32 protein-coding genes are annotated in these 42,219 nt (G+C 64.3%); 14 read left to right on the top strand and 18 right to left on the bottom strand.

The genetic code is table 11. The features are described 5' to 3' along the window. The 3 genes from H7F51_RS18150 to H7F51_RS18160 form a co-directional block, all read right to left on the bottom strand. A partial coding sequence (locus H7F51_RS18150; RefSeq protein ID WP_221774234.1) for a hypothetical protein occupies positions 1-211 on the bottom strand: 211 nt, incomplete at its 3' end. Positions 212-287: 76 nt separating this feature from the next. Then, positions 288-1,727 (bottom strand): pyruvate kinase, encoded by a 1,440-nt coding sequence (pyk, locus tag H7F51_RS18155; protein ID WP_343061333.1) that lies wholly within the window; start codon positions 1,725-1,727, stop codon positions 288-290. A gap of 37 nt (positions 1,728-1,764) precedes the next feature. Further along, the gene (locus tag H7F51_RS18160) at positions 1,765-3,048 is read right to left on the bottom strand and encodes a glycerate kinase type-2 family protein (protein WP_185665742.1); all 1,284 of its coding nucleotides are present in this window, start codon (positions 3,046-3,048) and stop codon (positions 1,765-1,767) included. A gap of 522 nt (positions 3,049-3,570) precedes the next feature. Between H7F51_RS18160 and H7F51_RS18165 the strand changes: the two genes are divergently transcribed. Together H7F51_RS18165 and H7F51_RS18170 are read left to right on the top strand one after the other, a co-directional pair. Then, positions 3,571-5,175, top strand: coding sequence for an L-lactate permease (locus H7F51_RS18165; RefSeq protein WP_185665743.1), 1,605 nt, complete (start codon positions 3,571-3,573; stop codon positions 5,173-5,175). Further along, complete coding sequence (locus H7F51_RS18170) at positions 5,172-6,047, top strand: 2-keto-4-pentenoate hydratase (RefSeq protein ID WP_185665744.1); 876 nt, start codon at positions 5,172-5,174, stop codon at positions 6,045-6,047. The genes H7F51_RS18165 and H7F51_RS18170 overlap by 4 nt, the downstream gene beginning before the upstream one ends. A gap of 109 nt (positions 6,048-6,156) precedes the next feature. Here the strand turns inward: H7F51_RS18170 and H7F51_RS18175 are convergent, their stop codons facing one another. The 9 genes from H7F51_RS18175 to H7F51_RS18215 form a co-directional block, all read right to left on the bottom strand. After that, entirely contained in the window at positions 6,157-8,289 is a 2,133-nt protein-coding gene (locus H7F51_RS18175) for a family 10 glycosylhydrolase (protein ID WP_185665745.1), read from the bottom strand. 79 nt (positions 8,290-8,368) lie between these two features. Then, positions 8,369-9,151 carry a 2-oxo-tetronate isomerase gene (gene otnI / locus H7F51_RS18180; RefSeq protein ID WP_185665746.1) on the bottom strand — a complete coding sequence of 261 codons (783 nt, stop codon included), beginning with the start codon at positions 9,149-9,151 and terminating at the stop codon, positions 8,369-8,371. A 107-nt stretch (positions 9,152-9,258) separates the two neighbouring features. After that, positions 9,259-11,427, bottom strand: coding sequence for an alpha-amylase family protein (locus H7F51_RS18185; protein WP_221774230.1), 2,169 nt, complete (start codon positions 11,425-11,427; stop codon positions 9,259-9,261). A gap of 97 nt (positions 11,428-11,524) precedes the next feature. Continuing rightward, on the bottom strand, positions 11,525-14,263 hold the full coding sequence (locus H7F51_RS18190; RefSeq protein ID WP_246448694.1) for a TonB-dependent receptor plug domain-containing protein: 2,739 nt from the start codon (positions 14,261-14,263) through the stop codon (positions 11,525-11,527). 375 nt (positions 14,264-14,638) lie between these two features. Continuing rightward, on the bottom strand, positions 14,639-15,439 hold the full coding sequence (locus H7F51_RS18195) for an FCD domain-containing protein (protein WP_185665748.1): 801 nt from the start codon (positions 15,437-15,439) through the stop codon (positions 14,639-14,641). An 89-nt stretch (positions 15,440-15,528) separates the two neighbouring features. Then, complete coding sequence (locus H7F51_RS18200; protein ID WP_185665749.1) at positions 15,529-17,688, bottom strand: alpha-amylase family protein; 2,160 nt, start codon at positions 17,686-17,688, stop codon at positions 15,529-15,531. Between the two features lie 67 nt (positions 17,689-17,755). After that, positions 17,756-18,649, bottom strand: coding sequence for a 2-hydroxy-3-oxopropionate reductase (locus H7F51_RS18205; RefSeq protein WP_185665750.1), 894 nt, complete (start codon positions 18,647-18,649; stop codon positions 17,756-17,758). 58 nt (positions 18,650-18,707) lie between these two features. Then, a complete protein-coding gene (locus H7F51_RS18210) occupies positions 18,708-21,482 on the bottom strand; it encodes a TonB-dependent receptor plug domain-containing protein (protein ID WP_185665751.1) in 2,775 nt (924 codons plus the stop codon). A gap of 275 nt (positions 21,483-21,757) precedes the next feature. Further along, positions 21,758-22,651 carry a LysR family transcriptional regulator gene (locus H7F51_RS18215; protein ID WP_185665752.1) on the bottom strand — a complete coding sequence of 298 codons (894 nt, stop codon included), beginning with the start codon at positions 22,649-22,651 and terminating at the stop codon, positions 21,758-21,760. Positions 22,652-22,745: 94 nt separating this feature from the next. Here H7F51_RS18215 and H7F51_RS18220 point away from each other — a divergent pair, with 94 nt between their 5' ends. From H7F51_RS18220 to H7F51_RS18230, 3 genes are read left to right on the top strand one after another with little or no spacing between them, the layout of a single operon-like run. After that, positions 22,746-23,723, top strand: a complete 978-nt coding sequence (locus tag H7F51_RS18220) for an aldo/keto reductase (RefSeq protein ID WP_185665753.1) — start codon at positions 22,746-22,748, stop codon at positions 23,721-23,723. Positions 23,724-23,746: 23 nt separating this feature from the next. Next, positions 23,747-24,274, top strand: a complete 528-nt coding sequence (locus tag H7F51_RS18225) for a (2Fe-2S)-binding protein (protein WP_185665754.1) — start codon at positions 23,747-23,749, stop codon at positions 24,272-24,274. Further along, positions 24,271-26,589, top strand: coding sequence for a molybdopterin cofactor-binding domain-containing protein (locus tag H7F51_RS18230; protein ID WP_185665755.1), 2,319 nt, complete (start codon positions 24,271-24,273; stop codon positions 26,587-26,589). The genes H7F51_RS18225 and H7F51_RS18230 overlap by 4 nt, the downstream gene beginning before the upstream one ends. Before the next feature lie 107 nt (positions 26,590-26,696). On the opposite strand, the gene H7F51_RS18235 is transcribed toward H7F51_RS18230, so the two are convergent. Both H7F51_RS18235 and H7F51_RS18240 read right to left on the bottom strand, forming a co-directional pair. After that, entirely contained in the window at positions 26,697-29,570 is a 2,874-nt protein-coding gene (locus tag H7F51_RS18235; protein ID WP_185665756.1) for a TonB-dependent receptor plug domain-containing protein, read from the bottom strand. 88 nt (positions 29,571-29,658) lie between these two features. After that, complete coding sequence (locus H7F51_RS18240) at positions 29,659-30,492, bottom strand: cyclase family protein (protein ID WP_185665757.1); 834 nt, start codon at positions 30,490-30,492, stop codon at positions 29,659-29,661. 455 nt (positions 30,493-30,947) lie between these two features. Here H7F51_RS18240 and H7F51_RS18245 point away from each other — a divergent pair, with 455 nt between their 5' ends. The 5 genes from H7F51_RS18245 to H7F51_RS18265 all read left to right on the top strand — a co-directional run bounded on the left by H7F51_RS18245 (position 30,948) and on the right by H7F51_RS18265 (position 34,803). Next, complete coding sequence (locus tag H7F51_RS18245; protein ID WP_185665758.1) at positions 30,948-31,217, top strand: DUF3489 domain-containing protein; 270 nt, start codon at positions 30,948-30,950, stop codon at positions 31,215-31,217. Next, positions 31,214-31,627, top strand: coding sequence for a DUF2924 domain-containing protein (locus tag H7F51_RS18250; protein WP_185665759.1), 414 nt, complete (start codon positions 31,214-31,216; stop codon positions 31,625-31,627). The genes H7F51_RS18245 and H7F51_RS18250 overlap by 4 nt, the downstream gene beginning before the upstream one ends. Next, on the top strand, positions 31,624-33,240 hold the full coding sequence (locus H7F51_RS18255) for a recombinase family protein (protein ID WP_185665760.1): 1,617 nt from the start codon (positions 31,624-31,626) through the stop codon (positions 33,238-33,240). Before H7F51_RS18250 ends, H7F51_RS18255 begins: the two co-directional genes overlap by 4 nt. A gap of 69 nt (positions 33,241-33,309) precedes the next feature. Continuing rightward, the gene (locus tag H7F51_RS18260) at positions 33,310-33,504 is read left to right on the top strand and encodes a hypothetical protein (protein WP_185665761.1); all 195 of its coding nucleotides are present in this window, start codon (positions 33,310-33,312) and stop codon (positions 33,502-33,504) included. A gap of 219 nt (positions 33,505-33,723) precedes the next feature. Further along, positions 33,724-34,803: a restriction endonuclease gene (locus H7F51_RS18265; RefSeq protein ID WP_185665762.1), complete on the top strand. Its 1,080-nt coding sequence runs from the start codon at positions 33,724-33,726 to the stop codon at positions 34,801-34,803. Positions 34,804-34,937: 134 nt separating this feature from the next. Here H7F51_RS18265 and H7F51_RS18270 read toward each other — a convergent pair whose 3' ends face one another. Further along, entirely contained in the window at positions 34,938-35,276 is a 339-nt protein-coding gene (locus H7F51_RS18270) for a hypothetical protein (protein WP_185665763.1), read from the bottom strand. Between the two features lie 764 nt (positions 35,277-36,040). Between H7F51_RS18270 and H7F51_RS18275 the strand changes: the two genes are divergently transcribed. Genes H7F51_RS18275 through terL form a run of 3 tightly spaced genes read left to right on the top strand, consistent with a single transcriptional unit; the run spans position 36,041 to position 39,406 of the window. After that, the gene (locus H7F51_RS18275; protein ID WP_185665764.1) at positions 36,041-37,492 is read left to right on the top strand and encodes a site-specific DNA-methyltransferase; all 1,452 of its coding nucleotides are present in this window, start codon (positions 36,041-36,043) and stop codon (positions 37,490-37,492) included. Further along, complete coding sequence (locus H7F51_RS18280) at positions 37,485-37,946, top strand: hypothetical protein (RefSeq protein WP_185665765.1); 462 nt, start codon at positions 37,485-37,487, stop codon at positions 37,944-37,946. Before H7F51_RS18275 ends, H7F51_RS18280 begins: the two co-directional genes overlap by 8 nt. Beyond that, positions 37,943-39,406 carry a phage terminase large subunit gene (terL, locus tag H7F51_RS18285; RefSeq protein WP_185665766.1) on the top strand — a complete coding sequence of 488 codons (1,464 nt, stop codon included), beginning with the start codon at positions 37,943-37,945 and terminating at the stop codon, positions 39,404-39,406. The genes H7F51_RS18280 and terL overlap by 4 nt, the downstream gene beginning before the upstream one ends. 66 nt (positions 39,407-39,472) lie before the next feature. Here the strand turns inward: terL and H7F51_RS18290 are convergent, their stop codons facing one another. Beyond that, complete coding sequence (locus H7F51_RS18290; protein ID WP_185665767.1) at positions 39,473-40,096, bottom strand: hypothetical protein; 624 nt, start codon at positions 40,094-40,096, stop codon at positions 39,473-39,475. 53 nt (positions 40,097-40,149) lie between these two features. Further along, complete coding sequence (locus tag H7F51_RS18295; protein WP_185665768.1) at positions 40,150-41,367, bottom strand: PDDEXK family nuclease; 1,218 nt, start codon at positions 41,365-41,367, stop codon at positions 40,150-40,152. A gap of 117 nt (positions 41,368-41,484) precedes the next feature. Here H7F51_RS18295 and H7F51_RS18300 point away from each other — a divergent pair, with 117 nt between their 5' ends. Continuing rightward, entirely contained in the window at positions 41,485-41,688 is a 204-nt protein-coding gene (locus H7F51_RS18300; RefSeq protein ID WP_185665769.1) for a helix-turn-helix domain-containing protein, read from the top strand. A 44-nt stretch (positions 41,689-41,732) separates the two neighbouring features. On the opposite strand, the gene H7F51_RS18305 is transcribed toward H7F51_RS18300, so the two are convergent. Next, positions 41,733-42,219, bottom strand: a 487-nt coding sequence (locus H7F51_RS18305; RefSeq protein WP_185665770.1) for a 4Fe-4S dicluster domain-containing protein, incomplete at its 5' end; no start/stop codon positions are given.

A 42,219-nucleotide genomic window follows, 5' to 3' on the forward strand; every position in this document is an offset into this window, starting at 1 on the left:
CGCGGTCCTGAAGGCTCTCGCACTCCAGTTCCGCGACCAGCCCGCCCAGCGTGTCGAGGCTCAGCGTTCCGCTTTCCAGCCCGCGCGAAAGCTCCAGCCCGAGCTGGAAAACCGGGTTGAACAGCGGGGTTTGCGCGGTGAGCGGGTGCAATTCCTGCAGGCGCTCCTCCAGGCTGCGGATCGTCGGCACGTCTGTCACGTTTTTGGTCACAAGAGAGTCCAGATCTGCTCAATCACAAGCACCGCATCGAATACTGAGACGTGCAAAACACATGCTCGACGATAGCTTATGAGGCCGAACCCAAGGTCACCACGTGGAGCAGGTTGGTCGCCCCCGGGGTGCCGAAGGGCACGCCCGCCAGCGCGATCAGCTTCGATCCCGCCGAGCCGAAGCCGTGGCGCAGGGCCATGCGCTTGCCCTTGGCGATCATCTCCTCGAAGGTGCCGATGTCCTTGGTGTGGACCGCATAGGCGCCCCACAGCAGGGCGACCTTGCGCGCCACCTTCTGCGAAGGGGTCAGCACCAGCATCGGCACGCCGGGCCGCTCGCGCGCCACGCGCCGCGCGGTCGAGCCCGATCCGGTGAAGACGATGATCCCGGCCAGGGTCACGGTCCGCGCGATCTCGGCCGAAGCGCGGGCGAGGGCGTCGGCAGTGGTGGCGTCGGGCTGGACGTCGGTGAAGTGGATGCGGGCCGAATAGCCCGGCGAATTCTCCACCTGCTTGCCGATCCGGTCCATGATCGTCACGGCCTCTACCGGCCATGCCCCGCTGGCCGTCTCGGCCGAGAGCATCACCGCGTCGGCCCCGTCGTAAACCGCATTGGCCACGTCCGACACTTCGGCGCGGGTCGGGGCGGGGCTCTCGATCATCGATTCGAGCATCTGGGTCGCCACGATCACCGGCTTGCCCGAGCGGCGCGTCGCCTCGACGATCATCTTCTGCAGCGGCGGCACTTCCTCGGGGTTGAGTTCCACCCCAAGGTCGCCGCGCGCGACCATGATCGCGTCGGACAGCTCGATGATCTCGTCCAGCCGGTCGACCGCCGCCGGCTTCTCGATCTTGGCGCAGAGCGCGCCGTGCCCGCCCATCAGGCGCCGCGCCTCGGCCACGTCCTCGGGTCGCTGCACGAACGAGAGCGCGATCCAGTCCGCCCCCTGTTCCACCGCGAAGGCAAGGTCGCGCCGGTCCTTCTCGGTCATCGCCGGCACCGGGATCACCGCGTCGGGCACGTTGACGCCCTTGCGGTCGGAGATGAACCCGCCGACTTCGGCGGTGCACAGGATCGTGTCCGCCTCGGCCTTGATCACGCGCAGCTTGAGCTTGCCGTCGTCGATCAGCAGGCGCTGGCCCTTGCGCAGCACCTCGAACAGTTCGGGATGGGGCAGGCAGACCCGCTCGGCGGTGCCCGGCGCGGGGTCGCGGTCAAGCGTGAAGTGCGCCCCATGACGGATCAGCACCTTGCCTTCCGCGAAAGTGCCGACGCGCAGCTTGGGCCCCTGCAGGTCGCACAGGATCGCCACCGGCCGGCCCATGTCCCGTTCCGCCGCGCGGATCGTGGCGATGGTCTCGGCATGGGTGGCATGGTCGCCGTGGCTCATGTTGACGCGGAAGGCATCGACGCCCGCGCGCAGCAGGCGCTCGACCATTTCCGGGGAGCGGCTGGCCGGTCCCACCGTCGCGAGGATCTTTACCTTGCGCCCGCGTGGCGGGGCTTGGATGGACACCCGGCTGCCGATTTGTCTACGCGTAAGATGCATCGGCCTACCGTTTCGGAACTACGAGGATTGCGCGAAAATCGTTGACGTTCGTCAGCGTCGGGCCGGTCTTGAGCAGGTCTCCTATTCCATCGAAAAAGGTCCCGCTGTCGTGCCTTTCAAGGTGCTGCACCGCGTCCAGCCCCGCGCTCTTTGCGCGGGCCAATGTGTCGGGCGCCATGACTGCGCCGGCTCCGCCGCCACTTGCGCCATCCTCACCGTCCGTATCGGCGGCAAGGGCCCAAATCCCCTCTTTACCGCCGAGCGCGATCGCCAGCGAAAGGGTAAACTCCGTGTTACGGCCGCCACGCCCGGGCGTGCAGCCAGTTAGCGTTACCGTAGTTTCCCCGCCCGACAGAAATAGCGTGGGTTGCTCGACTGGTGCCAATGCAAGCTTCGCCATTTCTGTGCCGAGATCGCGGCTCTCGCCTTCAAGGTCATCCCCCAGGAACTTAACCTCGACCCCTGCATCGTGAGCCACTTGCGCCGCTGCCTCGAGGCAACCTCGCGGCGTCGCGATCAAGCGCACATCGACCTCCGGCACCTCTTTTGCCGGTCCGCTGGGGCGGACCAGTCGGTCATAGGCGGCCCGGCTGATATGATCATGCAGCAGATCGGCGAAAGGCGTGAGATCCCGACCAGCATCGGGATCCGGAATCGTGGGACCGGAGGCGATCGCAGCAACGTCATCGCCCGGGATATCGCTTATTGCGAGAGTGATCACTTGGGCGGGAGCCGCAGCAGCGGCCAGCTTCCCGCCCTTGATTGCCGACAAGCGGCGCCGGATCGCGTTCATCGTGCGGATGTCGAGGCCCGAGGCAAGCAAGGCACGGTTGACCTGCTGCTTGTCAGTCAGCGTCAAACCCTCGACCGGCAAGGCCAGGACTGACGAGCCTCCACCGGAAATCAGCGAAAGCACGAGGTCTTGCGGCGAAAGGCCCGCCACGGCGCCCAGGATTTCCCGCGCCGCCGCTTCGCTGCTGGCATCGGGCACCGGATGGGACGCCTCACGAACATTTATCCGGTCGGTCGATCCGCCATATCCGTAAGGCGCGACCACGGTGCCGGTCAATTCCACATCCGGCCAGGCAGCCTCCACAGCCATCGCCATCGTCGCGGCGGCCTTGCCCGCCCCAACGACTACACAACGGCCTTGCGGCGGTGCTGGCAGGTGTGGCGCCAAGACCTTGCGCGGATCAGCCGCATCCACGGCAGCGTCGAACATACGTCGCAGCAGAGCACGGGCCTTCTCGTCAGTCCAGGCAACGGAATGGTCGGCAAGCGGGGTCATGCGCCAACTCCGTCGTACATCGAACAGGCCAATCCAAGGACTGCATGTGAGCAGGACATCGATCCTTTGCGATTGGCACTCGGACGCTCGGCGACTCGAAACGACGCCCCTTCCTCACGCCCAAAGCCAATTGACTCTATCATCATCCCTCCTCGCCCAATTGGCGCAATCCAGTGCAATCAGCTGGCCGTTGATCGCTATCGAATTTTTGGATAGAGTTTTTTACCAAGATGTGCAATGGTAATTCTTATGAGGCGAAATCATCGTCCGATAAGGTCGCGGAACCCCGACGATCCGGACTCGGACGACGCAACTCCAAGCATTCGCCGATAAGGACATTAAGGACTATATTTCCGATACTTAAGGCAGGTTTCATGCCGATTCCGGCGACATTCCATAACGGCAGGAATCAGCAGAGTTTCAGGTCAGCTAGCTCAGCGGGCATGTTTTCTAACCAATTGGTGCCGGACGCCGGAACCAGCAACCGAAAAGGCCACTCGGCCGGCAATAGGAGGGAGAGGAATGTTTCACCAGTTGGTCACACCGATCGCGGGCAGCCTGCCGCTGTCGTTCGCGGCGGCGGCCGTGCCCATAGCGGTGGTCCTGGTATTATTGGGGGTTCTGCGCCGACCGGCCTGGCAGGCTTCCAGCGCCGGCGTCCTCATCGCACTACTCCTTGCCACCCTCGTTTGGAAGATGCCGGTCGGCCTTGCGATCAACAGCATCGCCGCCGGCGCGACATTCGCGGCATGGCCAGTCATGTGGATCGTGCTCAACGCGCTGCTGCTCTATAACGTCTCCGTCATCTCCGGTCGGTTCGAGCAGTTCCGCGCTTGGATGGTCGAGCACCTGCCGAACGATAGCCGCGTGGTTCTCGTCGTGATCGGCTTCGCCTTCGGCTGCCTGCTCGAAGGCGTCTCCGGCTTCGGCACACCCATCGCCATCACCAGCGCCCTGCTGGTGGCGCTGGGCTTCCGGGCGGTCGATGCCATCGTCTTCACACTGATGTTCAACACCGCCCCGGTGGCATTCGGCGCGCTCGGCGCCCCGGTGACGACGCTCGGTGCCGTCACCCAGCTACACGACGTGACGCTCGGTGCGATGATCGGCCGACAGTTGCCGCTGATTGCCATCCTTCTGCCGTTCTATGTGATTGGCGTATTTGGTGGCCTCCGCGCGGTAAAAGGCGTCTGGCCGGTCCTGTTAGTGGCGGGCGGCTCGTTCGCCTCGGTCCAGTTCGTATCGTCGAACTACCTTGGCTATGCCCTGACCGATGTGCTGTCCTCGCTCGCTTCGCTCATCGCAACTCTGGTGTTCGTGAAGCTGTGGAAGATGACGCCCGATCCGGAATTCGCCCTGCACCGCCCGCAGGCCGAAGGGGCGCCCCATCATGAAGGCAGCGCCAAGTGGCAGGGCTGGCTGCCGTGGATCGTGCTCTCGGTGACGGTAATCATCTGGGTCCACCTAAAGCTCAACACCATCGGCGAAATGAAGATCGAGTGGCCGGGGCTGCACAACGCCGTGTTCATCACGACCTACGGCAAGCCCTATGCGGCGATCTGGACCTTCCAGCCGCTGGCCACCGGCACCGCGATCCTCGTCTCCACGTTCGTGACGGCGCTGCTGGTCCGGCTCTCGCCCGCGCAGTTCGTGATCGCCATCAAGGGCACTCTGCGCCAGATAAAGCTGCCGCTGGCGACGACGATGATCATCGTCGGGCTAGCCTACCTGATGAACTATTCGGGCATTGCCTATACGCTCGGCGTGGGCATCGCCTCGGTGGGCATCTTCTTCCCGCTCGTCTCGGCCTTCCTCGGCTGGCTGGCCGTGTTCCTCTCGGGCAGCGACACCTCAGGCAACGCGCTGTTCGGCAACCTGCAGGTGGTCGCGGCGCACCAGTTGAACCTCAGCCCGGTGCTGATGGCGGCAACGAATGCCTCGGGCGGCGTGCTGGGCAAGATGGTCTCCCCGCAGAACATCTCGACCGGCACCTCGACCACCGAATGCAAGGGGCAGGAAGGCGTGATCCTTGCCCGGACGTTCAAGCACAGCATCTTCCTGACCCTGCTGCTCGGTCTGATCGTCATGGTCCAGCAGTACGTCTTCCCCGGAGTGATCCCGCAATGACGCGAATGGGCCGTTACCTGCCCGGCGTGGGGCTGGCAGCAGTGCAACTGCTGCTAGCCTCCTGCACTACGGCCTCGCCGCAAGGCGGGGCCTATCTGCGTGGGTTCGAGGCGGCCGAATCGGCCGGCCGGCCCTTCGCCCCGATTACCGACAGCTTGCCCTACGCGGATCAGGCCGAGGCCTATCGCCTGCAGGCCCGCCTCGTCGCCCGCCGCGTGGCGCGTGGTGACAAGGTGGCGGGCTACAAGGGCGGGTTGATGTCCGAGGCATCGATGCGCGGGCGCAATGTCGGCGAGCCGCTGGTCGGCGTCCTGTTCGCCTCGGGCCGTGCGGCGAGCGGGGATACGGTTTCGCTCTGCGGCTATCGCAAAGCCTCGTTCGAGCAGAAGCTGGGCTTCGTCTTCGCGCGGAGCGTCGCAACGCTTCCGGCTGATCCCGCGGCTTTGGCCGGGGCGGTCGGCCAGGTGGTGCCGGTGGTCGACCTGCCGGACATCGCCTACCGCGATCCCGATCATTACGGCGCGGTCGACATGGTGGCTGCGAACATCTCGGCCGCCCGCTATGTGCGGGGCGCGGCCGCTGCGCCGGCGGGCACCGATCTAAACGGCCTCAAGGTTTCGATGACCCGCGACGGCCAACCGCTGACCTCGGGCTTCGGGCGCGAATCGATGGGCGAGCAGTGGGGCAGTCTCCACACGGCGGTGCGGCTGATCCTGCGCAGCGGCCGGCGGATCAAGGCCGGTGACCTAGTCATTACCGGCAAGATCGGCGACCGGGGCTGGTTGCCGCCCGGCGACTATCGTTCGGACTATGGCCCGCTGGGCGTGGTCGCATTCCGGGTCGCGCCCTGCATGAGCGCGCTGGCCCACTGACGCGGACTACTACGCGGGTAATAGCCTGCGCCTTTCCATTTCCCGGGTAAGAGAAAGGCGGCGCCGGGGATTTCCCGACGCCGCCTTTGTCCTGTTGTGGCAAGCCGCCTCAGGTCAGGACGACCACGTCATAGGTGTCAAGCGTCGGCAGGGTGAAGCTGGTATAGCCGCTACTGCGCCGGATCGGCAGTTCGCGGTTGCTGCTCGCCATCCGTGCCGAGGAATACGAACCCCGGACATCGACGTTGATGCCGCTCATCGGGATCGCCGGATGATAGGCCACCTGTGCAGCGCCTGACAGGTTCACGAAGTGGACGAGCGTGCGATTGGACGCCTTCTGCACCTGCAGTGTCATCTGCACAGTCGGGTGGGCATTGGTCCTGATCTGCCGGCCTGCCGGCAGCAGGTTGTCGATCAGGTCACCCACCAGCGCGGCGTGATGGACGGCACTCGCGCGGTGGTAGAGGTCACCGATGTTCCACGGGATGTAGGCGAGCTTGCCCTTGCCATAGTCGGCGAAGTGCAGGCCCGGCATGGAGGTGTCCCGCATGTTCTCGCCGACCATCTCCATCGGGTTAATCTTCGTCGGCGGGACGAAAGTCAGCGCCGACTTGCCGTTCGGCTCCAACTCCAGATAGTCGCTGTAGAAGAACATCAAGTCAGTGTCCGCCAGCGAGGGCAGCAGCGCTTTGTCCTGCACACGCCAGTAGGAGGCAAGCGTCTCCTTGCGGCGCCAGGCCTTGACGACCGACGGCAGGCTCAACTCGGGCAGGACTGCGCCTGCGGCCAGCACCCGCCCGCCCTGACGGAGATAGGCGTCCAGCGCCTTAGGCGCGCCCTTACTGGAAATGACCAGATCGTACTTGTCCGGGTTCCTCTCGACCCAGCTGAGATCGCGCGACAGCACGAAGGGAATGTGCTGCTCGGTCAGGAGGCGGAAGAAGCCGGCCATGTCAGTCTTGGCATTCTCGCCGCCGCTGCCAAGTTCAGTACTGTCCCGGTAGCCGAAGCCGCCATTGCCGGGCGGGTTACCTTCGGTGCGATTTTCGCCGTAGCGGAACAGCGCGGCCGCCAGGGACGATTGCGGCTCGTCCAGCAGCAGGACGCGGGCGGCGTTCTCCTGCCGGACGTACAGGTCTTCGTGGTCCTTGTGGAACTTGAAGGCCGGGGCCGCGCCCTTCTGGGCGTTCTGGTCGAACTGGTGATGGCTGCCGTTGACGAATAGGTACGGGCCGGCGCCGTTCGCCATGTTCTGGTAGGAGCGGATTTCGCCCTCCGGCGCGGGCCGGTGGGCATAGCGCCAGCGGCCGTCGAGGAAGGCCGCGTCGTTGTTGAACTGCATCCGGTCCGGGAAGGCGGCGCGGGCGCGGTTGACCGTCTCGCTCGCATCGTAGAGCCAGAGGGCATGGGCTTCCGCGATCGGGGCGCCGTGGGTTTCGGAGTTGGTGGAATCCGCCTCGCTCCCGACCATATAGTTGATGTTCGGGTTCTTCGCCTTGGCAAAGGCGCGGATCTTGGCCGCAAGGTTGGCCGCGCCTTCGTTCATGAAGGCGATGTAATCGTCATCCGGCTTGGCCGGGATATCACGGTTGTACTTCTGGCGGAACAGCGCCTTGCAGTTGTCGCAGTGGCACGGCCCGAAAGCGTTGCGCTGCCCGCCGCCGTAGTTGAAGAACATCCCGTCGAACGGATAGCGGCTCAGCGCCTCATCCATGATCTTGAAGATGTGGCTCTGCATGTAGCCGCCATTGATGCACATGGCATAGGTGTCATTCCAGAGCGGCGATTCCCCGGCGGCATTGCGCTGTACCCAGTCGGGGTGCGCCTCGATCACCTTCTTGTCCTGATTGACCGTCCATTCGAACCGGGCGACGACGTAGATGCCCTTGGCATGGGCCTTCTTGACGATTTCGCCGATCAGGTCCCGGCCCGCCGGCAGCGACGGGGCGATGGTGTGGAAGGGCACCTTGGTCGGATAGAAGGCGGCGATCCCGGCCGTGGGCAGGACGACCGCGTTGGCGTTCAGATCGACCAGCGTCTGGACGAAGGCGTCGCTGTCAGTCGGCGCCTGGTACTGGTTATAGAGGAACAGCGCCATGCGGACCGACTCGTCGATCCACCAGCGCTTGCCCGCCGAAGCGAGGGGAGCGCCGAACGCGGATTGCGTTCCACTTGCGGCAAGGGCCGTGGCCACGGCCGCGCTTCCGGACAGGCTCAGCGCATCGCGACGTGAATAGGTCATTTCCTCTCCCCTGAATCTGGCTTGATTATCGAGCGCAAGGCGCGGCTCGCCGCCTCCCTGCGCAGTGCTGTTGGAGCATTCAGCCCAGGTATGGCCTGGCCCAGCCGAGCCCCTCGGTCGTGGTCGTAGCGGGGGCATATTCACAGCCGACCCAGCCTTCGTAGCCAAGCGCGTCGATGCGCGGCAGCAGCCAGCCGAAGTTGATCTCGCCGCTGCCCGGTTCGTGCCGACCCGGATTGTCGGCCAGCTGGATATGGCCAATCTTGGGCAGCAGCCGCTCGATCGACCGGGCCAGATCGCCCTCCATGACCTGCAGGTGATAGATATCGAACAGCAACTGCACATTGTCTCGCCCGACCTGCTCGATGATGTCCATCACCGCAGCCGAGCGATCATAGAAATAGCCGGGAATATCGACGCGGGTGTTGATGGGTTCGAGGACGAGGGTGATCCCGTCACCCGCGACCGCATCGGCGGCGAGGCGGATGTTCGCGATCAAGGTTGCGGTCCACGCCGCACGGTCCGCGTCCACCGGGATCTTCCCCGCCATCAGGTGCAGCGTCTTGCAACTGGTCGCGCGGGCATAGGTCAGTGCCGTCTCGATGCTGGCGCGGAATTCCTCGGCCCGCGCCGGATTGGCCGCATAGCCGCGATCCCCCGCCGCCCAGTCGCCCGGAGGCATGTTGAACAGGGCGAAGGTCAGGCCGGCCGCGCGCATTCGCTCGGCGACGGTTTCGGCCGGCTCGCCATAAGGCGAAACGCATTCGACCGCCTTGAAGCCTGCTGCCGCAGCGGCCGCGAACCTGTCGAGAAACGGCAGGTCGGTGAAGAGCATCGTGAGGTTGGCGGCCAGTCTCGTCATAATTCCTCTTGGGCTTTGGTTAGGCTTCGGCCGGGGCCGAGCGGTAGAATCTGCGGGTTGTTATGCCGGAAGATGCCCGCCCGGCAGACCGGACGGGCATCCCACCGCTACGCAAGATCGATGGCAATCACTTCGTGCAATGTGATCGACGGGATTTTCACGACCAGCCGGCCGTTCGCATTCTGCGCCTCGGCGTCCGTCCCCGCTTCCAGCAGGCGCACCCGCCTGACCTTCGCGTCGGCCGGGAGCCGCAGGCTGACCTCGTAGGGGCCGGCCGGGAGGATTTCGCGCATGTAACCGCGCATCGCCATCGGGTTGGTCAGGTTGACGAGGTGGGCGGCGATCGAATTCTGCTGCCGCCACAGGCTGATATCGACGAAGCCCGGCCCCTTGACAGTCATCGGCTGTTCCTCACCCGCCGCCCAGAGGACCGCATTGCGCAGGACCGCAAGGTGATCACCGCTCGAACATTCCCAGAAGGTCCGGTCGAGGTCGGTCGGGATATAGACCACGCGGCCTTTCCCGAAAGTGCCGGCATAGACCATCGGAACCTCGGTCTGCCGGGTGGTCGGGAAGACCTTTTCCATCGGCAGGTCGGGATAGCTTGGGACCAGCGTGAGAGCCGGCGCTTCGCCGCCGGGGCGCGACGTGACGTGGACCAGCTTGGTCCCACCCATGATCCGCGGCGTATCGTCGATCCCCACGGTCAGCGGACCCGGCCCGCGTACCGTCAGGTAGCTGTTCTGCACCCGCCGGTCGACCTGACCCTTGAAGTCGCAGCCGAACAGCTCGGCAAGTCCGAAGTTCGCGCGCGGCTGGCCCCATTCGTCGTAGAGCGAGGTTTCGTACGTGGCGACGAGCGCCCCGCCCCGCTCGACATAGCCGCGCAGAAGAGCGCACTGCCGGTCGGACAGGGCGGCGATGTTGGGCAGCACCAGCACCTTGTAGCGGTCGATATATTCGGGATCGAGCTGGCGCTCGTCGGCAAAGCAGAACGGAATCCGCGCCTCGACGAGGGCCTGATAATACCCGTTGGTGGCATCGTCGGCGCCCATGCGCAGGGTCTGCGCATCCATCGGCCCCGCCGCCCCGGTGTCACGCCGCGCATCCGGGGTGTAATAGGTCGACGTCTGGTGCGATTGCACCATGGCAACCCGTGCGAGGTTGTCCGTATTGCGGAAATAGTCCTCGTTCGCCGCGTGCCAGCTATAGGCCTTCTCGATCACCGGGACCCAACGCTTGTCGAACACCTCGGCCTTGAACTTGGTCATCCACGGACGGAAGCCATGCGCCAGCCCGTCGTGCAGGTAGGCCGCGATTTCCGGCCCGGACTGAACCGAATCCATGAAACGATAGGGCGTTGACGTCTCACCCACCGCGAAGATCCCGCTCATCGGGCGGTCCTGCATCAGGCAGTAGGTTTCCTTGGCGCTGCGGCCGTTGAGCCAGGCCGGCCCTTCCCCGCTGCGCCCCTGCCGGTCAGCGTAGATCGAGCGAACCGTCTCGCGCAGGCGGCGAGGATCGAGCCGCCCCCATGTGCCGGGCGTAAAGAAGGCATTCGGGTTGATCGCCTGAACGGTGTCGGTCCACAGCTTGAGCTGGGCATAGCGCTTTTCATCGTCCCAGATCAGGTAGGCCCGCACCGCGGGATCGCGCGGGTTGGAGAGGGCGGTCGGCAGATCGAGGCCGCTCTTGGCCTTGAATTCGCTCTTGCACAGATCGCAGTGGCAGATGCCGGCGCTGCCGGCCCAGCGGTTCCCGAATATACCGTCGACCGGATAGGTGCTGACGATCTCCTCCAGCACCTGCGGCATCCACTCGAACGTGACCTTGCCGTTCGGGCAGGTCAGGTACAGGCCCGGATCGGTCGGATGGCGCTTGACCGATCCGTCCGCATTCCGCGCGACCCATTCGGGGTGGGCAGCGAGCGCATCGTCGTGCATCGCGTGCGGATCGACCCGGCCAAGGACCCGGATGCCCATCTTCTTGCAGGCATGAACAAGCTCGCCGAACATGTCCCCCTTGCCAAGGTAGGGACTGCGGTAATGGTAAGGCACCTTGGTCGGGTAATAGGCGCTGACCCCGCCCGCGCTGAGGCAGACCCCCTGAGTCTTGGTCCTCGCCAGGAAATCGAGCCAGAACTGCTTGTCGTAGCGACCCGGATCGTCATCCGTTGCGCAGATCTGTACCCAGCGCATCGGGCCCCATTCCCAGCCTTTGCCCCTCTCCGTGGTGGCCGCCATCAGCGATGCCGGCAGGGTGGACAGAAGTCCCATTCCAGCCCCCCCCTTCATCACTGTCCGGCGATCCACCGCGAAGCTCTGCTTTTCCATGTCCTCGGAGCCCATCTGTTGTCCTCTCACCGGTCCGCCGTCACCAGCGGGCCCTGATACCGACGCCGAAGTTGCGGCCGATCGTATCGTAAAAGCCCGATGCGTTGGCAGCGCCGGCACGAACGATCGTGCTTTCGGCAAGCAGAGGCGGAGCGACATTGGTGAGATTCTCGACCTTGGCGAACAGCTGGAGCTTGGGAGTGATGTCGATGGTCGCGCTCAGGTCGAGGTAGTAGCGGCCCGCGTAGGAGTTTTTGTCGAGATCTAGCGGACCGTAGGAGTTGTCATACTTGCCGCCGCCAACGAAGTTACCAAGCAGGCGCAGCAGGACCGGGCCCTGATGGTAGGACACGGTGGTGGCCGCGCGCCACTTAGGCGTGGCGTTCGTCCCGGTCAGTTGGCCTGCCGTGTCGGTCACAACCCCGTTCGAAATGGTGGTAAGCCGGTCGACATAGGTTGCGACCGTCGAAAGGGTGAGGTCACCATCGCCCAATGCGGTCCGGTATGAGGCTTCGATATCCAGACCGCGCGTCTTCAACTGCTGCGCATTGAAGGTCGTGACCTGGACTTGCGTAATCGTCCCTGCCGAATTGCGTTGGACGCCCGCGCAGAACACGGCCGAGCCGGCAAAGCAGCGATCGATCACCTCCTGCGCGATCAGAGCCGTAATCGCCCCCGTTAGATTGATGTCGAAAGCATCGACGGAGAACTGGAACCCGCGCAGGAAATCTGGGCGCAGGACGACGCCGAATGTCAGGGTATGGGCCGATTCCGGCTTCAGCGCGGCGTTGCCGCCCGAAAGTGTTGCGACGACGACCGATTGGTTCGTCGTGCGATCAATCACCCCGTTGCCCTGCCGCACGGTGGCCGCCGCGAAGAGTTCGTTGATCGTCGGAGCCCGGAAATCCCGCGAGTAGGTACCGCGAAAGCGGATCTGGTCGTTGACGTTCCAGTTCAGGCCGACCTTCCATACGCCGGTGCCGCCACTGGTGCTGTAGTCGACATAGCGTCCGGCCAGATCAAGCTGAAGATCGCGGGCGAAGGGCACATCCTTGGCCAGCGGGACGCCGACTTCCAGATAGGTTTCCTTGACGTTGACCGCCCCCTGGTAGGGCGCGGAACTGGCCTGCCGCCAGCCGTTGATCGCCGACACCGGGTCGGATTTCAGGTCGACCGTTTCCCGGCGATATTCCGCGCCGAACGCCGTCTGGACCTCACCCGCCCAGGTCGACAAGGGGCTACCCTTGATATTCAAATTGACATCGACTTGGTTCGAATAGGCGCGGATCCACGAAGTGCCCGTCACCCAGTCCACCGCCTGAGCCGAAACCGTATTGACGCCGAAGGGATTGACCGGAACGCATCCATTGGTGGGATCGGCCAGGGTCGAGCGGCAGATAGGCTGTCCATTCGTGCCGATCACCGTGTCAAGCGCCTGCGTCCAGCGCGCGTTGTTCCGGTTGTGCAGGCTCTGGTTGTCGTAAACTGCGTGCGTGTAGTTGAAGTTGGCATCCCACGACCAGCCGCCGCCGATCTCACCATTCAGCCCTGATGAGGTACGAATGTAAGTGTTCTTGGTCGTATTGTCGTTAAGACCAAGCTCGGGATTGAGGCGCCCCAGCGTGAACGAGGCCATGCTGTTGGCCAGCATGAGCGCGCGAATGTTCGCCGGGAGGAAGGCGTTGTCCGCTTTGATCGTGATGTCGCCGTTATTGTAGTTGTAGTTGTTGGTTTGCCGCTGCTCGCTGCGCGCGAACAGGACGTCGACGTGGCCGGTCAGGCTTGGCGAAAAGTCGTAGCTCGCGCGGGCATAGCCATTATATCGCTTGCTGGACGGGGTCAGCACCGCGAAGTTCGGCTGCAGCATCAGCCCTTCACCGCCCTGCATCCAGATCGAGCTGACGTTGGTGCCTTGGACAAACTGGCTTTGCGCCCCGTTCACACCAAACTGGATGTTCTTGAGCGCGCCGCTGCTGGTTATCACGCCGCCGTAAGTCATCGAGGACAAACGGACATCGGGAACGATCAACTGGCGGAACTGCCCGTTGCTCGTGGTATAGGACTGGTTCGGAATCAGGGTCAGGCCGTTGCTGCCCCAGTCCCGCGCGCCTTGATAGAGGATGTCCGGGCGATTGAAGTAGGACACGGCCGCCACGATGTGGCCGCGATCTTCGGCAAACCCGGTGCCATACGCCAGGCTGGCAGAAAATGTCCGTGCGTCGCCCTCGCCCGAGATGCCGTACTGGGCGTCAGCCTTGCCGCCCTTCAGCTTGCCGTCGAGGAATACGTTGACCACGCCGGTCACGGCGTCGGAGCCATAGACGGACGAGGCACCGCCAGTCACGATTTCAAGCCGCTTGATCAGCGCCGGCGGCAAGAGGTTGAGGTCGAAACCGCCGGTCGGGCTCGAATTCATGGTGCGCTGGCCGTCGATGAGGACAAGCGTGCGGGTCGCGCCGAGCGAGCGGATGTTGAAGGTCGATGCACCGACGTCGGTGGCCGAACCGTTGTTCCGGTTGGGGCGCAGAGCGGGCATGTCGCGCAGTAAGTCTACGACTGAAGTCGGCGCCTTGGCCTGCAACTGCTTTTCGTCGAGCGACGTGACAGGCATAGGCGTATCGAATGTCGAGCGCGCAATACGGCTCCCAGTGACGACAATGTCCTGACCCGGCACTTTGTCAGCCGCCGTGTCCGCAGCGACAGCGCCCACATCCGGTGCAGCCTGCACTTCTGCGGCCAAAGCCCCGGAACCCATGGCCAGTAGCCCGACGCTGGCCATCAACAGAGCGATCCCGCTTCTCGAACGCATATGCCTCTCCTGCCTTGCAAGCGCACCCACTCGCCCGATTGGGAAGTGGGTGCATTCTTGATCATGTTTTATGTCCATACCATATCATGGTATGTTTTTATGTCCATAATCAATTTTGCGTTACTGCAGAGAGAATGAACCTCCCATTTTCAAGGCCTATTTGGCGCATTCCGTGGGAACGATGTATGACCATTCGCGTCGCACAGTTGCCCAAGCAAAATCCATCGACACTCGCCGCCGATAATCATCCCCGCCAAGGGACCACGCATCCAGCCAGCACAACGAAGGGCGCGGAAATCTTGCATTCCCGCGCCCTTCGTTGTGCTGGCTGGATGCTGAAGCGGCCTAGCGGGCCCCGCGCACCGTTCGGGTCTTGCCTGAAGCCACTAAATCGCTGCGGGCCAGCCGCCGGATCGAGGCTTCGAGCCGCCGCTCCTCGTCGAATATCTCGCGCTGCGTATGCATCGCCGTGGTCATATGCTCACCCGCAGCTGCACGCGCCGCATTGGCATCCCGGGCCATGATGGCATCGTAGATCGCCTGGTGCTCGTGCAGTTGGGATTCGCGTTGCCGACGATGTTCGTAAAGATTCTTGCGGTTCAAATAGACGTTGGAGCGCAGGATTGTCTCGATGCTGCGCATGAAGTGAAGCATCATGAGGTTGTGACTTGCCTCATAGATCGCAAAATGGAACTCGGCGTCCGTCCTAGCGATCTCTTCGACGTTCTGCTGTTCATGTGCGACCACCATCGCCTGAAACCATCTGGTGATCGTTTCCCGGTCGACTTCGGAGGCACGCTCCGCCGCGAGCCCTGCCGCGGCCGCCTCGACCACGGCGCGAAGCTCGAGGCAATCGAACCGCGCCTCTGGTGTATCCATGAGTTGCACCAGCGGATCGCGCATGCTCTTGCCGATGTCCTCGCTGACATGAGCCACACCCTGCGCGTTTGTGGTCAGCAAGCCATCGGAAATCAGCTTGTCCAATGCCTCGCGCAGCGACGGCCGCGACACATCAAGCTTGGTAGAAAGGTCTCGCTCGGACAACAGCCGCTCACCGGGCTGCAGCGATCCTTCGAGGATCATCTGCTTGATGTGTTCAGCGATTGCGTCCGCCAGCTTGTGGGGTCTGATCGATGTCGTGCTCATTCAACAAACCGTAAAATATATTGGCGCAAAAACATAGCCAGACTTGTGGACAATCGGAAGGCCCCATTTCGCCGGCGGAGCTATGGCCATTAGGACAGCAACAATGCCTCGAACGCGCCCACCGGCGGCAGATCGTACCATGTCCGCCCCGGATCGCCGGGCCGGGTCACGCCCTGCACGACCACTCCGGAAACGAGCGCCCGAGCCTGCCCGGGAGCCGGTCCTGCAACGCCGATACTGAGGCCATGCAGTGCCGGCGGCGCATCGTAGCGCCCGTTCCGCTGGCCGGCATAGTTGATCACATGGAGAAGCGTGTTCGACGCTCCGCTGCGCATGACGGTCAGTTCAACCGCGCCGTCGCCTTCGAGCACGAAGCGCTGGGGCCGTCCGTAGCGTGTGACCAGCGCGGTGAGGAGTTGCTGGTTCACCAGTAGACCGTCACGGTAATACTGCCACTCGTTGAGGAACGGAATGTGGGCAACGTGCCCGGCGCCGTGCTTGCGTACCAGCAGCCCCGGCGCTTCGCGCGGCTTGCTGCCCGGCACGATGTAGCTGTACTCCGGCGGACCCCAGCGGATGTCGGGAATGAATGGAATGAGGTTCTCGCTCCCCTCGCGCACCGGCCCGCCGAAGTAGAACCCGTCGATCGGTGTCGGATTGGGGGAATGGCGCAGCGTGCCCCGCGCGGAATCGAGCGTCCAGCCTTCTGCTTTCTGCGGCTCGCCAAAGCTGGCCAGCGGGGACGAGGCAAGCGGCATGGCCGTGCGAAGATGCCCCTGCTCGTCATAGCCCGCCGTCATGCCGGAGGTGACCAGCAGGCCGCCGGCCGCAACGAAAGCATCGAGCGCCGCGGCTTCCGCGTCCGACATGCACACCACATTGGGGGCCAGGATCACGTCGAAGTCGGCCAGCTTCGTCTTGCCCGATACCACTGCCTCGCCCTGCACGAACTGGAACGGCAGGCGCGAATCCACCAGCATCGAATAGGCCCCGCGCGTGGTGCCGTTGCGATAGCCCACCCACGGTGTCGCCGCGGTGAAGCTCTCGTTCGCCGATGAATCGTACAGGCCGATCCGCGCCGCCGGAGCCGTGTTCAGGTAATGGGCGCTGTTCGCCGCCTCCCACTTGAACAGCGCGGACAGCGGCGGGAGGTAGGTCTGGTCGTCCTGGTCCTTGAGGCTGCCCATCAGATAGAGGTCGAGCCGCCCACCGTTCCCCAGCATCTGGGCGAAGCGGTTGATGTGGTAATACGGCGTCTCCGTCACGAAGCGCCAGGGGTAGTCGATGTGCGCTGTCGAGGTGGAGGAGAACGGCTTGCCCGGCCCCTGCGCCTTCGCCCGGCGGATCTGCTCGCCCGACTGGTACTGCCATTCCGGCGCCGGGCGCCTGACCCGGCGCTGCAGTTCGCCGCGACCGACAAACTCGTAATCTTCCCCGCGAAAGATCGGCACGCCAGGGATCAGTTCGTCAGCCAGGGCGTGCATCCGCTTGAAGATGTCGTCGAGCACGCGCCGCTGGAATTCGAGGTACGACCGGTAATTCGGGTCGGAGAAGGTGAACTCCTTCGGGAGGTCTTTGTCGTACATCTTCCGGAACGCGGTGCGGCAGTTGTTGCACACGCAGAAGCCTCGATTGCGCCCGGCATAATCGTTGACGCCAAAGCCCACGCCGTTGAAGAACACCCCGTCCGGCTTGTAAGCGGTCAGCGCTTCGCGCAGCATCTTCAGCGCATAGTCCTGCAGCCATGCGCCGTTGGGGCACGCCTGGTAGGTGCCGGCGAACTCGGTCGGCGCCCCGTCCGCATAGATCCCGAACCAGTCCGGATGGGCGTCATAGACGCTCTTCAGCGCTTTCGACGTATCGAACCGGCCAAGATAGACCAGCCCCTCGGCATGGCACGCCGCGATCATCTCCTTGACGAAGTCGTTCTTGAGGAACGGATTCTTGTACTGGAGCGGCAACCTGGTGGGATAGAACGCGACAATACCGCCAATATTTGAGACGATCGCGGTCCCACCGAAGTCCTTCACCGCCCGTGCCATCTCGCGCGGATCTTCCAGCGCGTCGATCTCGCGCAGGTTGGTCTGGACGATGCGGTAATCCTGCTCCCACCAGCGGCGGCGGTCGAAGTCCCCGGCTTTCGGCCCCACGGCGCGGGCGACGGCGATCCCGCCCCCGCCGAGGGTGAGGCCCCCAAGTGACAGACCCTGCAACACCTGACGGCGCGAAGCCTCGAACGATTGCGACATACTCATCCCTCTACACTCAAGACATTGCATCGACCGGCCGCGGCCGAGAACCGCGGCCGGTCTCCCCTCATTCGACGGAGGGCGCGACTTCGTGCTCGGCCAGGAATTCCAGCGCGCGGACCATGGCAGAGTGATCCCAATCCTTGCCACCATGGGCCACGCAGGCGCTGAACAACTGCTGTGCCTGGGCCGTATTCGGCAACGCCATCCCCAACGCGCGCGCGCCGGACAGAGCGAGATTGAGATCCTTCTGGTGCAGCCCGATCCGGAATCCCGGCGCGAAAGTGCGGTCGATCATGCGCTGGCCGTGAACCTCTAGCACACGCGAGGCAGCGAATCCGCCCATCAGGGCTTCGCGCACTTTTGCAGGATCGGCCCCGGCCTTGGAAGCGAACAGGAGCGCTTCGGCCACGGCCTCGATGTTGAGGGCGACGATGATCTGGTTTGCGACCTTGGTGACCTGTCCCGATCCGACGCCCCCGACATGGGTGATGTTCTTGCCCATGAGCTCGAGCAGTGGACGTACATGCTCGAACGCCTCAGGCTTGCCGCCGCACATGATGGTCAGGCTGGCGGCCTTGGCACCCACCTCCCCGCCTGAAACGGGTGCATCGACGTAATGACAACCCAGTGCCTCAATCCTCTCCGCGAACCCGCGCGTCGCGATAGGATCAATCGAACTCATGTCGACCACGTGTGTGCCCGGCCGCAGCCCAGCCGCGACACCGCCCTCGCCGAACAGGACGGATTCGACATCCGGGGTATCCGGCAGCATCAGGATGACGACCTCTGCCGATGCCGCAAGGTCGCGTGCGCTGCTGCTCACGAAGGCGCCGCCCGACACAAGTTCCTGCGGCAGGGGCGAACGATGGCCCAGCACGAGCAACTGGTGCCCTCCGTTCAACAGATGACCGGCCATGGGTCGCCCCATGATGCCCAAACCGATGAATCCGATCTTCATGGTACCTCTTTCGCAATTTCACAAAACGGAGGGCGGGCCACCCCGCCCTCGCATCTACTCAGAACTTGAGGCGCGCGCCCACGCCCACGACCCGCCCCCGCATATCGTAGAACTGCGATGAAGAGGCCGCGGCGACGGTGATCGTGTTCGCCGCGATCAACGGCGGATCGGTGTCGAGCAGGTTCTCCACCTTGGCATAGAGCTGGATGTTGTCGCTCACATCATATTGCGCCGACAGGTCCGTGTAGAGGAACGCCGGGTAGTTGTTCCGGTTCAGATCGAGCGCGCCGTAGGTATTGTCGTATTTGCCCGGCCCGACGTAGTTGAACAGAACCCGGAAATTGAACGGCCCCTGGCCATAGCTGATGGTCGTCGAACCGCGCCACTTGGGCGTGGCATAGGTGCCGGTCAGTTGCCCCGCCGTGTCCACCGACCCGCTCCCGGTAGAGCTGATCAGGCGGTCCGTGTAAGTCGCCACGGTGCGCAGCCCCAGTTCGCCGCTGCCCAGCGGGATCTGGTAGGACAGCTCGAAATCGAGACCGCTGGTCTTGAGCGTCTGGGCGTTGAAGGTCGTGACCTGGACCTGGGTGATCGTTCCGGTGGAGTCGCGCAGGATGCCTGCGCAGAAGGTCTGGTCGCCCGCGGCGCACCTGTTGACCACTTCCTGGGGCGTCGGAACCGTAATGGCATCACGCAGGTCGATATTGAAATAGTCGACCGAGAACTGAAGCCGAGGAATGAAGGACGGCTGGAGCACGACGCCCGCGGTGAAAGTGTGAGCCACTTCCGGCTTCAGCTTGGGATTGCCGCCCGCCAGCGTATTCACGTTGGCGGACTTGTTGTTCACGAAGTCGATCACCGTGTTCCCGGCGCGCAGCGACGAAGCCGAGTACAGGTCATCGATCTTCGGCGCACGGAAATCCTTGGAATAGGTCCCGCGGAAGCGGATCGAATCGTTGACGGCCCAGTTGAGACCGACCTTCCACACGGCGGTGGAACCGCTCGTGCTGTAGTTCACGTAGCGACCTGCAAGATCGAGATCGAGGCTCTTGGCAAAGGCCGATTCCGAAGCCAGCGGGACGCTTGCTTCGCCATACCCCTCCCACACGCGCAGGGCGCCATAGTAGGATGCAAACGTCCCCTGCCGCCAGCCGTTCAGGTCCGAAATCGGATCGGACTTGTTGTCGACCGTGTCGCGGCGATACTCGATGCCCGTCGCCAGCTTGATCGGCCCGGCCCAGGTCGCTCCGAGGTCGCCCGACAGGTTCCCGGCAACGTCGACACTGTTCGAATACGAGCGCTGGTAAGAGGTACCGGACGCATAGGCGACAACGGCCGGGGTAAGCGAATTGAGGCCGAAAACATTGGCCGGAACGCAGCCATCGGTCGGGTTCGTCAGCGTCGAGCGGCAGATCACCTGCCCGTTCGGCCCCATGACGGGATCGATCGCCTTGTTCCAGTTGATATTGTTGCGATTGTTTTGACCGAGGTTTTCCGACCGCGCGTGAGTGTAGGATGCCGAAACGTCCCACTTCCAGCTACCGCCCAGCGGTCCCTTGAGACCCGCACCGACACGCAGGTAATCGTTGGTCGTGGTGTTGAGATTGACGCCCATTTCAGGGTTGATGCGCCCCAGCTTGACGGTCTGGAGATTGTTGGAGACCATTTGCGCGAGGATGTTCGCCGGCAGGTAGGGGTTATCACGATTGATCGTGATGTCGCCGTTGTTGTAGTTCCAATTATTGGTCGCCTGATTGCGGGAGCGGGCAGCCAGCACGTCGACGCTGGCCTCGACATCCGGGGTCACTTCATAGGTCAGACGCGATAAGCCGCTGAACTGGCGAGCCGCTGTTGCGATCAGCGCGAAATCGGGCTGCGGCATGAGGCCGTCGCCACCCTCCATCCAGACCGTGCCAACATTCGTTCCCTGCACGAACAGGCTCTGCTGCCCGTTGGCCCCAAACTGAATATTCTTGAGCGCGCCGGCCGTCGTGATGAGCCCGCCTAGCGTCATCGAGGACAGCCGGGCATTCGGCACGATCACCTGGCGGAACTGGCCGTTGGTCGCCGTGTAAGAGGCATTCGGCAGCAGCGTCCAGCCTTGGCTGCCCCAGTCCCGCGCGCCCTGATAGACCATATTCGGGGTCTCGCGATAGGAACCGGCGATCACGAAATGACCGCGTCCGTCGGCGAATTTGGTGCCGTAGATCAGGCTCGCGGCGTAGGTATTGAGGTCACCATGCGTACTCTGCGAATACTGGGCATCGACCTTTGCGCCCTCGTACTTGGTGTTGAGGATCATGTTGACGACGCCGGTGACCGCGTCGGAGCCATAGACCGATGATGCGCCGGCGGTGACGATTTCCATGCGCGAGATCAGCGGTGCAGGAATAACGTTGATGTCGAACCCGCCAACCGGGCTAGTGTCCATGAGCCGCTGGCCATCGAGCAGGACAAGCGTCCGGCTCGGGCCGAGCGAGCGCATGTTGAAGTTGCTGACGCCGATGTTGCGGCCGCTGCCGACGGTCTGGTTGGGCCGGAGGGCCGGCACGTCGCGCAGCAGGTCGACCGCGCTGGTAGCCGCCTTCGCCTCGAGCTGCTTTTCGCCGATGGAAGTAACCGGCGTCGGCGTCTGGAACGTAGTCCGGGCGATGCGACTGCCGGTCACGACGATGTCTTCGTCAGGCGTCGTCGGCCCCGCGCGGGTCTCGTCAGCCGGCGCTACCGCTTCAGCGGCGAGAACCGCATCCACGGCTTGCGCCTGAGCCGCCCCGTGCATTGCTACAAGGCTGGCGCTCGCCATCAGCGCACAGGTCTTGCTCCAGTAAGCCATCATCCCTCTCCAAGATTATTGGCCGGGCGTTCACGCCCGCCGCTTAACCTTTGGATAGCGCGACACACCGAATCACGCAATGGTCAACTTTTCTTTCCGTTTTATTTTTTCAGGTGAGGCGTCACGGCCACATCCGGCGGCCTGCCGACACTCACTTGTTCCGCATCATATATCTGATTTTGGTCGTGTTTTTCCGGCCATTATAGCAGATAAATTCTGGTAATATGATGGAGCCATCGGTGACAGTACAGCCCGGAAAGGTGTGAATCAAACAGTCAGCTCCGAAAGCGCAGGGCCTCGACCACGACCGCGAAGGCCGGAGGGAGTTCCCGCCGGCTTGGATAGTAGAGGTGATGCCCCGGGAACGCAGGGCACCAGTCTTCTAGAGCGCACACCAACCGGCCCTCGGCAATGTGCTTGCGTACCTGGTCTTCCATCACGAACGCGAGACCATGCCCCGCGAGTGCCGCACTCAATGCGACGCTTGAATCGTTGACCACCAACGGGCCATCGACGCGGACATTGAGCGGCACTCCGTCCTTTTCGAACTCCCACGCATAGATCTCACCCTTGGTGGCCATGCGCAGGTTGATGCAGGCATGATCGGTCAGATCGCGCGGAGTATCGGGCGTGCCCCGGCGAGCGAAATATTCTGGCGCGCCCACCACGACCAGGCGCAGGTCCGGCCCGATCCGCACTGCGATCATGTCCCGCTCCACCCTCTCGCCTAGCCGCACTCCGGCATCGAAGCGATCAGCCACGATGTTGGTGAGCGCGCTATCGAGCGACAGCTCGATCTGGATATCGGGATAGTCTGCGAGAATGCGGTCGACCGCAGGCCAGAGGATGGTTTCGGCGGCATGGCGGCTGCACGTTATGCGCACGGTTCCCGCTGGACGATCGCGGAAACGGCTCAGCGAAACGAGGCGCGCCTCGATTTCGCCAAGCGCGGGACGGAGCGCTTCGAGCAATTGTTCGCCTGCCTCGGTTACCCCGACATTGCGCGTGGTGCGCGACAGGAGCTTGATCCCGAGTTGTGCCTCCAGGCGCTTGACCGTCTGGCTGATAGCCGATTGCGAGGTGCGGAGGCGGGCCGCCGCGCGGGTGAAGCTGCGCTCTTCCGCAACGGCGGCGAAGGCGGCGAGGTCGCCCAACTCGTTTCGCGCCATTTATTATTCTCCGATATAGGTTCATGCCGAACTTAGTGGCTAATCGCAATTATCTCCATCCTTTACAAAGGCACTGCAACGAAGGAGCACCGCCTTGAAACAGCGCACACTCGGCAATGGCCTCGAGGTCTCCGCAATCGGCCTCGGCTGCATGGGCCTCAGTTTCGGCTATGGCCCCGGACTGGCCCGCGAGGATGGCATTCGCCTGATCCGCTCCGCCCACGAACAGGGGGTAACCTTCTTCGATACCGCTGAAGCCTATGGCCGGCTCAACGAGGAGATGGTCGGCGACGCGCTGGCCCCGGTGCGCGAGCGGGTGGTGATCGCCACCAAGTTCGGCTTTCGTGACGGCGACAGCACCCAGGGTCTCGACAGCCGACCTGAGCGCATCCGCGCCGTGGCCGAGGAAAGCCTGCGGCGGCTGCGGACCGACCGGATCGACCTGTTCTACCAGCACCGGGTCGATCCGGCCGTGCCGGTCGAGGATGTGGCGGGCGCGGTTCGCGACCTGATCGCCGAGGGGAAGGTCAAGCATTTCGGGATGTCGGAGGCCGGGCCGGAATCGATCCGCCGCGCCCATGCGGTGCAGCCGGTAACGGCGCTGCAGAGCGAGTATTCGCTGTGGTGGCGCGCACCCGAAGCAGAAATCCTGCCGCTGTGCGAGGAACTGGGCATCGGCCTCGTGCCGTTCAGCCCGCTCGGCAAGGGGTTCCTCACCGGCGCAATCAGTGCCGACACCGAGTTCGACAAGACCGACTTTCGCAACATTGTGCCCCGCTTCTCAACCGAAAACCGCGAGGCGAACAGCCTGCTGGTTGAACAGATCGGCGTCATCGCGGCGGCGCGCGGGGTTACCAACGCGCAGATCGCGCTGGCCTGGGTCATGGCGCAAAAGCCGTGGATCGTGCCGATCCCAGGCACGACCAAGGCGCACCGCTTGACGGAAAACCTCGGTGCAGCGAACATCGCGCTCACCTCGAACGAACTGGGGCGGATCGCCGATGTTCTGGCTGCGACCGCGGTGCAGGGCGAGCGCTATCCGGCGGCACTGGCAGCCCGCGCAGGACGCTGAACCGACACATCGGGAGATTGGGTATGACGGCCCTCAAGATCAACGGAACGATGCGGACGGTGACCTCGCCGGCGGGGACGCCGCTGCTCTATGTCCTGCGCGACGAATTGGGAGTGATGACGCCCAAATTTGGCTGCGGCCTCGCCCAGTGCGGCGCCTGTTCGGTGCTGCTGGACGGCGAGGAGATCCGCTCCTGCGTCACCCCGTTCGACAGCATCGAAGGCAAGGAGGTGACCACGGTCGATGGCTTGCCCGGGCGCTGGGCCAGACAACGAGGCCTTACGCCCGAGCAGGCCGCCGGCAAGCTCCATCCGGTGCAGGAAGCATGGGCGGAGGAGCAGGTGCCGCAATGCGGCATCTGCCAGTTCGGCATGATGATCAAGGTGACCGAACTGCTCGAGCACAATCCGGAACCGAGCGACGCGGACATCAAGGCGGCGCTGACTACCTCCGGCCCCTCCCCCCATTTGTGCCGGTGCGGCAGCTATGCCGCGATTCTTGACGGCGCTCACCGCGCCGCGCGCCTGATGGCGCAGGGTGGCGCCAAGTGAGCGCGCCCGTGAACGCCGGTCCGCAGCTAAGCCGCCGGGGGTTCCTTGCCTCGGGCGGCGTGCTCGTCGTCGCGGTCAGCCTGAAGCCGTCGCTCGCCGGCGCCGACATCGTGGCGACCAATTCGCTCGACCCGGCCCGCCCGGCTTCGTGGATCGAAATCCATGCCGACAACAGCGTGCTGATCCGTACCGGCAAGTGCGACTTCGGACAAAGCTCGATCTTCACCGCCTATCGCCAGATCGTCGCCGAAGAGCTGAGCGTCCCGCTGGAGGCGATGAAGACGGTCGTCTCCGGCGATACGGACCGCACGCCCGATGGCGGCGGCACCTTCGGCTTGCTGCGCACCAATGTGCTCAACCTGCGCAAGGCCGCGGCCTATACCCGCGAGGCGGTGCTGGACCTTGCCGCGCAGAAATTCGGCGTGGCCCGCACCAGCCTGACCATCACCGAGGGCGTCGTTTCCGGCGGCGGCAAGTCCGCCACTTACGGCGAACTGGTCACCGGGCAGGACCTGCGGCTGACCATCCCGGTGACTGGCGACCTCACCGGGTTCGGCGGGATTCAGGTCACGGGAAATCCTCCGCTCAAGCCGACCTCCGCCTATACCATCGTCGGCCAGCCGTTCGCGAACAGCTCGATCCGCCCCAAAGTAGCGGGCGAGACAGACTGGGTCGGCGACGTGAAGCTGCCGGGGATGTTGCACGCCCGCACGATCCATCCCGCGACACTGGGCTCGAAACTGGTGTCGGCAGGCAAGGTCGATGCCGCGCAGTTCCCCAAGGCACGCGTCGTGGTGATCGGCAATCTCGTCGCGGTGGTGGCGCCAACCGAATGGGAGGCCATACAGGCGGCGCAGCAGGTCGCGGCCGAGACGAAGTGGAGCGAGTGGAAGGGCTTGCCCGGCCATGAGCGCTTGCAGAACCACCTGGACGAGCGGGTAGACTGGCGGGAAGTGCCGGTCAGGCAGGGGGCCGCGAACAAGGGCGATGCGCCCACGACCCAGGCAAAGGCCGCCAAGGTCCACGCGGCCACCTATTTCATGCCCTACATGAAGCACGCGCCAATCGGGCCGATGGTGTCGCTGGCGGATGTGAGACCCGATGGATCGGTCACCCTGCACAGCCACAGCCAGCACCCGCAACTGCTGCGCAGCCATATCGCGCGAATGCTCGGGACGTCGGAAGCGAAGGTGATCGTCCGGACCTATCCGGGACCGGGTCACTTCGGCCGCTCGAACGGCGGCAGCGCAGGCTCCGAGGACGAGGCCGTGCTGCTTTCGCGCGCACTGGGCCTGCCGGTGCGGGTGCAGTGGATGCGTGCCGACGACATGCAATGGTCGACCCAATCGGCGCCCACGCTGGCCCGGATCGCCATCGGGCTCGATCCTTCGGGGCGGATCGCCTCCTACAAGGCCGAGCACCACGGTCCGCCGATGCAGGATGACCGGCCCATCGGCGCGATCCTTGCCGGCCTGCCGACCATCCCTCCGCCGAGCGCCACCAATCCCTTCAGCCTCCATAACGCCGCGATGAACATCGCCGACCGTTGGGTTTACGGGGCGATTTCGAACGTGGAGGAGCTGGGCCACGGCACCGACCAGATCGGCCAGCGCGAGTCCCCGCTGGGCATCGGGCTGCGCGATCATTCGATGCGCACCCCGGTCCAGTTCCAGCAGAACTTTCCGCGCGAGCTGGCGATCAGCGAGGCCGCGGCGCTGGCCGGGGCCGACCCGCTACAGTTCCGGCTCGATCATGTGACGGATGAGCGCGTCAAGGCGATCCTGCTACGCCTGCGCGAGGAATCGGGATGGGTGACGCGTCCAGCCTCGGTCCGCACCCGCGACGGGCATGGCGACGCGCCGCTGCGCGGTCAGGGCGTGTCGATCATGCTGCGCGACAACGGCTATTGGGCCTGCGCGGCGCATATCGCGGTCACCCCGGCCAGCGGCGAGATCAAGGTCGAGCGTGTAACCATCGTCGCCGATCCCGGAATCGTCGTGAACCCGCTCCAGTTGAAGCGGCAGGTACAGGCCGGCTGCCTGATGGGGGTAAGCCAGGCCCTGCATGAGGAAGTGGCCTTCGATGAAGGCGCGATCACGTCGGCGGACTGGTCGAGCTATCCGATCCTGACCATGGCTGAGATGCCCGAGATCAAGGTCGTGATCGCGGCGCGGCCGGAAGTCGGTATCTATGGCCAGGGTTCGGAGAGCGCCAACGCGCTGGCCGCCCCTGCTATCGCCGCCGCCGTGTTGGACGCGACCGGCAAGCCCGTGCGCCGCCTTCCGCTCCGACCGGAATACCTTCGGACTTCTTGAATCGGAAAGCCCGCGTTTCACGCGGGCGAACTGCTGTAGAATGCAGGAACAAAGTGAAGGTCCAGCACATCCAGATGGATGTGCTGGACCTTCAAAGGGTGGAAGGTCTAGAACCTGGCCTTGATGCCCACGGTGAAATAGCGCCCCACGATGTCATAGATGCTACGCGCCGTCGGGATGTTCAGGCCGGCGACCGGGCTGATCAGGAACAGTCGCCCCTTCTGGTTGAACACGTTGTTGACGGTCGCGTAGAGTTCGGGCTGTCCCGGCGAAGCGCTGAAGCGGTGCGAGATGTTGAAATCCGTATAGACAGTCGCCGGCACCCGGTTGTCGATCCAGGCGAACTGGTCGGACTTGTTGAAGCTGCCAAGATAGCGCTCCTGCACGCTGAGGCTCAGGCCGCTGCTGGTATAGGCGATTTCCAGGTTGCCGCGCAGCTTGGGCATCGGCAGCGGGTAGAAGCCCTGGATGAAATCGGCATTGCCGGCAAAGTCGACCACCGGCGAAGACGAGGAGTTCTGCTGATAGTAGTGGAACATCCGTGTCGCCACGAGGCGCACGCCGATTGTCCCGCCGCCCATCGGCCTGCGGTAGCTCGCCTCGATGTCGACCCCTGAAAGCTTGGTGCGGGCGAGGTTGAGGTTCTGCACCCGGATCTCGTTCGGGAAATTCGCCGAGGTCGTGTTCGAATAGGGCAGCGGGCGGCTGATCTGCGCGCAGACCTCGTTCGTCCCGCCCGAGGCTTCGCACAGGTCGGCCATCTGGATATAGGTGAAGGGCTGGGCGATGGCGTCCTTGATGTTGATCCGGTAGTAATCGACCGAGAGGTTGAAGCCCGGCAGGAACCGCGGGCTGAACACGGCACCGATGGTCAGCGTCCGCGCCTTCTCGGGAGTCAGGCCAGGGTTGCCCGAGGTGATGACATTGACGTTCGACGAAGAATTGGTGTGCCGGTCGGTCAGCGGGCTGGTCGTCTGCTGCTTGCCGGCGAACAGTTCGTAAAGCGAAGGCGCGCGGATATCCTGCGAATAGACCGCGCGGAACCGCAGGTCGGGCACCGGCTCATAGCTGCCGCCCACCTTCCAGGTCGTCACCGAACCGCTGGTGCTGTAGTTGGTGTAGCGCACCGCCCCGTTGAGATCTAGCGTCCCGATCGCCGATCCCTTAAGCACCGGAACTGCGACTTCGCCGTATACTTCCTTCACGGTGTAGGCGCCCGCGCCCACGCCGACGTTCACGCCGGCATAGCGATTTGTCGTGGTCGCCCCGCGAATCCCGGTAAAGTCGGCCGGGATCGCTGGATCGGCGTTACTGGTCTGGACGATCGACTGACGACGGATTTCCCCGCCGACGGCGACCGAAACCGGACCTGCAGGCAGGCTGAAGGGTTCGGTCGATATGTTCGCCGCGCCAAGGTCCATCACGTTGACCGCGCGCCAAAGCGAAGTGCCGTGAACGTACTGGATCGCCGCCTGGCTGCTCGATCCCTCACCCATGATATTGAGTGGGACGCAGTCGTTCATCAAGCCGGGATTGGTGATCGTGATGTTGCAGACGATCTGCCCGGCCGAATTGCGCACGGCATCAACCGCAGCGAAGTACTTACGATTGTCGAGCTGGTAGGCAGCGGTGTCGAAGCGGCTGAACCCGTGGGTGTAATAGACCTCCCACTTGGTGCTGCTGCCGATGCTGCCGTTGAATCCGGCGTTGAGGATGAAGTTGCTGCTTTTCTGCTCGTTGGAGTCCAGCGGCCAGTCGCGGAACGCGCGGACCATGCTGAAACTGCTGCCGGGTGTCATCAGCGCCTGGACCGACGGAGCGAGGAACGGGTTTTCCGCCCTGATCACCGTGCCTCCCGCGGGCGAACCCGGGGTCGCGTTGTGGTCGGTGTTCGCGCCGGTGTTGTAGCTGCCCTCGACGAAGAAAGTCGCCGCATCGCTCAGGGCGAAGGAAAAGCGCCCAAACAATTGCTTGGTGGTGAGGGTCGGGGCGCCGGTCCGGCCAACGGTCGGATTCAGCACGCCATCACTCAGGATGCCGTATCCGGCGCGGCCCGGAATCGCGGTCCCGGCGTTGAATGGCAGCAGCGTGCCGCCGGGGGCGAACTGGTTGTTCACCAGACCCGCAGCGCCCGAAGTGATCAGCCCGCCATAGGTCGAAGAGTTGTTGCGGGCATTGGCGACATAGACGAACGGGGAGACCGCCGTACCCAGGCCGCCGGTGGTCATCCCGCTCAGCGTCGATTCCCCGCTCGCGGTCGAACGCGAGGAACGGTCGGTGATCCCGTCGGAATGATAGTATTCCGCACTCAACAGCACGTGGGCGCGGTCATCCATGAAGCCGTGGCCGAAGGCAGCGCCGAACTTGTACGAAGCAGCGTCGTGATAGGTCGAAACGCCGCTCTGGGCGTTGAGCTTGAGCCCTTTGAACTGATCGTCGAGGACGAAGTTCACCACGCCCGAGACAGCGTCCGAACCATACGCCGCCGAAGCGCCGCCGGTCACCACGTCCACCCGCCGGATGAGCATCTGGGGGATAAGGTTGGCGTCCGTCGCCCCGTTGCTGCTGGTGGGCGGCACCCGTCGACCGTTCATCAGGATCAACACGCGCTGAGGGCCGAGCGCACGGATGTCGAGATAGTTGCCCGAGCGGACCTTCGAGGCACCGGTATCGGCTTGCATATTCTGGCTGATCGAGCCCTGGAATTGCGGCAACTGGTTGAGCGCATCCGGCACGTTGCTCGGCGCCTTGCGCACAAGTTCCTCCGCATTCAGTACCGTCAGAGGCGTGGGCGCGCTGTACCCCTGCTTCTGGATGCGCGAACCGGTGACGACGATCTGTTCCGCGGAGGGCTGACCCGTTTCGGGCGCCGCCTGCTCTTCGGAAGCCGGGGGCGGAGGAGCATTCTGGGCGCTTGCCGCCGCCGAGATAGCGAGAAGGCTTGCCCCCACGCCGTAACGCAACATGATCCCCAAAGTCATTTCGCTCTCCCATTTTTTTCTGGTTTGACGGGACGCGGCTGGCGCGGCCCGACGGACGTCATGGATGCGGCCCGCAGGCCGCAGACGGTCAAAACAATGCGATTGCCCGGACGGGCAGTCCGGTCGCTTCGGCGATCGGAGCCGCACCGACCACCAACAAGGCACCTACCGGCGGCACCGATCTGAGATTGGTAATTCCCTCGATCCCCCACCGACCGCTGCGCAGCCAGAACTGATGGACCGGATAGCTCGGCACATTCGGCCCGGAGTCGATGGTCATGGCGTCGACAGCGATGCCTTTGACGCGACGCTTCTCGGCCAGCATGCGCGCGGCTTCGATCCCGAACCCGGTGGAATTATGACTATGGGCCGCCTGGTTGCGCGCCATCTCAGCAAACGGGTCCCACCCCGAGTGCACCGCGACACAGCAGCCATCGGGAAGCCGCCCGTGCCGCCGCTCCCAGGCCAGGACATCGGCAGGCTCGACTTGAGCATCGCGTGACTTCGCGGCCTTCGCCGAGATGTCAACGACGACGAGTGGCACAACGAGATCGCTGAGCGGAATCTCGCCAAGGCTCTTGAACTGCTCACCAAAATGACTGGGCGCATCAATGTGCGTTCCGGTGTGCTCGATCAGCGCAAGGCGATGCATTTTCATGCCGACCGCCACGCCTGAACCATCAACCGATTCCATTGAGATGCGTGGGTTGCTTGGATCAAAGTTGAACTGACGTGTTAGCTTGTGCGTCAGGTCGGTAAATTGAAGTGACCGACCTCCAAATCGCGCCACACCAACGGTTGAGTCGACCGGCGCGGCTCTGGCCTCGCCGCTCACTCCCTCCAATTGGGCCGCGACGGCCAACCCGCCGAGAATGTCGAGAAATCCTCGCCTCGCAATGGAACCTGGACCAGCCATACTCATCCGCCCCCGCTTGGGATGCCTGAATGGAACATCTGGATAGATTATATTACTCTTGTGTCAACTGGTATATTTTTATGGCCACATACCTCGGTTGCCATTTGGCCATGCCTAGACCGCGGCGATGTCCCATTCTCAATGTAATCATCTCTTTACGGCTCGATTTTCGAGACAAGCTGTGGCGCCAATCGGGTCTGGCCGAGGCAATCGAAGCCTTCATAATCCGGGTATTGGACTGCTCCGAAAACCCAATGTTGTGGCAGCCACAAACGGCGCATCAAATCGCGGAGCTAAGACTCGACGAATAGTCTTACGGACTGGACTTCCGGTCGAACGGGAGCATTGCTGTTCCTTGTGAATCGCAGCCGCCCCTGAGGTCGCTGCCGCCCGGTCGCTGAAGATCCGGGCTTGTGGTGGTGGGAGCCGGCGCTGGTGCCTTGCTCCCATGGAGAACCACCATGAGCAACGAACTGGAAGCTGCGGCCACCTCCGCGTCCGAATGCACCGCACCCCGCGCCCACACCAAGGCCGAACGCCTGCTCGAGCTGCTCCGCACAGGCTCGGGCGCCAGCCTCGAGGACATGACCGAAGCCACCGGCTGGCAGGCCCACACCGTGCGCGCCGCGATGACCGGCCTGCGCAAGCGCGGCTATGCCATCACCCGCCACGTCGAGGGCAATACCACCGTGTGGACGGTGGCCGCGGCCGAGGCGGCGGTACCCGCATGAGCCGGCTGCGGACCAGGGTCGCGCGCGAGGTCGCCGCGCTGGTGGACATGCCGCTCGCCGGGCTGCGCAAGGAATGGGAGCGGCGCTACGGCGCCGCTCCCCGCCACCGCTCGGTGGATCTCCTGCGCCGGGTGCTGGCCTGGCGGATGCAGGCCGATGTCTACGGCGGGCTCGATGCCGCAACCCGGCGGATGATCGAGAACGATGGGCCGGTGCAACTGGCGGCCACACCCGGCATGCGCCTCGCCCGCGAATGGGCCGGCCAGCGCCACGAGGTGGTCGTGATCGAGAGCGGCGTGGTCTACGAGGGCGTGACCTACCGCAGCCTGTCGTCAGTGGCCAAGCACATCACCGGCATGCAGTGGAACGGGCCACGCTTCTTCGGCCTCAGGCAGGAGAACGTGCGGTGAGCGCCCGGCTGCGCTGCGCGATCTACACCCGCAAGTCGACCGAGGAGGGGCTGGAGCAGACGTTCAATTCGCTCGATGCCCAGCGCGAGGCGTGTGAGGCCTATGTGCTGAGCCAGGCCGGTGAAGGCTGGGAATGTCTGCCCGAACTCTACGACGATGGTGGCTGGTCGGGCGGCAACATGGACCGCCCGGCACTTCTGCGCCTGCTGGCGGATATCGGCAAGGGCCGGATCGACGTGGTGGTGGTCTACAAGGTCGACCGTCTGACCCGTAGCCTTATGGACTTTGCCCGGATCGTCGAAGTGTTCGACCAGAACAAGGTCAGCTTCGTCTCGGTGACCCAGGCCTTCAACACCACCAGTTCCATGGGGCGCCTGACCCTCAATGTCCTCCTCTCCTTCGCCCAGTTCGAGCGTGAGGTCACCGGCGAGCGCATCCGCGACAAGATCGCCCAGTCCAAGGCCCGCGGGATCTGGATGGGCGGGCATGTGCCGCTGGGCTATGACCTTGGTGAGCGGGTCCTGCTCCCGCACCCCACCGAGGCCGAAACGGTCCGGCACATCTTCCGGCGCTACCTGGAGCTCAAGTCGCTGCCGGCACTGGTCAAGGATCTCACAGCAGCCGGCATCCTGACCAAACGGCGGACCTCACGGGCGGGCAACACGCAGGGCGGCATTCCGTTCAACTGCTCGGGGCTGTCGCACATCCTCAGGAACCGGATCTACCTCGGCGAGATCGTCCACCGCGGCAAGGCCCATGCCGGCGAGCATGAAGCCATCGTCGACAAGGCCCTGTTCAAGGCCGTGCAGGACCAGCTTGCCACCAACCATCATCGCCACCACACCCGCAAGACCCGGGCGGGCTCCTGTCCGCTCACCGGCAGGATTGTCGATGGCGAGGGCCAGCCGATGCGGCCGAGTTTCAGTTACGGGCGGGGTTCCAGGACCTATCGCTATTATGTCAGTGAGTGCCTGCTCCCGACCGCCAAGGCGACCAGCGGCGGCAACCTGCAGGGTATCCGCCTCCCAGCCGTGCGGATCGAGACGCTGCTGTTCCGAGCCATCGGGGAACTGCTGCCCGAACCGACGGGCCCCGATATGATCTTCGCTGCCATCACCCGGATCGAGGCCACGCCGACCGCACTACGGGTCACGCTCGATCCGGCCCGTCTCGTCAGCGAGAGCCTGTCAGCCGACGCGCTGCTCGACCGGGTTCGGCGGCAGATCGATCCCGACGCGGCGCTCAGCGACGGGCGGATGACGTTCACGCTTGCCATACCGGCCGGTCGCAAGGGGCGGACCGTCGCCCCCTCTGTTCGGAAGCACCGGAACAGCGAGGACACGGCGGACATGGCCGAACTCGTCCGCGTCGCCCATCGCAAGCTGGCGGAGCACGACGCTTCGCCGCTCGATCCCGGCCAGCACGCCAGGATGCGCGCGCCGGTCGACGCCTGGACCCGGGAGCGGATCGCCATCGGCCTGCTGGCGCCAGACATCCAGAAGGCCCTGCTTCAGGGAACCATGCCGCGTGGGTTCGATCCCGACGAATTGGTCGGAATGAACCTGCCGCTCGACTGGGGCGAGCAGCGGCGGATGTTGGGCATGGCGGGATGACACGCCAACGCCCGCCCTGCGACAAAGCTGCGGGTGGACTTCGCCTCACGGGGATGGCGTGGTCAGGGCGTGACCGACAACGAACTCATCGCCCAGCTCTGCATCCGGATCGGGATGATCATGGAGGATGTCTGCGGCGATGCGGTCACGGCCCGGGCGGATCGGGCCGTCGATCTGGGTCCAGTGTTATGCCGACTGCGCGAGGCGAGTGACCGGATCTCTGCACTGGTCAGGGCCGCCGAGATGCTGGCAATGAAGCCCTGACGGCGGCGGAGAAAGCCAGCTTGCGCGAAGCAGCGATAATGCATCGGCTCGGGGAAGCACGCGACCAGCGGATCGTCGGGCTCGGTCAACGCTTCAACGACGGACATTCCAGCCAGCGTAACGTGAGCGGTCTGTATCCAGCCAGCAGAAAATGCTTGCTGAAGCGAATACCTCTAACAATCATACGGACCTTAAACACTCGACGGGTATTTTGGCCAAATGCCGATCCCCCACAAGGAACCGCCTGACCTTTCCAGCGCTGCTGAAGCGCTGCGCGACGCTATTTGCCGGGGCTGCGCCAACCTTGCCCAAACGATCAGTGATACCGCTGATGACTGGGAGGTGGATGAGCAGGCGCTCGTGTTTGTTTTCGGAAAACGCTACGGCAAGTCACCGGAACAGATGCGTTCTGACCGGGAAAAACTGCCTGTTCGAAAATCCCCGCCGGTCCAGCCCCGCCGTATACCCTTACCAGGTTCGCCGTCAGGTGCCGGCCATGGCCACCCCCTTGGTTCGGCCGCCCCCCTGCCGCGCTCGCGGCTTCAATCCGGCCGGTCGATCAGCGCGGGCACGCACCCCAAGCCGGCCATTGCCGGCATTGGCGCCCCGCCCGAACCCGTGCCGCAACAGTTCGATCTTCCAGCTGATTTCGATCTCGACGTCTTCGAGCAGCAGGTCCGCGCCCTCGACTGGAAGATCACCGTTCTCGCACTTCTGGGTCTCAGCGTTCTGATCATTGGGGTGGCAACCCTCTCCAGCCACCCAGTACTCTACGCGTTCGGGGCTATAATTTTAGGGATGCCGCTCTGCAGGGAATTGATCACGGCGCTGCTCAGGTACAATCCTGTCAGCGCCGCCATTCTCGATGCCCGGCCGAATGCCACCAGGTATCAGTCCGCACTGGAGAACTGGGTTCTCACGAAAACCGAGTGCGGCATCGAGTACTGGCGGGACCTGCGCGGCGTCCCATTTGAGAAGGCGGTTGCCCAGTTGCTGACTCGCCGGGGATGCCATGCGGAACTTACTACGACCACCGGCGACGGCGGCGTCGACATCCTCGTCTCGATAGGTTCCGTGAAATACGGATGCCAATGCAAGGGGCACGCAAAGCCGGTGGGGGCCAGGACAATCCGCGAGATTGCGGGAGCATGCCAACGATTCCATCGCCAACCGGTGGTCGTAGTGACCAATGGCTTCACCAGACATGCCATCGAGGAAGCTGCAGACCTGGGCGTGATTTGTCTGGACGCCCCTGACCTGTGCAGACTGGCCACGATGGACCAGATCAAGACCCTTTGAGTGTTTCTGGTTGGTCCCAGACGGACCAGCACCTCCCGCTCAATCACAGTTGGCAGCAGGGCGACGGTACCGGATAGGGCCCACGTGGGTGATACCGTGAAATTCCGCCGGCGCCCGCGCAATCGCGGCCAATTTCACAGGCAGGCGGGGGCTGAGGCCGACCTTTCCTGCCAGCAGATCGAAGGGGGTTTCGCGGTGCGGCGGTACGGGTTTATTTTCTGCTGGAGATTGTGAGCTGCGGCCTCCGGCATCAGTCCCGAGCGGCTGAAAAGTTGGGCGGTCCGGAAGGTCGGCTTCCAGCCGTGAAAACGGGATAGCTGACATCCGAATCCGTCAGCGTCGATTTCCGGGTCCGGCCCGTTAAAGCCGCATTGCAGGCCCAGCGCACTGTTCCTGGAGCGACGGATTTTGGCGATGAACCTGCCATTGAATCCATCGTGCGGGAACGGCAGCAACGTCCCACTGTTAGTCATCCATGCTCGCCCACAGCTCGGTGAACCGAGGGCAGGTTTCCGGGTGCCCAGATTTGCCGCTGAACGGCAGCAATGTTGAGGATTTCAGGCGTTTGCTGCCCCGACCACCACGTAGAGCAAAATGTGCAGAGACGCGGGTTTTCTCAAAACCGTTGATGCAGAATTCGCCACAGAGACTCTGCCGAAATCAGGCCATTTTCAGGCCCATTCTGCGTCTCTGCAGAGACGTTTCCGCGATGCCATAACAGGGAGATTCCCGCGCAATTGCGCCACTTCCGCGCCGGGACTTGGAGAGCCCGGTTGATCCAGAAAGTGGTTGGAGGTGGGGGCAGTACCGAGAGCAATGGTCTCTGTGACGAATTCCCGTTCCCACGGGAATTCTCACGGGAATTTCGCTTGATTGGCCACTTTTCCGGTCAATCGGCCTTCGTAAGGCACTGGCCGCGAATGCGATTTTGGCAAATTCCCGTGCGCGTTTCACGGGAATATTCCTGCACCGTGACGGCAATTCCGACCCTGGAAATTCCGTAAAGTGCAGATCATTCGTCAAGTAATATCAATAACTTGCGAGATATTCCCTCTTGCAACACTGATAGCAGATTGCTACCACAATCCTTGCGTCGTTCCAAGACCCGACGCTCTGAGCAGCATTAATACCAGCGTTCCGCCCGGAACGGAGCAGCACGGATCCGGCACCTTCATCACTCCGGATGAGTGTGCCGTTTCCCCTGCCCGCCGTCTTAGGGTTACGGAAAAGGCTGCTCATGCATCCCCACACCCCTCCGGTCCGGCGCCGCACGCGCCCCGCCACCTCGCAGCTCCGCCTCGCCAGTGAGGCGATCGCCACGATGGATATGCGCCCCAAGCTGCGGGTCGAGGACCTGCCGATCGGCCAGGTGCGCGAGCCAAACCGCAAGCTGCGCCGCTACAGCAAACGGCATCTGACCGCCCTCAAGGCCTCGCTCGAAGAGTTCGACTTCGTTCGCCCGATCCTCATCGACAGGAACGGGACCATCATCGCCGGCGTGGCGATCTGGCTGGCGGCGAAGGAACTCAAGTACGAGACCATTCCGGCGATCCGCATCGAGCATTTGAGCCCGGAGCAGATCCGTCTCTACCGGATCGGCGACAACAAGCTGCAGATGGGCGAGTTCGACGAGGCCGAACTGCGGCTCGAGTTCCTCGAGCTCGGCGATCTTTCGGTTGAACTCAATCTCGACCTCGATCCCGAGGTCACCGGGTTCACGACCAAGGAAATCGACGACATCACCCTGCGTCAGCCGCCGGGCTGCGATGGCTCGGGTGACGCCGACGGCGACGAAGATGACGAGGACCTCAAACCGGGGCCCGGCGAACCGGTCACCCGCCCCGGCGATGCCTGGATCATCGGCGAACACCACAAGGTGATCTGCGGCAACTCGCTCGAGGCGGAAACCTACGCCGCGCTGATGGGCGATGAACTGGCCGAGATGGTGGTAGGCGACGGGCCCTTCAACGTGCCCATCAAGGGTAATGTCAGCAGCCGCAAGGACGCGAAGGAATTTGCCTTCGCCAGCGGGGAAATGTCGTGCGAGGAGTTCATCGCTTTCCAGCGTACTGCGTTCCGCCACATGGCGGCCTACAGCATCGACGGCTCGATCCATTATGCCTTCATTTCATGGCATTTTGCCTGCGAGCTGCTCACCGCGGGCCGCGCGGAGTACGACGAACTCAAAAATCTCTTGGTGTGGTCCAAGACCAATGCGTCGCGCGGCTTCTACCGCAGCCAGCACGAATTGATCGCCGTATTCAAGTCCGGCACGGCACCGCACATCTGCACCTTCGGGATCGAGAAGGGCGCGCGCTGGCGCTCGAATGTCATCGTCCAGGCCGGCTGCAACAGTTTCGGGCCGACCCGCGACGAGGACCTGGCCGATCACTGCACGGTCAAGCCGGTCAGCCTGTTCGCTGATCTCATGCGCGACTGCTCGCGCCGCGGCGGGATCATTCTGGATCCCTGGGGCGGCAGCGGGGTCACCGTCCTGGCCGCGCACTGGACCGGGCGCCGGGCCCGGGTGATCGAGATCGATCCCGGTTATATCGATGTCACGCTTCGCCGAGCCGCAAAGCGCTTCGGGCTTGATGCCGTGCTCGAGGCCACCGGCCAGACTTTCGCGGAAGTTGCGGCCGAACGCCTCGGCCTCGACCTCGGGGACGAGAAGGCGGACCATGACTGAGCGCAAACCCGCCAAGCGCAGCGCCGGTGACTATCCCGTCGGCTACGGGAAGCCTCCGGTTGCGACGCAGTTCAAGAAGGGCCAGCCCCGCCCGCCCCGCAAGGCGAAGCCCGACAAGCCCGCGCCGAGCTTCGAGGACTACCTCGAGGCCGAACTCGCCGAACAAATGCGGATCGTGGAAAACGGGGTTGAGCAATACGTGCCCAAGGGCAAGGCGCTGGCCAAGGCCTCGATCAAGGGCGCCCTGGATGATCGTGATCCCCGGCGGCTCAAGGGGTTCCTGCGTCCGGCCAGGGCGCAGGAGGATTTCGACTTCAGCGAGGTCGATCTTGCCATCGTCGCGCGGTTCATGGCTCAGCTGGTGAAACAGAGCCGGAAGCCGGGGCCCGATGAGGAGGCCGACGAAGCGGAGGACGACACCTACGACGATACGGACGGGGAGGCCCGAGCATGAACCCCTTTCGCCAGATGTTCGCCGGGCTGCTGCGCCTCCACTTCCTCAGCTTCGTGGCCAAATGCATCGAGACGGTCGACCCGGCCGCAACCTACGTCGAGAACTGGCACATCCTCGTGCTGGCCGCAAAACTCGAACTGGTGCAGCGGGGGGTGATCCGGCGGCTGATGATCAACCTGCCGCCGCGTTCGCTCAAGACCCACATCGTCAGCGTGGCCTTCTGCGCCTGGCTGCTCGGGCATGATCCGACCAAGCGGATCATCTGCGTCACCTACAGCAACGACGTGGCCAAGACCCAGGCCAAGCTGTTCAACAAGATCATGCGCTGCGACTGGTTCCAGGCGGCCTTCCCCGAATGCCGCCCGGAACGCACCAACAAGCTGATGGACTGGTACACGACCAGTGGCGGGAACCGCCTCGCCACCTCGATCCAGGGCAGCATCCTCTCGCGCGGCGCTGACATCATCATCCTCGATGACCCCAACAAGGGCCAGGAGATTCATTCGAAGGTCAGCCGCGAGAAGGTCAAGGCGGTCTACGACCAGGTCATCTCGACCCGCCTCAACGAACCGAAGAAGGGGGCCATCGTCTGCGTCATGCAGCGGCTTCACCCCGATGACCTTGCCGGGCACCTGCTCGGACTGGAACCGTGGGACGAAGTGGTCATGCCGTCCATCGCCACCGAGCACGAGGTCTGGGATCTCGGCAATGGCGAGGCCAAGGTGCGCGAGCCCGGCGAGCTGCTCCAGGAGTTCCACGTCGGCCAGGCCGAACTCGACCTCAAGCGCCAGAGCATGGGCCTGCTGGCGTTCGAGGCGCAGTACCAGCAGCACCCGGTCCCGTCCGAGGGCGGCGTGGTCAAACGCCGCTGGCTGCAGTTCTACGACCTGCCCCCTGACCCGATCGAGTTCACGTTGGTCAGCTGGGACACGGCCTCGACCCTGTCCGAGAACGCCGACTGGTCGGTGGGCACGGTTTGGGGCGTCAGCAAGGGCCAGTTCTGGCTGCTCGACGTGGTCCGCGGGCGGATGGAAACCCCGGACCTGCGCCGTACGATCGAGGAGACGCACCGCCGCCACCGGGCCGACCTCACCATCGTCGAGGACGACGGGATCGGCCGGGCGATCGTCCAGGACCTGCGCCGCACCTCGGGCATCTGCACCCCGATCGCGATCAAGCCGATGTACGAGAAGCTCGCCCGGATGGAGGCCCGGGCCGTGATGTTCGAGGTCGGGCAGGTCCATGTGCCGCGTGCGGCCGTCTGGCTCGGGACCTATCTCGAGGAACTGCTCGGATTTCCCAACACGGTGAAGGACGATCAGGTCGACAGCACCAGCCAGGCGCTCGACTACCTGCAGCGGCGCTTTTCCGAAACGCTCCGCGCCCGGCCCGAAGGGGGGCGCCGCCGGTCCAAGGGCGGCCATCGTCCGAAAGGCGTGCCGCAGCGGCGCGGCGGCTGAAACCGGCCGCGCCGGTTGCCTGGACCGGCACCGGAAGAACGGGGGGCGCCTCCGGACCGCCCCCGCTCAGCCCGCCCCAGGCAGGATCCCCCGCCAGATGTGCTCGTGGTTGCCCTCGTGCCCAGGCATGCCCGGGCGGGTGAGGAGCCCGCACGGTTCGACCCGGCTGCGGATCTCGCGCTTCGGCACCTCGCGCCAGCGCAGGTTGAAGGCGAAGCGGGTCCGGTAGAAGGTCATGTTGGAATAGGCCAGGTGGTCGTGGACCCACCAGGCCAGGCGCTGCCAGTCGCCGGGGGCGTGGAAACGGTCGTGAAAGCCCGGCACGACGATACAGGCGGTCGCACCCATGCAGCCCTCGCTGTCGCGCTGGTCCCAGATGTGCCCGGCCCGGTTCGCCTCGTTGCTGGCGCAGCTGTAGGCATAGCCCCCAGCCAGCGTCATCCGGTTCCCGAATGCGTTGAGCTCGGCCGAGCGATAGGCCGAGCGGATCACGATCCGGCCGAAGACGGCCTGCAGCGGCTCGAGCAGGTCCTCGCACAGCCGGGTGCCGGCGGCGATGGCGAGGTCCGGGTCATCGGGAATGTTGGCGATCCCGTGGACCGCGGCGATCTCGGAATAGAGAAAGTCGCGCAGGAAGAAGCTGCGCGAGAGCCGGACCCGGCCGAGCTCCGTGAGTTCGCGCACCGTCATGGGCGCCGGCCGGGGGCGGAAGCCGTCCCCCTCCGGCGCCGGGCCCGCCCGGTTCATCCCTCCGGGCCGATCTGCTCGAGCCGCGGCCGGAAGCTGTTGACCAGCTGGTTGGCGGCCCGGCGCAGCAGGTCCCGCTGCCGCATTTCTGCACCCTCGTCCCACGGCAGCGGCGAGGGCCATGCCAGGGTGATGGTGGCGCCCTTGTCGGTGCGCTCCCAGGCCGGAGCCGGCAGCCCGGCCTCGGCGAGTTCCTCGTCGATGAGCGCGCGGTCGGCCGCCAGGCGTTCGAACGCCGCGAGCCCCTCGCTGCCGGGCAGGTTGATATAGGCCCCGATCCGGCCCGAGCCGCTGGCCCGGTAGAGCGTCAGCCAGTGCCCGCGCGGCAGCGGGGCCTTCATCCACCCCAGCCCGCCGATCCGCGGCGGCGGCTGCGAGGGATCGTCGAACACCATCCCCGCAAGGAAGTGCTCGGCAAAGCCGCGCCAGGCCTCCTGGAGGCCGGAATCGAGCTTGCGCCCCCGCCCTTCGCCGGCCGGCGCGACCGGTTCGTCGCGCAGGTCGGCAATGACCACGCTGGCCTCGTTGCGGATCACCGCCCGTTCGATCACCACGGTCTTCGCCAGCAGCCGCGGCTGGACGACGACCTGCTCGGCCCCGGTGCCATCGGTCCACGCATACTGCGCCATCTCGACCAGCGCAAAATCGAAGGCGAGGCCGGGCTGGGCAACGAGGTACTCGCCGATCCGCTGGGTCCCCTCGGTGATCCCGTCACCGACCACCAGCAGCAGGAAGCGCCCGGCGGCGAGGTTGCGCGAGACCCGGTCGACGAACTGCGCCTCGTCCATCCCGTCGGTCCCGGCCCCGGCCGCGACCAGCTGGTACAGGGCATTGCCGCTCGATCCGGTCGCGCGCGACACCTCGCGCTGCAGGTCCTCATAGCTGAACCGGGCCAGCGCCCGGGCATAGTCGAGGATCTGACCGACTACCTCCCGCCGGGCCTGCGGATTGCGCCACAGTTTGCACTCGACGATCACGAGGTGCCCGCGGGCATCGACCAGGAAGGCATCGATCCGGCCGACATCGGGGACGTTGAGTTCCCGGGCCACCGGGACCAGCGGTCCGATGCCCGGATCGATCTCCCCGACCGGTAGCATCGCCGGGTGGGCGAGCAGCAGATCGCGCAGGGCATCCTCGCGCCGCGCGGCGCCTTCCGGCACCCGGCGGACAATCCGCGGAGCCCCGGCCGCGTCATTGAGAAGAACCAGCGTCATGTGTTCACCTGTCGACTATCAGGAACATGACGAATGCTTGCTGTGGCCGCCAAGTCAACGCGAAATGTCACTGATCGTCTGTAGATCGATCGCCGACATGGCTGTCTTTAGGCGGCCGTGGATATTCGGATACGCCTCGGCCGGAACGTACGCGCCCTGCGCGAGGCCAGGGGTTGGAGCCAGGAAGACTACGCCGACCGCGCCGGGATCCACCGCACCTATGTCAGCGACATCGAGCGCGGGCGCAGGAATCCCACGGTCACCGTGGTTGAGAAGCTGGCCGCGCCCCTTGGGGTGACCGCTGGGGCTTTGCTGAACTAATACGATCATCAGCGGACGCCGGCTGAACCGGGTTCGCCGCCCCCTCACATGTTCAGATAGTTGGGCCCGCCGCCGCCTTCGGGTGTGACCCATTCGATGTTCTGGGTCGGGTCCTTGATGTCGCAGGTCTTGCAGTGGACGCAGTTCTGGGCGTTGATCTGCAGGCGCGGGTTCATCCCGTCCGTATCGACGAACTCATAGACCCCCGCCGGGCAATAGCGCGCCTCGGGTCCGTCATAGCGCGACAGGTTGATCGCCGTCGGCACCGCCGGATCCTTCAGCCGCAGGTGGCACGGCTGATCCTCTTCGTGGTTGGTGAACGAGTAGGACACACTGGTCAGCCGGTCGAACGAGATCACCCCGTCGGGCTTGGGATACTGGATCGGCCTGTAAAGGTCCGCCCGCCCGGTGGCAGAGGCGTCGCTGTGGTGTTGCAGCGGCCTTGCAATGCCGAAGCCGAAGAGCGTGCGGCACCACATGTCCGCTCCCGCCAGCACCGTGCCGATGGCGCCGCCGAACTTCGCCACCAGC

Origin of the sequence: Novosphingobium flavum, assembly GCF_014230315.1 — a bacterium.
Classification (GTDB): domain Bacteria; phylum Pseudomonadota; class Alphaproteobacteria; order Sphingomonadales; family Sphingomonadaceae; genus Novosphingobium; species Novosphingobium flavum.

What these genes read in the sequence shown, in the direction of transcription:
- H7F51_RS18165 (WP_185665743.1), top strand. Translation starts at nt 3,571, where the DNA reads ATGTTTCACCAGTTGGTCACACCGATCGCGGGCAGCCTGCCGCTGTCG.
- H7F51_RS18245 (WP_185665758.1), top strand. Translation starts at nt 30,948, where the DNA reads ATGAGCAACGAACTGGAAGCTGCGGCCACCTCCGCGTCCGAATGCACC.
- H7F51_RS18270 (WP_185665763.1), bottom strand. Translation starts at nt 35,276, where the DNA reads ATGACTAACAGTGGGACGTTGCTGCCGTTCCCGCACGATGGATTCAAT.
- H7F51_RS18210 (WP_185665751.1), bottom strand. Translation starts at nt 21,482, where the DNA reads ATGGCTTACTGGAGCAAGACCTGTGCGCTGATGGCGAGCGCCAGCCTT.
- otnI (WP_185665746.1), bottom strand. Translation starts at nt 9,151, where the DNA reads ATGACGAGACTGGCCGCCAACCTCACGATGCTCTTCACCGACCTGCCG.
- H7F51_RS18280 (WP_185665765.1), top strand. Translation starts at nt 37,485, where the DNA reads ATGACTGAGCGCAAACCCGCCAAGCGCAGCGCCGGTGACTATCCCGTC.
- H7F51_RS18215 (WP_185665752.1), bottom strand. Translation starts at nt 22,651, where the DNA reads ATGGCGCGAAACGAGTTGGGCGACCTCGCCGCCTTCGCCGCCGTTGCG.
- H7F51_RS18200 (WP_185665749.1), bottom strand. Translation starts at nt 17,688, where the DNA reads ATGTCGCAATCGTTCGAGGCTTCGCGCCGTCAGGTGTTGCAGGGTCTG.
- H7F51_RS18275 (WP_185665764.1), top strand. Translation starts at nt 36,041, where the DNA reads ATGCATCCCCACACCCCTCCGGTCCGGCGCCGCACGCGCCCCGCCACC.
- H7F51_RS18190 (WP_246448694.1), bottom strand. Translation starts at nt 14,263, where the DNA reads ATGGCCAGCGTCGGGCTACTGGCCATGGGTTCCGGGGCTTTGGCCGCA.
- H7F51_RS18250 (WP_185665759.1), top strand. Translation starts at nt 31,214, where the DNA reads ATGAGCCGGCTGCGGACCAGGGTCGCGCGCGAGGTCGCCGCGCTGGTG.
- terL (WP_185665766.1), top strand. Translation starts at nt 37,943, where the DNA reads ATGAACCCCTTTCGCCAGATGTTCGCCGGGCTGCTGCGCCTCCACTTC.
- H7F51_RS18225 (WP_185665754.1), top strand. Translation starts at nt 23,747, where the DNA reads ATGACGGCCCTCAAGATCAACGGAACGATGCGGACGGTGACCTCGCCG.
- H7F51_RS18175 (WP_185665745.1), bottom strand. Translation starts at nt 8,289, where the DNA reads ATGACCTATTCACGTCGCGATGCGCTGAGCCTGTCCGGAAGCGCGGCC.
- H7F51_RS18185 (WP_221774230.1), bottom strand. Translation starts at nt 11,427, where the DNA reads ATGGGACTTCTGTCCACCCTGCCGGCATCGCTGATGGCGGCCACCACG.
- H7F51_RS18290 (WP_185665767.1), bottom strand. Translation starts at nt 40,096, where the DNA reads ATGACGGTGCGCGAACTCACGGAGCTCGGCCGGGTCCGGCTCTCGCGC.
- H7F51_RS18235 (WP_185665756.1), bottom strand. Translation starts at nt 29,570, where the DNA reads ATGACTTTGGGGATCATGTTGCGTTACGGCGTGGGGGCAAGCCTTCTC.
- H7F51_RS18160 (WP_185665742.1), bottom strand. Translation starts at nt 3,048, where the DNA reads ATGACCCCGCTTGCCGACCATTCCGTTGCCTGGACTGACGAGAAGGCC.
- H7F51_RS18170 (WP_185665744.1), top strand. Translation starts at nt 5,172, where the DNA reads ATGACGCGAATGGGCCGTTACCTGCCCGGCGTGGGGCTGGCAGCAGTG.
- H7F51_RS18265 (WP_185665762.1), top strand. Translation starts at nt 33,724, where the DNA reads ATGCCGATCCCCCACAAGGAACCGCCTGACCTTTCCAGCGCTGCTGAA.
- H7F51_RS18295 (WP_185665768.1), bottom strand. Translation starts at nt 41,367, where the DNA reads ATGACGCTGGTTCTTCTCAATGACGCGGCCGGGGCTCCGCGGATTGTC.
- H7F51_RS18240 (WP_185665757.1), bottom strand. Translation starts at nt 30,492, where the DNA reads ATGAGTATGGCTGGTCCAGGTTCCATTGCGAGGCGAGGATTTCTCGAC.
- H7F51_RS18205 (WP_185665750.1), bottom strand. Translation starts at nt 18,649, where the DNA reads ATGAAGATCGGATTCATCGGTTTGGGCATCATGGGGCGACCCATGGCC.
- H7F51_RS18195 (WP_185665748.1), bottom strand. Translation starts at nt 15,439, where the DNA reads ATGAGCACGACATCGATCAGACCCCACAAGCTGGCGGACGCAATCGCT.